Origin of the sequence: Paraburkholderia sp. BR10872 (genome assembly GCF_040965835.1) — a bacterium.
GTDB lineage: Bacteria > Pseudomonadota > Gammaproteobacteria > Burkholderiales > Burkholderiaceae > Paraburkholderia > Paraburkholderia nodosa_A.
Genome location: NZ_JBFRCN010000049.1, coordinates 1 through 57671, shown reverse-complemented (window position 1 = coordinate 57671; position 57671 = coordinate 1). Strand labels below are relative to the sequence as shown.

Sequence of the window (57671 nt, the reverse complement as noted above, 5' to 3'; positions counted from 1 at the left end):
AGCGGAGGGGACGCGCTGTCGCATGGCCTTTCATAGGGTTGGGCCGTTCTCTGTGGAGCCCCACCCGGTCAGGCGTGCAGCCGATGGAGCCGCCACCGTCGACCGTTGAACCTAATTTTTGTATTGGGCCGAACAGGGGCACGCAATCCGGGCCGGGGTATGTCAATTCCGGCGGATCTCACAATCGTCACCAAGGTTGGTGCAGTGCGCGACGACAAGGGCGCCCGGCTGCCTGCGCGCACACCCGCCGACATCGAGCGCGCGGTGCGCGACAATCTGCACAATCTCGGCCTGGGTGCGATCGACGTCGTGAACCTGCGCATCATGGGCGACGTCCGTAAGCCGGCCGAGGGCCCGGTCGAGCCGCAGAGGGAGATGCTCGCCAGTCTGCGCGCATTTATTCCACGCTTTCCTGTCCGGTTGAATGGAACGGGGCAAAATCGTTGCATTCGCATCTATCGCCACCGAAATCCAGGGGTTCCAATAGAGAAGAACATCAATCGAGTCGAACAGGGGCATCGGTATTGCTCAACTACTTACGTTAAATAGTCTCACTTCAGGCATATCCTATTTCTCGAGATGGAATTACGTGGCAATAGCGAAGTGCGGTTGATTGAAGGGAGGTGTTCACGCGTTCCCTTCCCTTCGTCCACGACCCGCCCTTTCGCGGCAGCGGCTAGCGCGTGGCCTTGCGCCCCGGCGCCGACGCCCGCGTGCGCGCGTGGCCGGCCATTCCCGGCGCGCAAGCGCGCGGCGCCCTGTACCATTCACCGCACGCCGCCCGGCACTGGCCACGCGGCGCGCGCGCAAACAAGGACCGGTCGATGCAACGAATAACACGAACAACTGGCGGGTGGTGGACGTTGGCGCTTGCCCTGGTGCTGGGCTTATGCATGGCGTGGGCATGGCGCGCCTACGCCGCGCGCGCGGTGAGCGTATCGCCGCAGGGCACCGTGGCGCAGGTGCGTCAGGTGGTGATGAAGTTCGACGAGGCCATGGTGGCGTTCGGCGCGCCCGATGCGAAGGATCCCGCGCGCCTGCAATGCAGCAACGCGGCGGCCAGCGCGGGCCAGGGTCGGTGGATCGACGGGAAAACGTGGGCATACGATTTCGCGGCCGATCTGCCGCCCGACGTGCAATGCAGCGTCACGCTAATCGACGCGCTCAAATCGCAGGCGGGCAACGTCGTGACGGGCATGCGCCGCTTCACGTTCTCCACGGGCGGCCCCTTCCCGCTGAGCGTGCGTCCCTATGGCGGAGAAATAGAGGAAAACCAGGCATTCGTGCTGAAGCTCAATGGCCCCGTCACGCCGGCTTCCGTGCGCGAACACGTGTGGTGCGAGTCGGGCGGACTCGGCAACCGCATTCCGGTGCAGCCTGTCGATGCGTCCACGCGCGCGGCGCTGCTCAAGCATTTCCGGCTCGAAAAGGACAGCGCGAGCGTGCTTACGCTCACCTGCCAGCAAACGCTGCCCTCCAGCGCGAAGATGCAGCTCGTGTACGGCAAGGGCGTGCTCGGACCGAACGGCACGCCCAACGACGTCGAGCGCCGCTTCGATTTCACGGTGCGCGAGCCGTTCACCGCGAGCATGAGTTGCGAGCGCGAGAATGCGAAGGCGCCATGCACGCCGCTGCGGCCTCTGCGCATCGACCTGAGCGCGCCGATTGCGCGCGCCGACGCGCAGAAGTTCCGTCTGCAAGGGCCGAAGGGGGAAGTCGCGCCGGCTTTCCGCCCCGATGACAAGAACAACGAGGTCGGCTCGATCTCGTTCTCCGCGCCTTTGCCCGAGCGCGCGACGCTTACGATCACCGCACCCGCCGGGCTCAAGGACGTAAGCGGCCGTGCGCTCGCGAACGCCGATCTTTTCCCGCTGCATACGGCGACCGCGCCAATGCCGCCGCTCGCGAAATTCCCGTCCTCGACCTTCGGCATCATCGAGCGCTACGCGGAGCCCGGCACGCCGCCGCTCGTGCCGGTCACGCTGCGCAACGTAGAAGCCGACCTGCACGTGCAGGGGCTCAACGCGGGCGAGGCGAAGTTCGCGAAGCTCGCGGTGCAGTCCGATACCGACATGCGTCGCTGGATGCGCCTCGTCGACCAGTTCGACAATTTCGGCATGAGCGAGACGTCGATCGACAAGCAGATGCCGGGGCTGCTCGCGCGCGCGAAGTCGCCCGTGGTGATTCCGCGCACGACGGGCGAGGGTGACGACGACGCGAAGGCGCGCATCATCGACGTGCGCTCGCTCTCACTGCTCGATGGCCAGCCAGGCGTAGAGACGCTCACGCTGCCCAAAGCCGATCCCAAGGCGTTGCGGCCGTTCGAAGTGGTGGGCATTCCCGTGCCGAAGCCGGGCTTCTACGTGATCGAACTCGCTTCGCCTTCGCTCGGCGCCTCCTTGCTCGGCAAGCCGGCGCCCATGTACGTGCGCACGACCGTGCTCGTCACCAATCTGGGCGTGCACTTCAAGCAAGGCCGCGAGAATAGCGTGGTGTGGGTCACATCGCTCGACAAGGGCGAACCGGTAGCCGGCGCCGAGGTACACGTATCGGATTGCAACGGCGAGATGCTCGCCACGGGAAAGACGGATTCCCATGGACTCCTGACGATAGACGGACCGCTCTCGAATCGTCGCGACTGCGGCGAAAACAGCTTTAGCGGACTGTTCGTTTCGGCGCGCATCGACGACCCGAAAACAGGCCCCGACATGGCCTTCGTGCAATCGGACTGGAATCGCGGCATCGAGTCGTGGCGCTTCAACGTGCCGACCGACACGAGCGTGCAGCCCACGGTGCGCGCGCATACCGTGTTTGACCGCACGCTGCTGCGCGCGGGAGAGACGGTGTCGATGAAACACTTCATCCGCGCGCAGACGATGCATGGTTTCGCGCTCCCGCGGCAGTACCCCACACGCGTGACGATACGTCATGCCGGCAGCGGGCAGACATGGCATCTGCCACTGAAGTGGGCCGCCGACCATACGGCGGACTCGACCTTCGTGTTGCCGCCCGAAGCGAAGCTCGGCGAATATGACGTCTCGCTCGACGACGGGGACGCGAACGCGAGCACGGCAGGCGACGGCAACGACGAAGCCGACAACAGCGCGGACGCCATGCATATGAGCTACGACAGCGGCAGCTTCCGCGTGGAAGCCTTCCGCTTGCCGGTGCTCAAGGGCACGATCGCCGTGCAGAACGAGAAGACGTCGCCGCTCGTCGCCGCAACGCAGGCGAGCGTGGCGGTGCAGATCGATTATGTGTCGGGCGGCGCGGCTTCGAATCTGCCTGTGCAGGTTTCGGCGCTCGTGAAGGACACCACGCCGTCGTTCGCCAGCACGTACAGCGATTTCAGTTTCGCACCGTATGTGAGCCGGAGCCCGGCCGATAACACGTCAGAAGACGAGGACAACGGCCCGCGCGAGGACAACGAGGTCGCGAAGCTCGTGGCCGACAAGGAGCCGCTCACGCTCGACCGCAACGGTGCGGGCACGCTCGTGCTGAAGAACCTGCCGTCCGTGGACGCGCCCAAGCGCCTCGCGCTCGAAGCGACCTTCGCGGACCCGAACGGCGAAGTGCAGACCATCAGCGGCGCGGCCACGCTCTGGCCCGCTGCCGTGGCGGCGGGCATCAAGTCGGGGCATTGGGTCTCCGTGGGCAGGACCGTGCCGGTCACCGCACTCGCGCTCGATCTACAGGGCAAGCCGCACGCGGGCGTGAAGCTCGAAGTGCGCGGCGAGGCGAAGATCACGACGACTTCGCGCAAGCGCATGGTGGGCGGTTTCTACGCCTACGACAACCACACGGAAACACGCGATCTCGGCACGCTGTGCAGCGGCACGAGCGACGATCACGGCTTGCTCACGTGCGACGCTAAGCTCAAGGAAGCGGGCAATATCCAGCTCGTAGCGACGGCGCGCGACGACGACGGCCATGCCTCGACGGCCACGACCTCGGTATGGGTCACGCGCGAGGACGAGCTCTGGTTCGGCAGCGAGAACACGGACCGCATCGACGTGTTGCCCGAAAAGACGAGCTACGAGCCCGGCGAGACCGCGCGCTTCCAGGTGCGCATGCCATTCCGCTTTGCGACGGCGCTCGTGGCCGTGGAACGCGAGGGCATCATCGAAACGCACGTGGTGCAACTCGACGGGCGCGATCCGACCGTCGAACTGAAGGTGAGCGAGACGTGGGGGCCCAACGTCTACGTTTCGGTGCTCGCGCTGCGCGGGCGTATTCACGAAGTGCCGTGGTATTCGTTCTTCACCTGGGGGTGGAAAGCGCCGCTCGAATGGGCGCGTGCGTTCTGGTACGAAGGGCGCCAGTACGAGGCGCCCACGCCGCTCGTCGATCTTTCGAAGCCGGCTTTCCGCTACGGGCTCGCGCAAATCCGCGTGGGCGACGCGGCGCACCGCCTCGCGGTGAGCGTGACGCCCGACGCGAAACGCTACGCGGTACGCGCGACGTCCCACGTCCAGTTGCGCGTGCAGCTTCCGGGCGGCCAGCCGGTGCCGGCGGGCACGCAGATCGCCGTGGCAGCCGTGGACGAAGCGCTGCTCGAACTCATGCCCAACCGCAGCTGGGATCTGCTCGACGCCATGCTGCAGCAGCGCGCCTACGGCGTGGAGACGGCGACGGCGCAAATGGAGATCGTCGGACGGCGGCACTTCGGGCGCAAGGCGGTGCCGGCGGGCGGCGGCGGCGGGCATGGCGCGACGCGCGAACTCTTCGACACGCTGCTCTACTGGAACCCGCGCGTTACGCTCGATGCGAAGGGCGAGGCGCAAGTGAGTGTGCCGCTGAACGACTCGATCACGCGTTTTCGCATCGTCGCGATTGCGGCGAGCGGGGTGGCGCGTTTCGGCACGGGCAGCGCGACCATCGAGAGCACGCAGGACCTGCAGCTGATCTCGGGCCTGCCGCCACAGGTGCGCGAGGGCGACACCTTCCGCGCGCAGTTCACGCTGCGCAATACGACCGCGCGCGCGATGAAAGTGCTGGTCACGCCGAACGTACCGCCGCTCGCGCTGGCCGCGCAGACCGTGGAGCTCGCGCCCAATTCGTCGCGTGAGATTGCGTGGACGGTTGCGGTTCCCGACGATCTCGCCGAGGCGGAGCGGCCCGCGCTCGTGTGGAACGTGAGTGCGGCGGAGCAGGGCGGCGCGCATGCGGCGGATGCGGTGAAGCTCGCCCAGCAGGTGAGCGCGGCGATACCCGTGACGGTGCAGCAGGCCACGCTCGCGCAGGTGGACGGTACGCTGTCGATTCCGGTTGCGCCGCCGGCTAACGCGAGCATGACGCGTGCAGGCGCGGTGCGTGGCGGCATTGCGGTGTCGCTGCAGCCGAAGCTCGCGGACGGCCTGCCCGGCGTGCGCCGCTGGTTCACGCGCTATCCGTATTCCTGCCTCGAGCAGCAGACGTCGATAGCGATCGGCTTGCGCGACCCCGCGCGCTGGCAGGCGGAGCTTGCGCGCCTGCCGGTGTATCTGGACCGTGACGGCCTCGCGAACTACTTCCCGCCCGCCGACGACAGCGCGAGCCGCGGCAGCACCGCGCTCACCGCATATCTGCTCACGATAAGCGACGAGGCGTCGAAGCTCGACCCGCGCTTCGCGCTTCCCGACGCCTTGCGCAGCAAGATGGTGGAGGGCCTCACGCGCTTCGTGGAAGGCCGCATCGAGCGCAATTCGTGGGCGCCGCGCCGCGATCTGGATCTGCGCAAGCTCGCCGCCATCGATGCGCTGTCGCGCTACGGCGCGGCGAACGCGCGCCAGTTCGGCTCGATCGAGATTGCGCCGAACCAGTGGCCCACGTCGGCGGTGATCGACTATGCGGAAAGTCTCGCGCGCATGCGCGACGTGCCGGACCGCGCGGAGAAACTGGCGCAGCTCGAGCAGATCCTGCGCGCGCGGCTCACGTGGCAAGGCACGCAGCTGACCTTCTCCACGGCCGCCGAAGACGATTTGTGGTGGCTGATGACGGGCACGGAGGTCAACGCGGCGCGCCTCTCGCTGGCCTTTGTCGGCAACCCCGCGTGGAAGGAGGAAATGCCGCGGCTCGTGGCGGGCCTGCTCGCGCTGCAACGCAACGGCGCATGGAGCACGACGACGGCGAATGCCTATGGCTCGCTCGCGGTCGAGCGCTTCTCGCGCGTGTTCGAGCACGACCCGGTGACGGGCGCGACGAAGATCCAGCTCGGCGATACGTCGCGCATCGTCGACTGGAACGCGGCGGCTCAATCGGCGGCTCAATCGGCGGCGCAAGCGGCATCGGGCGCCAGCGGGGCCACGGCGGCGACGCGCAACGCGCCCGCACGCAGCACGCTGCTAGCATGGCCAAAGCATAACGCGGCGGTGCCCCTCACGTTGACGCAGGAAGGAAGCGGCAAGCCATGGGCCACGGTGGAAAGCCTCGCGGCGGTCGCGTTGCGTGCGCCGTTCGCGGCAGGCTATCGCATCACGAAGACCATCACGCCGGTGGACGCCACGGTGAAGGGCGTGTACACGCGCGGCGACGTCGTACGCGTGCGCCTCGACATCGACGCACAAACCGACATGACGTGGGTCGTCGTGAACGACCCTATCCCCGCGGGCGCGACGATCCTCGGCTCCGGGCTCGGGCGCGATTCGGCCGTGGCGACGCAGGGCGAGAAGCAGGACGAGAACGGTCCGTGGCCCGCGTTCATCGAGCGCGGCTTCGACGGTTATCGTGCGTACTACGAGTTTCTGCCCAAGGGCAAGGTGTCGGTGGAGTACACGGTGCGGCTGAACAACGTCGGCACCTTCGGGTTGCCGCCCACGCGCGTGGAGGCGCTCTACGCGCCGGCCACGTTCGGCGTCGCGCCAAATGCGCCGGTGGTCGTGAAGGCGGCGCCGTGAGCGGGCCATTCGCGCTACGGCATCGCGCGGCGTGCGCACTCGGCGCCGCCGCGCTGTGCTTCGTGCTCGTGCCGCTGCCCGCGCTTGCACTGCCGACTTTCGATGATGTGCGCGGCCAGTGGAAAAGCTCCGACTGGGTTCTGCTGGCGCGCGACGGCACGCCGTTGCAGCGCACGCGGGTGGAACACGCCGCGAGGCGCGGCGACTGGGTCGCGCTCGCCGACGTGTCGCCGGCGCTGCGCGAGGCGATTGTCGTTTCGGAGGACAAACGATTCTATGAGCACAGCGGCGTGGACTGGCGCGGCGCGACTGCCGCCGCCTGGGCGAACCTGTGGAGTACCCGCACGCGTGGGGCATCTACGGTCACGATGCAGCTCACGGGACTGCTCGACGACGACCCGAAGCACTCGGGCCAGCGCTCGCTCGCGCAAAAGGCCGTGCAAGCCGTGGACGCGCTGCGGCTCGAACGCACCTGGCGCAAGGACCAGATTCTCGAGGCGTATTTGAACCTCGTGCCGTTTCGCGGCGAGACCGTGGGGCTTGCCGCGCTTTCGCAAACGCTGTTCGGCAAGGCGCCGTCGGGGCTCGACGAACGCGAATCGGCCGTCGCCGCCGCGCTGATCCGCGCGCCCAATGCGCCTTATACGAGGGTCGCCACGCGAGCGTGCCGCATCTTGCGCGACATGCGCGCAGCGAACGTCGAGAGCGGTTGCCCGAATCTCGATGCTTTCGTGCAGATCGCCTTCGCGCGCCCGGCCATCGCCACCGACGATCCCTCGTTCGACGGGCGCGGCGAAAACTCGCCCCAGCTTGCGCCACACTTCGCGCGCCAGATCGCGAACGCCGTGCATCCCGCGCCCGGCATGCACGTGCGCTCGACGCTCGACGCGAACCTGCAACGCTACGCGCGCGACACGCTTACGCGCACCCTCATCGAACTCAATGCGCGCGCGCACCCGCGCAACGTGCAGGACGGCGCGGTCGTCGTGCTCGATAACGCAACCGGCGACGTGCTCGCGTGGGTCGGGTCGTCAGGCGGCCTGTCGAAGGCACGGGAGGTCGACGCGGCGCTCGCGCTGCGCCAGGCGGGCTCGACGCTCAAGCCTTTTCTCTACGCCGAGGCCATCGACGAGCGCCGCGTGACGACCGCCTCGCTGCTCGACGACGCCCCGCTCGATCTCGCCGCGGGCGGCGGCCTCTACATGCCGCAGAACTACGACAAGGGCTTCAAGGGCTGGGTGAGCGTGCGCACCGCGCTCGGCTCGTCGCTGAACGTGCCGGCCGTGCGTACGCTCGTGATGGTGACGCCGCATCGATTCGCGAAGACGCTCACGGCGCTCGGCTTGCCGCTCACGCAGGCGGGCGACTACTACGGCTTCAGTCTCGCGCTGGGCAGCGCCGACGTGAGCCTCGTCACCCTCACGAACGCGTATCGCGCGCTGGCCAATGGCGGCGTCGTGAGCCCGATCGCCGATTTGCCCGCGTCTGCGCAGGCCGCATCGAATAGCGCGTCGAAGCGAGTATTCAGCCGCGAGTCGGCGTTCATCGTCACGGATGTCCTCGCTGACAACAATGCGCGCACGCGTACCTTCGATTTCGACAGTCCGCTGGATACGCGCATGTTTTCCGCGGTCAAGACGGGCACGAGCAAGGACATGCGCGACAACTGGACCGTGGGCTTCACGTCGCGCTATACGGTGGGCGTGTGGGTCGGCAACGCGGATGGCTCGCCCATGTGGGACGTGTCGGGCGTCACGGGCGCGGCGCCGGTGTGGGCCGCCATCGTCGGCTATCTGCATCGGCGCGTGCCGAGTGTCGCGCCTGCCGCGCCGCGGGGTGTCGAGCGCGTGCGCGTGCAGTTCGCCAATGCCGTGGAGCCATCCCGCAACGAGTGGTTCATCGCGGGGACGTCCACGCCGCTCGTGGGCCTCGCATCGAGTGCCGCCGATCTCGCGCGTGGGCCCGCGCAAATCGGCAGCCCCGTGGACGGCACCATTTTCGCGCTCGATCCCGACATTCCCGCGCAGCGTCAGCGCGTCTGGTTCGAGCGTGCGACGGGCTCGACCGCGCGCGTGAACTGGCGCCTCGACGGCAAGGCGTTGGGTGGCGCCGCGCGCCTCGCGTGGCTGCCCTGGCCGGGCAAACACACGCTCGAACTCGTCGATGCGAGCGGACAGGTGACCGATACCGTGCGCTTCGAGGTACGCGGCGCGCTTGCGAAGCCGCAGAAGTCGATGCGCCCCGACGCCGCGCAAGGCGGCGTGGCGCGCTGAGGGAGAGGCGAGCTTAGTTCGCGGGCGCAGTCGCGGCGGTTGCCGCCGGTGCTGCTGAAGCCGGTTGCGTGCCTTGCGCCCCCTGCTGCTGCAGCGTTTGCTGATTGCCCTCCCAGCCGCCGCCGAGCGCGAGGAACAACCGCACCTGGTCGAGCGCGACTTCGCCTTCGGCCGCGGCGACCTGTGCGTGCACACTGGTGAGCGTGCGCGTGGCGTCGAGGTCGGAGAGGAAGGGTTCGCGGCCCGCCGCATAGAGACGATGCGTTTCGTCCGCCGACTGCTGCGCCGACGTATAGGCCGTGCGCAGTGCATCGGCGCGCTGGTCGTCGGCGGCGTAGGTCGCGAGGCTCGACTGCGTTTCGCGCAGCGCGTTGAGCACCACGCCGTCGAAGTGCGCGAGCGCGCCGCCCGTGCCAGCCTCCGCGGCGCGCACGCGGTCGCGCTGGCCGTTGACCGGGAAGGTCCAGCTGATCAGGGGTCCGAATGACCAGGCATTGGTCGCAGGGGTGAACAGATCGCTCGTCAGGCCGACTGTGCCCACGCCCGCGCCGAACGTGACGTCGGGGTACATCTCGGCGATCGCCACACCGATGCGCGCCGTCGATGCCGCTAGCTGGCGTTCCGCCTCGCGCACGTCGGGGCGGCGCTTGAGGAGCGCGGCGCCGTCGCCGACGGGAATCGGCTGCTTGAGCCTCGGCAGGCGTTTGCACGCGAGCGCGGCGGGCGGCAGGTCCTTGGGGGCGCGCGCGAGCAGCATGGCGAGCTGATACTGTGCCACGCGGCGGCGTCCCTCGAAGCGCGGGATATCGGCGGCGATCGTATTGGCCTGGGTCTGCCCGCGCGTCACGTCGGGCTGGTTGCCGCGGCCCGCGTCGCGCAGGCGCTTGGTGAGCGCCACGCGCTCGTTCTGCAGCTTGAGCGATTCCTGCGCGATCTCCAGTTCCTCGGCGGCCGAGCACGATTCCACGTAAGCCTGCGCCACGTTGGCGACCACGGTGATGCGCGCGAGGTCGGCCGCGGCTTCCACGGCTGCGTCGTCGGCGCGCGCGGCTTCCACGCCGCGCCGGAGCTTGCCGAACAGGTCGAATTCATACGAGATGTTGACGCCGAGGTCGCCCAGCGTCGCGACAGGCACCTTTTCGAACAGGAGGTACTGCTCGCCCGACACCTGCGCGCGCTCGGCGGTGGCGTGCGCGGTGCCCGAGAAGCCGCCCTGTGCATTGGCGATGTCGACCGCCGCACGCGAGCGCGCGAGATTCGCCGCCGCCACGCGCAGGTCGGTGTTCGACTTCAGCGCTTCCTGCACGAGTTCGTTGAGCGTGGGGTCGTCGTAAAGCTGCCACCAGTTGGCGGGCACGCCCAGTTGCGAGACGGGCGCATGGTCCGCGCCGTCGATCGGCCCTTGCGCGAGCGGCGCATTGACCACGGCTTCCTGCGGCACGTGATAGTTGGGACCGAGCGTGATGCACGCGCCCAGCGCGAGCGTGAGCGGCGCGAGCGCGAGGTTGGACCAGACGTTGGGCGACAAGCGGCGGCGCCAGAGACTACGGCGTGTCATTGCGAAGCTCCGGCAGCCTGGGAAGCGGCGGGGGCGCTCGCATCCATGGCGGGCTGCGAAGCGAGGGCGCCGCTTGCGTTGTTCGCGTGGGCGGCCTGGCGGTCGTTGTTCGCTTCCGTGCGCACGGCCACGGTTGCCGTTCGGCCCGCGATCATGCGGAAATCGGCGGGCACTTCGTCGAGCGCCACGCGCACCGGAATACGCTGCGCGAGACGCACCCAGCTGAACGCCGGATTCACGTTGGGCAGCAGGTTCGGCGCCGCCTGGCGGTCGCGGTCCTCGATCGCCGCGACGATGCTCTGCACATGACCACGCAGCGGGCGCGTCTCGCCCATCACCGTGATCTCCACGGGTTGGCCGATCTGAATGCCGTGCAGGCGCGTTTCCTCGAAATAGCCATCCACGCGGAACGAATGCATGTCCACGACGGCGACCACCGCGCGGCCTGCCGTGACGTATTCGCCAGCCCGCGGCGCGCGGTCGTTCAAATAGCCGTCCACGGGGCTCACGATCGTCGTGCGCTGAAGATTGAGCCTGGCGGTGTCGACCTGGACCTGGGCGTCGGCGGCCGCGGCTTCGCCCTGATCGACGCGCGTGCGGCTTTCCTCGAGCGTTTCCGCCGCCACGAGATTGCCGAGCCCGATATTGCGCGCGTATTCGCGCTTCGCCTGGGCGAGCGTGGCCTTGCGCTGCTCGAGCGCGGCCTGCGCGAGGCGCAGCGCGAGCGAGTAGCGCGCCTGGTCGATCACGAACAGCACCTGGCCTTGCTTGACCTGCTGGTTGTCGACGACGTCGACGCGGGTGATGAGTCCGCCCACGTCGGGCGCGACCTGGATCACATCGGCGCGCACGCGGCCGTCGCGCGTCCACGGCGAGAACATGTAGTAGTTGACGATGCGCCACAGCACGAGGGCGGCGACCACGACGACGATGAGCGTCAGCAGGATCTGTCCTGCGGAGAACCAGGTTTTTTTCACGTTCACGTTAATTCACGAAGCGATGCGACACGATGATGACGGCAGCCAGCACGAAGACATAGATGCCGAGATCGAAAATGGAACGATGCCACACGAGGCGGTAAAAGCCGACGCGCGTGAGCACCTTGCCGATCACGACATTGACGAGGTACGCGATCAGCATCAGCACGAGCACGGCGGGCACGAACACGCCAAAGATATCGATTTCGCCGATCATGATGCGAGTTTCGAAAAAGGATGAGAGGGACGCGCGCTCATGCCGCGGCCTCCGGGTTGGAAGGCGACTGTGCCGCAAGGGCCGGATAGAGCGCGATGCGCAGGCCCACCAGCGCGTGCAGCGTGTCGCGCAGCCAGCGCTGCGAGACGAGCGCGCGCGGCGCGGGCTGGGCATCGGCGTCGGCAAGGGTGGCCGGCGGCAGTTGCGCGCGCGCGCGGGCCGCCACGCGGCGCATGGCGTCGTCGATGCTGGAGAGCAGCGCCGACGGGGCGTCCTGGCGCTCGCTCGCTCGCGCGCAGCGCGCATAGTGGTCGCTCACGCCCGCGAGCACGCGGTCGATCGCGTCGGGCACGTCGCCGTCGAGCTTGTGGCGCGAGCGGCGCAAATCGAGCGAATTGAGCGCGATACGCAGGTCGCGGAAGCTCTCGATCGACGGATGGCGGTGCTCGTCGGAAGCCGCGAGACGCGGAATGAGCTGCATGAGGCGATCGACCATGCGTGACGTGAGGTTGCGCTGGTCCGCGATAGGCGTGGGCGATGCCGAGAGCGCGACGTCGCTCCAGCTCGAGCGCAGGAGGCGCCGCGCTGCGAGCTCGGCGCCGAACGGGCGAGTGACGCGCGTCCACAGATAGGCGAACAGGAGGCCCGCCACGCCGGCAATATTGCTGTTCAGGAAGACAAAGAAGTCCGACTCGTAAGCACTCTGCACACTGATGAAGGTGGCCGTGTTCACGGCCACGAGCATCGTCACCATGTTGAAGGCCGGGCGCGGAATGAGCGTGCCGATCAGGATGAACGGGCCCGCGAACAGCAGCACGAGCATCGCGAAGTCGTGCACCTTGGGCAGCGCGACGAACAGATAGAGGCCCGCGAATACCACGCTCGCCGCGGTAGCGAGGAAGAAGCGGAACACCAGCGGCGCGGGTTCGTCGGATGCCGCAAAGAAGCAGCAGGCCACGGCCGCGAGCGTTACCGCGCCCGCGCCGTCGTGCCAGCCCGAACTGACCCATAGCCAGCAGGCCACGAGAATCGCGCTCACCGGCACGAGGCACGAAAACACCATGAGGCCGCGATCGTAGAAGCGTTCGGTGCCCCCAAGGCGCCAATGGCGATAGCGCGGCCGCCACGAGCCGATTTTCGCTTCGTGCGCGATGAGCGCGCGCAGTGCGCGGCAGTCCTGCCACACGTCGATCACCTGGCCGAGCCGCCAGAGCGCGTTCGAGAGCAGCGCGCCCTCCCAGCTCGAGAGCGCGTCGCGCGCGGGCTGCAGCGTCGCGATGCGCTTGCGCAGATTCTCTGCGGTCGGGTCGCCCGCGTCGTCGTGCATCTCGGCGGCGCGCGTGGGCAGCGGTTCGTCGAACCAGCGCGCCGCGTCGGCGAGCAGGCTGTCGAGGCCCTCCGGCCACACGTGCAGATCGCGGCGCAGCGCGACGAGCGGGTCGGCGAGCGCGGAGATCATCGGCAGAAAAAGCTGCATGCGCCCGCGCAGCGACTCGGCGCGCTCGAGGATCTCGGGGTGCGTGTGGTCGTAGCTCAACTGGCTCAGCAGGAATTCGAGCTGATTGACCGTGGCGGCGAGACGTTGACGGCACGCCGAAAGCGCCTTGCCCGCAATATGGCCCGAGAGCGTTTCGCGGCCGTACCAGGCGGCGTCGCGGAACCACGCGTCGGCGCGCTCGATGAGCGTGGGCGCGAGACGGCTAGGCAGGATGTTGCTGCCCACCACGCTCGCGCAAATGATGCCGACCGTAATTTCCTGCGTACGCGCGATCGCCACGTCGAACACCGTGGTGGGATCGCTCACGGTGGGCAGCGCGATGAGCGGCATCGTGTAGCCCGCGAGCATGAACACGTAACTGCGCGCGGTGCGGTCGGAGATCGCCAGATAGAGCAGCGTTCCCGTCCAGGTCGCGACGATCGCGCTGAAGAGCAGCGGCGTTTCGACGAAGGGCGGCACGAGCGCGACGGCGGCGGCCGCGCCGAGCGCGGTACCGAGCGCGCGGTACAGCGCCTTCGAGCGCGTGGCGCCCACGAACGGGTTCGAGACGATGTACACACTGGCCATCGCCCAATAGGGGCGCGGCAGCTGAAACTTGAGCGCGATATAGAGCGCCAGCATCGACGCGGCGAAGGTCTTGACCGAAAAGAGCCAGTCGCGGATGGAGGGGTAGGTCATGAGTCCGCTTTCTGCTTTCAGTCGTGTAAGGGCCGGTCAGCCTGGTCTGCGGGGGGAACGGCGTTGAACGCGTTGAGCACGCGCAGCGTCGCTTCGAGGTCGGCGCGGCTCACGCCCTTGAGCACGCGGGCGCGCAGCGAGCGCAGCTCGTCCTCCATGCGCTCGGTCACGGCGCGGCCTTCGCTCGTGAGCGAGATCGTTTTTGCGCGGCGGTCGTCGGGGTCTTCGTCGCGGCGCACGAGGCCCGCGGCGCACAGCTGGTCGAGCAGGCGCACGAGCGAAGGGCCTTCGATGCCCACGTGCTCCGCAAGCGTCACCTGGCGCACGGCTTCGCCAAGGCGCCCGGCAGTGAGCAGCGGCGCGGCGCACGCCTCGGAGACGTTGTATGCGGTGAGGGCGCCGTGCGTCGTGCGCCGCCATTTGCGTGCCGCCACGACGAGCGTGCTGCTGACCGCAAGGCGTAAAGTATGAAGATTCGACATCGGCGGATCATAGCCCAAAGCGATTCGATAGCAAACTATCTTTTTCTTTCGCAGCGCCACGAATCGGATGGTATGCGACTCGTCGGCGGCCTGCTTTCTATCTGATGCGGGGTGATGCGTACGGCCAACAGTGCGCGAGGCGCACGGCTTTTTGGCGTTGTTTCGTACGCGCTTAACTATTTGACCAGCGGGAAAGCAGGGCGGGAAGCTGCACCATGTCGGTGAATACGTGTGCGACGCCCGCCTCAAGCAGCGCCTGAGCGCTGCTGTGGCCGGGCTCGGGCGGGCTGAAGCCGAACACCGTGGCGCCCGCGGCGAGGCCCGCGCGCGCGCCCGTGACCGTGTCCTCGATGACGGCGCAGCGGGCGGCCTGCACGCCGAGGCCGGCCGCCGCCGCGAGATAGACATCGGGATGCGGCTTGCTGCGCGGCGTTTCGTGGCCGCTAAAGATGTGGCCGGCGAAGCAGTCGAGCAGGTTCACCTTGCGCAGCTGCAGCTCGACCTTGCGCCGGTCCGCACCCGAGGCGACGGCGATGCGCCCGTTCATTGCCGCGTGCACCGCGCGCACGGCGGCGGGCGCGCCCGGAATCTCGACGAGATCGCGCTCTAGCGCGTCGTTGCGGCGCGCGCGAAAACCTTCGAGCCAGGCGTCGGTAATCGCGAACCCCGTATGCGCTTCGATGCGCGCGGCCTCGTCTTTCACGGCCTTACCGACGAAGATGCGCATGGCTTCGTCCACCGTGAGTGTCCAGTCGAGTTCGCCAAGCATCTGCGTGAGCACCACGTGCGCAATGCGTTCTGAGTCGACGAGCACGCCGTCGCAGTCGAAGAGGATGGCGTCGAAGGGGATGGCGTCGAAGGGGATGGGGGACATCGTTTGCCTGCGGTTGCTTTCAGTTGCCTGCGGTTGCGTCATGCGGCGCGCATCGGGATCGCGCACGCAAGAGCGCGATGATAACCGGGGTCGCGTTTGCGTGGCTTTCTCTCGGGCAAGCCGTGCAGGGCGCGGCGTTGGTCGGCCCGTGCGAAACGATGGACAATAGCGTACCCAATCGCTACCCCACCGCTCTGATGTCCACCGACGAAAAGACCCCCAACGAACTCCCCGGCCGCGCCAGCTACACACAATTCGCCGACCGCTACGCCGAGCAGGCCCCGGTCAAGCCGCACAACGCGCTCTACGAACGGCCCGCCACACGCTCGCTGCTAGGCGCGGTAGCGGGGCTCGACGTGCTCGACGCGGGCTGCGGGCCCGGCATCTTGAGCGCGGAGCTGGCGGGCGAGGGCGCACGGGTGCAGGCCTTCGACGTCACGCCCGCGATGGTCCAACTGGCGAAGGCGCGCTGCGCAGGCCTCGCGGTCGATATCGCGCAGGGCGATCTCGGTCGGCCGCTCGACTGGCTCGCGAGTGGCTCGGTCGACCGCATCGTGTGCTCGCTGGCCCTCGACTACGTCGAGCACCTCGCGCCGACATTTCAGGAGTTTCACCGCGTGGCGCGCCCCGGCGCACTGCTGGTGTTTTCGATGTCGCATCCCATGCGCGACTGGATCGACACGCGCACGCGCGGTTCGCGCACCTACTTCGAGACGACGCGATTCGGCCTGCATTGGGGCGGCTTCGGCGAGCCGAAGCCATGGGTGGAAGCGTTCAGGCGCCCGCTTGCCGATATCTTCAACGCGCTCATGGAAGCGGGCTGGGCCATCGACCGCGTGCTCGAACCCATGCCACAACCGGAAATAAAGGCGGTGTCGCCGGCGCTGCACGCGGAACTGGCACAGGCCCCGGCGTTCATCTGCGTCCGCGCACGGCGCGTTTGACTGGTCGAGCGGCGCCATGGTGCCGCAAGCGCTTAGCGCCGCGCTTCGCGCGAGCCGGCCGAAAGCGATTCTTCGAGCGCGGCAACTCCGGCGGGCAGATCGACCTTCACGCCGAGATCGCTCATCGTGCGACCAAGCGCATGGACGGTGCGAAAGAGGTTGTGCTCGCGGCACTGTTCGCCCATCTGCCCGATGCGAACGATCGGGAGACCGAACGATCCGGCAATCTCCACCTGGTATTGCTGCGAGATGTGATTGCACACCTCGCGTGCGGTGACGCCCTCGGGCAGCCCGATGCCGACCACGGAATTCAGGCGGCACGTTTGCGGCGTATAGAGCGCGAGACCCAGCGCGCTCACGCCGCTTTGCAGCGCGAGCGAGCAGCGCAGGTGGCGCGCAAAACGCTTTTCGAGCGTTTCCGTGCACACGAGGCGCAATGCTTCGTGCAGCGCCAGCACGCCCGAGACGGGCGCTGTGTAGTGATAGCCGGCGTTGTGCCAGAAGTTTTCGGCGAGTATGGCGTCGAGGCACCAGTGCGTGTTCGGTGCGGTGCGCGTACGCACGCGCTCCCAGGCGGCGTCCGAAAAGGCGATGAGCGAAACGCCAGGGATCGAAGAGAGGCCCTTCTGGCCGCCCGTGATGACGACGTCGATGCCCCAGGCGTCCATTTCGAGCGGCATGGTGCTCAGCGTGCAGACGGCGTCCACCACCACGAGCGCGCCGGCGGCTTTGGCGAGTTGCACGATTTCCTTGAGCTCGCGGTTCCATACCGTATTGGAGGTTTCGCCGTGCACGATCGTAACGACGGCCGGGCGCGTGCGCTCGATGGCTTGCGCCACGGCTTCGAGCGAGGCGATTTGGCGGTCGGCGACGTCGAGCGTGGTGACCTCGGCGCCCACGCGGCCCGCCATTTCGGCCATGCGCTGGCTGAAGAAGCCGTTGACGATGGAGAGCACGCGCGTGCCCGGCCACGCGAGGTTCGAGATCGCCATTTCCATGGCCGCCGAGCCGGGGCCGGCCACACCGAGCACCCAGTTCGAACGCGTCTGGAACACGTAGCGCGCCATCGTCTTCACCTGGTGAATGACGCGCGCCATGGTGTCGCCGAGGTGATTGATGACGACGGTATTGGCCTTGGCCACGGCGTCGGGAATCGGCACGGGGCCCGCACCCATCATGAGGAGCGGCTCCTCGGGCAGGATGCGGTCGAGCGTTTCGACGCTGGGGCAAGGCACGGGCGCGGCCTCGGCCGCTGCCGCCGCTGTGCGCGAAGTGGCCAGCGGGTCGGGGTGGAGCGCGTTGTCGTTCATCTTGAGTACCTGGTTTTACCTTGAAGGGAGTTGCGTGAGACGCGCGCGATTGGCGCGCCATCAGGCAGTGTTGTGTGGCGCGGCAGCGCTGACCATGTACAGTTGCGCGGAATTTCGCTGAACAGTCGTACGGGCGGCGCAGCGGCCCGCTGCGGCATTGCGGCAGCCACCCTATAATCAATCGCATCGCGCGATAATGCAAGGAAGACCGCGTATGTCGCAATTCGCCGTGGACAACCCGTTTCTTGAAACGCTCGGCGTGAGCGTCGCGCAGTGGCGCGAGGGCTACGCGGAGCTCGTGATGCCCATCGACGCCTCGAAGCTCAATCGCCAGGGCGTGCTGCAAGGCGGCGCGATTGCCACGCTGCTCGACGCTGCCGCTGGCTACGCGGGACTCTTCGCGCCGGTCGGCGACCCGCCGCGTCATGGCTTCACCCTCTCGCTCACGACCAACTACCTCGATAAGGGGCTTGGTCAGTTCGTGCGCGCGAAGGGGTTGCTGGAGCGCGGCGGCCGTTCGATCTTCTTTGCGCGCGCCGAGGCGTGGGTGGACGATCGTTTGCTGATCGCGAGTGCGCAGGGGACCTTCAAGTATTCGTATCCGAAGAAGGCATGACCGAAACGCCGCCCATTTGAATCGGTATCCGAAATAATTTCGCTGAAAAGCAAAAGCCCGCCGCTTCGATTGAAGGGCGGGCTTTTTAACGCTGGGCGTGGACACTTACCCCAGCAGCAGCGCGTCGTCGTCGAGCTTCTCGTGGCGGGTCTGCTCGAACATGCGCAGGAGGTCCGGCACGTCGAGGCCGCGGCGCGCATCGCCCGAGACGTCGAGCACAACCTGCCCCTGGTGCAGCATCACCGTGCGTTGTCCGTAGTCGAGCGCCTGGCGCATGCTATGCGTGACCATCATGGTCGTGAGCTTGGCCTCTTCCACGATCCGTGCGGTCAGCTCCAGCACGAATGCAGCCGTTTTCGGATCGAGCGCCGCCGTGTGCTCGTCGAGCAGCAGGATGCGCGAAGGCTGCAGCGACGCCATCAGCAGACTCACCGCCTGGCGTTGGCCGCCCGAAAGCAGGCCGATGCGATCGGACAGGCGATTTTCGAGGCCCAGATTCAGGAGGCGCAGCTTCGCGCGGAACAGCTCGCGATCCTGCTTTTTCAGCGCGGGGCCGAAGCCGCGGCGCTTGCCGCGCGCCATCGCGAGCGCCATGTTTTCTTCGATGGTGAGCGCCTCGCAGGTGCCGGCCATCGGGTCCTGGAACACGCGCGCGGCGAGATGCGCGCGGTCCCACGCCTGTTTTTTTGTGACGTCCTGGCCGTCGATGGTAATCGTGCCGCCATCCACCCTCTGGTCGCCGCTGATCGCGTTGAGGAAGGTGGACTTGCCCGCGCCGTTCGAGCCGATCACGGCCACGAACTGGCCGCTCGGGATGTCGAGCGTGAGGCCGCGCAGCGCGCGCGTTTCGATCGGCGTGCCGGGGTTGAAAGTGAGTTTGATGTCTTTGGCGCTGAGCATCTCATGCCCTCCCGTTCTTGCGGCCAAACAGCTTCTTGCGCGTGGCGGGCAGCACGAGCGCGATCGTCACGAGCACTGCAGTAACGAGATTCAGGTCCTGCGCCTTGAGGCCGATGAAGTCGCTGTTGAGCGCGAGCGCAATGAAGAAGCGATAAAGAATCGCGCCGAGCACGGCGGCGAGCGTGGTCAGCATGAGCCGGCGCGCGGGCAGGATGCTCTCGCCGATGATCACGGCCGCAAGCCCGATCACGATGGTGCCGATGCCCATCGAAATGTCCGAGCCGCCCTGGGTTTGCGCGAAGAGCGCGCCGGCCAACGCGACGAGCGCGTTGGAGAGCGCCATGCCGGCGAGCGTCGCGCGGCCCGTGGCGATGCCCTGTGCGCGCGCCATGCGCGGGTTCGCGCCCGTCGCGCGCAGCGCGAGGCCGTATTGCGACGAGAAGAACCAGTCCACGCCGAACTTCGCAGCCAGTACGACGACGAGGAGCGCGAGCGGGCGCAGCACGTAGTCGGGCAGCCAGGTGGGCTGGATGAGCGTGAATACCGTCGACTCGGAGATGAGCGGCACGTTCGGCGCGCCCATCACGCGCAGGTTGATCGAATAGAGCGCGATCATCATCAGGATGCTCGCGAGCAGATCCATGATCTTCAGGCGCACGTTGAGCCAGCCGGTGATGAAGCCGGCGATGGCGCCAGCGACGACCGCCCAGGCGGTGGCGAGAAACGGATCGTGACCGGCCGCGATCAGCGTGGCGGCGACGGCGCCGCCCAGCGGGAAGCTGCCGTCGACGGTGAGGTCGGGGAAGTTGAGGATGCGAAACGAGATCAGCACCCCGAGGGCCACGAGACTGAAGATCAGGCCGATCTCGAGCGCGCCCAGAAGCGAGTAGAGGGACATGGGGAAGGATCCTGTTGCGGTCTGCGGCGGCGGTGCGCCGGAGTCGACGCGCGGCGCACCGCCCGGATGGGGCGGCGCGCCGTTGCGCGTGTAAGTGGCCTTTATCGGGCCAGGCAGTGCGGCTGCGTGTGATGCGCCATGCCTGCGCCTTACTTCACGACCGTGGTCGCGTCCTTGAGCAGGTCGGCCGAGAGCGTCACGCCCTGCTTTTGCGCGGCGGCCGGGTTCACGAACAGTTGCAGCTGGCTGCTGGTTTCCGAGGCGATCGTGCCGGGCTTCTCGCCCTTGAGAATACGCACGACGACCTTGCCCGTCTGGTGGCCGAGGTCGCTGTAGTCGATGCCGAGCGCCGCGATGGCGCCGCGCTTCACGCTGTCCGTATCGGAGGCGACGAGCGGGATCTTCGCGTCGTTGGCGACCTTCACGAGCGCTTCGTAGGCCGAAACGACGTTGTTGTCGGTGTTCGTGTAGATCACGTCGACCTTGCCGATCAGGCTCTTCGCTGCGGGGCCGATGTCCACGGTGCGCGGCGCGGCGGCTTCCTTGAGCGTCATGCCCTGCTGCGCGAGGAGTGCCTTGAGCGCATTCACGACGACGACCGAATTCGCTTCGCCGGGGTTATAGACCATGCCGACGGTCTTCGCATTGGGCACGACGCGCTTGATGAGCGCGACCTGCTTGTCGAGCGGCAGCTTGTCGGACACGCCGGTCACGTTCGTGCCGCTGGGCGTCCACGTCTTGACGAGCTGTGCGGCCACCGGATCGGTCACGCCCGAGTACACCACGGGTACGGACTTCGTTGCGGCCACAACGGCTTGCGCCGACGGCGTCGCGATGGCCACGATCGCGCTCGGGTTGTCGCCGACGAACTTGCGGGCGATCTGTGCGGCGGTGCCCGTGTTGCCCTGCGCGCTCTGGTATTCCCACTTGAGGTTCTTGCCGGCGTCGTAGCCCGCGACCTTGAGTTCGTCGCGCACGCCGTCGCGGATCGCGTCGAGCGCGGGATGATCGACGATCGACAGCACTTCCACGGTCGCGGTTTCGGCGGCGCGTGCGGCGGCCGAAGTCAGTGCGAGTGCGGCGGCGCCGGCGAGCAGGGAAAGGGTGGCGGCAGCGGCTGCCTGCTTGAAGGTCTTCATTCTGTTTGATCTCCCCCAGTGCTGGGTTCTTGCGGTTTTTTCGGATCTGCACGGTGTGGCGTCGCCGGCTTCACGCGCGGCGCGAGAGCACGCGGCATGCGCCGTAGTGGTGCATGCGGGCGCGGCGAGGGAGCGAGGATACCACCGTCTCTTGCGGGGCTGGAACGCGGTGCCGAGCCAGTGAGGCGGGCGCGCCACGGTGTCGCGCGGATTAATTCGAACTCACTCGATTCGATTATGAGAAAAATTCGCGCTTTAACGAAAGCTTTCGCGGTTCCATAGTGGAAGGCGGAAAAGTAGGGTGGTGTGAGATTTATGGTGCCAGTTCAGCGAATATAGAACTTCAATTTTAAGGATTTCGTAATATTTGTTCTTTGAAATCAATGATTTGGCGCATTTTGCATTTAGGGTAATCCCGATTGATCGATTATTGGATCGACGCTTTTATCGCGATAAAAGATTAACTTTTAAAGTTATTGCAAGATGCCATTCGTCGATCAGATTTCATTGGAATTAAAATAACGATCGACAGCGCGTAAAAATCAAGAAATGCAGGAATTCCATACATCCCCGCCAGTCGGTCATCGCAGCCCGGTGACTAGCCCGCCGTCCGCCCGAAAGACTATTTTCACGAGCGTTTTCAAGCGCTTTCCGACATGCCCCTCTATTGACCGATTTCAAAACTCAACTCGATATCCGAAAAAACCCCTGGTTGCGGTGAAATGGGATTATTGATAGCATCCGCCGGTCGCTGATACAGGCCGGTCCACCTTTCCGGTACGAATTGCAGCGAACGGGGCAGGCGGAATGCTTGCGCAACAGAGTCTGTAACTCAGCAGTCTCTCCGAACTCAGTCGCCTACCAGGGCGCTGATACACGCCGGGCCCCGTCACGTCTTTTTTCTCTGGTGCTCGTCGTGGTTGTTCCCCATTGAAGATCATTGGGGCGCTGTTCGTTTGCGCAGGTCATTCCGTCTGACCGGTTGACCCGAAAACAATCGAGGAGCTCCTGATGATGTCGTTGTCCCGCCTTACCTCCGTTTCCGTGGCCGCCGCGCTGCTCGCCTTTGGTGCAAGCGCAAACGCCGACACCGTGAAGATCGCCATTGCCGGCCCGTTCAGCGGCCCGGTCGCCCAGTACGGCGACATGGTCAAGGCGGGCGCGCTGACTGCGATCGAGCAGATCAACGCCGCCGGCGGTGTGAACGGCAACAAGCTCGAAGCCGTCCTGATGGATGACTCGTGCGAGCCGAAGCAGGCTGTCGCCGTCGCCAACAAGATCGTTTCGCAGCACATCCAGTACGTGGTCGGCCACGTCTGCTCGGGCTCGACGATTCCCGCTTCGGACATCTACGAGAACGAAGGCGTCGTGATGGTCACGCCGTCGGCCACCGCGCCGCAGCTGACCGAAGGCAAGAAGCGCCAGTTCATCTTCCGCACCATCGGCCGCGACGACCAGCAAGGTCCGGCTGCCGCCGCCTACATCATCAACAAGGTCAAGCCGAAGAAGGTCGCGATCCTGCACGACAAGCAGTCGTACGGCCAGGGCATCGCCACCTCGGTCAAGGCCGCGCTCGACAAGGCGCACATCCCCGTCGTCGTGTTCGAAGGCATCAACGCCGGCGATTCGGACTACTCGGCAGTCGTCACGAAGCTCAAGTCGCAGGGCGTGGACTTCGTCTACTTCGGCGGCTATCACCCGGAAATGGGCCTGCTCATGCGCCAATCGCGTGAACAGGGCGTGAAGGCCACGTTCATGGGTCCGGAAGGCGTGGGCAACAAGGACGTGACGGCCATCGCCGGCCCGGCTTCCGAAGGCATGCTCGTCACGCTGCCGGCCGACTTCGCTTCGGACCCTGCCAACGCCAAGCTCGTGAAGGCCTTCGCCGACGCCAGGCGCGACGCCAACGGCCCGTTCCAGATGCCGTCGTACGCGGCAGTCGAAGTGATCGCCGACGGCATCGCCGGCGCGAAGAGCACGGACCCGACCAAGGTCGCGGCCTACCTGCACAAGAACGCGTTCAACACGCCGATCGGCAAGGTCGAATACGACGCACAGGGCGACCTGAAGTCGTTCCGCTTCGTCGTCTACACGTGGCACAAGGACGCCACCAAGACCGCTGCGAACTGATCCCGGCGCCGCACGCTGCCAACGCCCCGGCTTCTCGTGGACGGGGCGTTTTATAGCGGTTGTGCGCGCAACTAAAAAAAGGGTTGGTACGGTTCCAAAGGTCTCTCCACAGGTCTCTCATCGGCTTCACGGCCGCGGGGCTTACGCATGAATGATTTTCTTCCTCAGTTCACCCAGCAGCTCGTCAACGGGCTCACGCTGGGTGCGATCTATGCGCTGATCGCCATCGGCTACACGATGGTCTACGGCATCATCGGCATGATCAACTTCGCTCACGGCGAGATTTACATGATCGGCGCCTATGTGGGCCTCGTCACGCTCACGGCCATCGGCACCTCGGCGGGTTATCCGCTGCCGCTCGTGCTGGGCGCGGCGCTCATCGTCTCGGTGGTGGTCACCGGGCTCTACGGATTCGCGGTCGAGCGCGTGGCGTACCGGCCGCTGCGCGGCGGGCCGCGCCTAGTGCCGCTCATCTCCGCCATCGGCATGTCGATCTTCCTGCAGAACTACGTGCAGATCGGGCAGGGCGCGCGCGACGTGTCCGTGCCGATGCTCATTTCCGGCGCGCTCGACTTCAACATGGGCGGCAACTTCGAAGTGACGGTTCCGTACTCGCGCATGCTGATCGTCGGCGTGACGCTCGTGCTGATGATCGCGCTCACGCTCTTCATCTCGCGCTCGCGCATGGGCCGCGCGTGCCGCGCCTGCGCGGAAGACATGAAGATGGCGAACCTGCTCGGCATCGACACGAACCGCGTGATCTCGTTCACCTTCGTGCTCGGCGCCATGCTCGCGGCGGTGGGCGGCGTGCTGATTGGTCTAACGATCGGCAAGCTCAATCCGTATATCGGCTTCATCGCGGGCATCAAGGCGTTCACGGCCGCGGTGCTGGGCGGCATCGGCAGCATTCCGGGCGCGATGCTCGGCGGCGTGCTGCTCGGTCTCGCCGAAACCTTCGCGTCGGGCTACATGCCTGCGGAGTACAAGGACGTCGTGGCCTTCGGCCTGCTCGTGCTCGTGCTGCTCTTCCGTCCCACCGGCCTGCTCGGCAAGCCGGACGTCGAAAAGGTGTGAGGTCGAAATGAGTCAGACTGTTTCGGTTCGCGTGGCAGCAGTTGGCCCGTCCTCGTCGCAAACGGTGAAAGGCGCGCTCGCCGCCGCCGTGGCGACCATCATCCTCACGGCCCCCATCCTGGGCCTGCAACTCACGCTGGATGGCTATCAGGTCGTGCTGCAGCAGCACTGGCGCCCGGTGTGGATCGCGGCCGCCGTGGTGTTCGTGTTCCAGCTCGTCAAGCCGATGTTCGTGCGCGCCACGAGTCACGTGCGCTTGCCCCGGGCCCCCGCGCTCGGCGCGCGTCAGCAGCGCGTGGCGATCTGGGTGCTGCTCGCGTTCGGCGCGGTGTTCCCGTTTCTCGGTTCGCGCGGCGCGATCGATGTGGCGACGCTCGCGCTCATCTACGTGATTCTCGGCCTCGGCCTCAATATCGTGGTGGGCTTCGCGGGTCTGCTCGACCTCGGCTACGTGGGCTTCTACGCAGTGGGCGGCTACACGTATGCGCTGCTCAACCAGTACTTCGGCTTCACGTTCTGGGAATGCCTGCCGCTCGCCGCGCTTGCCGCGGCCACCTTCGGCTTCGTGCTCGGCTTCCCGGTGCTGCGCCTGCGCGGCGACTATCTCGCCATCGTCACGCTCGGCTTCGGCGAGATCATCCGCCTCTTGCTCAACAATCTCACGAGCATCACGGGCGGCCCGGACGGCATCTCCAGCATTCCCAAGCCCACCGTGTTCGGCTTCGAAATGGCCCGCCACGCGAGCGTGGAAGGCGCGAAGACGTTCAACGAGTTGATCGGCATCGAGTACAGCGGCGAGCACATGGTGATCTTCCTGTACCTGCTGGCGCTCGTTCTGGTGGCGTTCACGCTGTTCGTCACGAGCCGCCTGCTGCGAATGCCCATGGGCCGCGCCTGGGAAGCGCTGCGCGAAGACGAGATCGCGTGCCGCTCGCTGGGCCTGAACCCCACGCGCATCAAGCTCTCGGCGTTCACGCTGGGCGCGTCGTTCGCGGGTCTCGCCGGTGCGTTCTTCGCGGCGCGCCAGGGGCTCGTCACGCCCGAGTCGTTCACCTTCATCGAGTCGGCGCTGATTCTCGCCGTGGTGGTGCTGGGCGGCATGGGCTCGCAGCTGGGCGTGGTGCTCGCCGCGATCCTGCTCACGGTGCTGCCCGAAGTGGCGCGCGGCTTTGCCGAATACCGCATGCTGATCTTCGGTCTGGTGATGGTGCTGATGATGATGTGGCGTCCGCAGGGCCTGTTGCCCGCGAGCCGTCCGCACGTGGAGTTGCCGCAATGAGTGCACAAGCGTTGTTGAAAGTAGCCGGCTTGCAGATGCGCTTCGGCGGTCTGCTGGCCGTGGACGGCATCGACTTCGACGTGCGTCCGGACGAAGTCTTCGCGATCATCGGGCCGAACGGCGCGGGCAAGACCACGGTGTTCAACTGCGTGGGCGGCTTCTACAAGCCCACCGCGGGCGACATCGTGCTCGAAGGTCACGCCATCACTGGCCAGCCGAGCCACCAGGTCGCGCGCCGCGGCCTCGTGCGCACGTTCCAGAACATTCGCCTCTTCAAACAGTTGACGGTGCTGGAAAACCTCATGGTCGCCCAGCACCTGAAGGTCAACCGCAACATGCTGAGCGGCCTGTTCGCGACGCCCGCCTATCGCCGCGCCGAACGCGCCGCGCTCGAGCATGCTGCGTACTGGCTCGAGCGCGTGGGCCTGAAGCAGGTCGCGAATCGCGAAGCGGGCACGCTGTCGTACGGCCATCAGCGCCGGCTCGAAATCGCGCGCTGCATGATCACCGATCCGCGTCTTCTGATGCTCGACGAACCCGCGGCAGGCTTGAACCCGCAGGAAAAGGTCGAGCTTCAGCAGATGGTGGACGGCCTGCGCAACGAGTTCGGAATCTCCGTACTCCTGATCGAGCACGACATGAGCCTCGTGATGGGCGTGTCGGACCGCATCCTGGTGATGGAGCACGGCAAGCCGATCATGATCGGCAAACCCGACGAAGTGCGCAACGACCCGCGCGTGATCAAGGCCTATCTCGGAGAGGACTGATGCTGAAGTTGGAAAAGGTCCATACCCACTACGGCGCGGTGCAAGCGCTGGCGGGCGTGTCGATCGAAGTGAACAAGGGCGAGATCGTCACGCTGATCGGCAGCAACGGCGCCGGCAAGACCACGCTCATGATGACCGTGTGCGGCACGCCGCGCGCATCCGCGGGGAAAGTGACGTTCGAAGGCGAGGACATCACGCGCATGCCCACGCACGAGATCATGCGCAAGGGCATGGCGATTTCGCCGGAAGGCCGCCGCGTCTTCCCGAGCCTCACGGTGCTCGACAATCTGCAGATGGGCGGCTTCTTCGCCTCGCAGCACGAGATCGATGCGGGCATCGAGCACGTGTTCAAGCTGTTCCCGCGCCTGAACCAGCGTGCGAAGCAGCGCGCGGGCACGATGTCGGGCGGCGAGCAGCAGATGCTCGCCATTGGCCGCGCGCTCATGAGCAAGCCGCGTTTGCTGCTGCTCGACGAGCCCACGCTCGGCCTCGCGCCGCTCGTGATCGCGCAGATCTTCGACATCATCCGCACGATTCGCGAAGAGGGCGTGACGGTGTTCCTCGTCGAGCAGAATGCGAACAAGGCGCTGCACGTGGCCGATCGCGGCTATGTGCTGGAAACCGGACGCGTCGTGCTCGCCGATAGCGCCGACAATCTGCTCGCCAACGACAACATCAAGCGGGCCTACCTGGGCGGTTGATCGTCGCGGACAAGACCGCACTGCGGCCCGCGCCATCCGCGTTCATCGAACGCGGGATGCGCGGGCCGCTTCTTTTAGCGTCGACGAAATGTCGAATCAATCGCCGCGTGCAATCGCAAGCTGCGCGATCAAACGCATCAGCTCGGCCTGGCGGCGCGTGGTGGTTTTCGCGAACACGTGATGCAGATGCGTGCGCACCGTCGAGGGCAGCACCTGCAGCACTTCGGCCACGTCCTTAGGGTTGAGGCCCTTGCCGACCTCGCAGGCCACGCGCGCTTCCGCGGGCGTGAGTCCAAACAGCGCGATAAGACGCGTTTCCACGCCGCGCCGCGACGATTGCGGATCGATCACGATGAGCATGGCCGTGCCGGCGCGCGAGCCGTGGGCGAAATAGTCGGCGTGACGGTGCTCGCCTAGCGGCGAAATGAGCGCCTGCAGCGGTTCGTCGGGCGGCTGGCGGGCGATCAGCATCGCGCCGCCGCTGCGCCCGCGCACGTCGCGCCCCGCGGCTCGCGCAATCAGCGAGCGCAACTGCTGGGTGGCGGCTGCCGTGGCGGCGCTGAGCACGGCGTGTTCGGTGCGCAGCCCGTTTGCGCGCGCGAGCTGCGCCGTGGCGGCGCGATTCGCGAACACGATGTGCGCATCGGCGTCGACGATCAGCACGCCATGCGCGAGCGCGTCGAGTGCGTCCGCGGGGGCATTCGCGCTTTGATCGCGCGAGGCGAGGGTGCGCGCCGTGTGCCGCTGCACGCGCAAGGCATTGCGCAGATGTGGCAGCAGCGTGCGCAGCGCGTCCAGTTCGTCTTCGCTATAGAAGCGCGTTTCATGGCGCAGCGCGCCGAGCACGGCGGCCATATCGCCTTCACGCAGCACGTTGGCGAAGGCCACCGTGTAGAAGCGCTGCGGGCGCACCCACTCCTGCACGAAGGCGCTGCGTTGCAGACTCCCCTGCGAGTGGATCATCGTGTCGGTGACGAGCGTGCCGGCGGCCCAGCGGCGCACCTGCGGCACGAGCGGATCGAAGCCGCCGTAGTGCTGCGCGTACGATTGGGCAAACGAAGCGTCGATGCCGTCCCACTCGGCGAGCGAGAACGTGCTTTCGGGCGGCAGCATGGTGAGATTGACGTGTTGCGCGCCGATGCGTTGCGCGATGCGCGCACACACATCCGGCCAGCGTTGCGCGTCAAAGCCGGCATCGTAGATCGCGTCGATCAGGCCGCCGGTATCATCGGGCTCGCCGTACCGCGCGCGCGCGCTGTGTGCCACAGTATCGATAGCCGCGGCGTGTGCGGCCGTGATGGGCCCCATGATGGTCTCCAGGCTGGAAATTATCGACGGCAGAAGGCCTCAGGGCAGGCCGCACGAGGCTGCATACAGGGCCATGTGGCACTGCAACGACGCAAGGGGGCGCTCAGGGCTTGAATCCACGTTTGCAAACGGCGGGCGGGAGGGGATGCACTGCAACATCCCGGGGTACCTATTCTGAATGAATAGACGATCAAACCTACGATTCGCTTTCGTCAGAAGAGATTTCGGGTTTCGTTACATCCGATGCATTGCGGGTACTGGACAAGCGCGCCGCGCTCACGATAATTGAGCGTCCAAACAGGCGCGCCGCACGGGGAAAAGGCGGTGCGCGTCAGTGAAAGTCAGAGAAAGCGGAGAGTCTTTGGATGTCTGAAGAGTACGAAGTGCATGGACCGCACGACCACGCGGTCGAACACGCCGCGGCGGGCCATGGCGGCCACGGCGAAGGCGATCCGTTCCCGGGCCGCATGGCGGTGATGACGGCCATCCTCGCTTCGATTGGAGCGATCTTTGCCTACCAGAGCGGCAACAGCGAGAACCAGGCGCTCTACTACAAGAACGAAGCGGCGATCCGCAAGACCGAAGCCGCGAATCAATGGGCCTACTATCAGGCGAAGGGCGAGAAGCAGAACCTCGCGGAACTGGGCGCGCAACTCTCCGCGCTAGCGCCGAATTCGGACGCTGCGCAGAAGCGCTTTGCCGCCGACGCCGACCGTTATCGCCAGCAAAAGGAGCCGATCCGCGCCAAGGCGGAGGCACTCGAAAAAATCGTCGAGCAGGACGATGCGCTCAGCGAGCATGTGCTGCATGGCCATCATCGCTGGGCGCAGGCCACGACGCTCATCCAGATCTCGATCGCGCTCACGGCGATTACGCTGCTTACGCGGCGGCGCTGGCTGCTCAATACGTCGGTGGGCGTCGCGATCGTCGGGGTGGGGCTGGGCGCGTTGGCGTTCTTCGGCGGCTGAGCGCTCACCCGCCGCACACGATCGCCGTGAGCAGCAGCGGCACGACCGATTGCACGGTGGCGTCGCTGTTGGTTTCGCGCACCCGTGAGCGCACCTTCTCCGCAGGCGCGGACACGACCACACCGTAGAGCGGCGAGGTGATTTCCTTGCCGGCGCCGCGCTTGAAGAGCGTGTCGTCGCGGTCGTAGCCGAGCACCACGTAAATGGGGAAGCCGAACGCGCTCAGGCGGCTGCCGCGCACCGGGCTGAACGCGTTGACCGAATTCGCTTCGACGCGGCTCGGCTCGGGCTCGATGGATTTTTCGTCAATCAGCGACGAAATGAATGTGTGAGGATCGGACTTGCAGTCGAACTGCTGGTCGTGTGTGGCGGATTGCGTGGCTTGCGCGTGCGCGGCCACCGGGACCAGCAGGGCGGCAAAAGCGGCAAGGCCGCTCAGCGCGCTCCGCAGCGTGGCGGCCGGGAGCGCGAATATCACGGGAGTGTAGTGCTTGGTCATAGCTACGAGCAGCAATGCCGAGAGAAGACCGGATGACTCCATTCGACAGCCGGACTTCGTTCGTGTTCAAAGCTTACGGCACATAAATTGCGCGGGCCGTGCGCCCGCGCACATCTTCATGCTGGATGGGGGCGGCTAGAGCATTGACTTCGCCTGGCTCAGGATCTTGTCGCAGACCTGCTTCGTGGCCTCCTCCTTGAGGCCGCCGCCCGTGAGGTCGAGCTTCTGTCCGTTGCCGGCCGTGAGGATGCCGCTCGTGCCCTGCGTATAGCCGCTATCCGTCGTGTTCGCGCCGCCGGGCAGCTTGCCGAGCAGCGAATCCTTCACGTTGCTCGCGGCGCCGGCGTTCAGGTAATTGTTCTTGATGCAGTACTGCAGCACGCCGGTGACATTGCCGAGACTGTTCGAGGTGAGCGAGGGCGCCGAAAGCGAGTTGCCGAGGCCGCCCAGATTGCCGAGCGCGCCCTGTGCCGAACCGCTGTTGCTGCCGCCCTGGTTGAGCAGGTTGCCGAGCTGCGCCTGTGCGGCGCCCCAGGGGGCGAGCAGCGCCAGGGTCATGGCGGCCATCAACGCCGAGGTGATGCGCGGCGTGGCGACGCCCGGAACAGACGTTTGCATACACGAATCTCCGTGGTGGTTCAGTGCGCCCTTACTATAGACGGATTCGTATAGCCGGCTTCGCTACGTGACGCCGCACGAGCGTTCGGTTGGCGGCGGTGCAACCGCTGCGAGGTGCGACCGCCGGGACTCGCCGTGAACGTTTCATGATGCATCTGATGTTTTCATCGCCATGTCATTTGTTGCGGGCACAACGATAGCGCTGCAGGAGCAAACCTGGCGTTCGTCGAGGCGGATGTGTCTTAAGTGGTATGCATGCGTTCGGAATTGCGTAGGGCGGGGATCGTGTGCCAGCTACGCAACGATTGAACCTGTTACAAGTGTATCTGCGCTGTAAAACACTGCGTTTCAGGCCTTTTTCGGCGATCTTTCCGGCTATTCAAGGGTGAGATTGTTTCGAACCGTAACACTTATTACGGCCCTCCTCATCGGCTGGTTTCAGGTGGTATGCTTCCTGCACAATTCTCCCTTGCACGAGTGAGACCACGTGTATTGCGTCAATACAGTGAAAGAACGCACTGCCAGAGTGCGCATCGCGACGCAAATGAACACGTCATACAAGCATATGGTGCAACCGAGCTAGCCAACGCGGGCAACAAGATCCGCAGGCCAGTGCTCCGTCACTGCAGCCCCGGTCCGGCTGCGTGGAGAACAGCATGAATTTCGAAGAACTGAGCGACGACGAGTGGATGCAGGTGTCTTCGCTCGTGTCAGATGAACCTCCAATCAGGCTCAACCGGCGCGGCCGCCCTCGTGCCGAGCCGCGCGTGGTGGCCAATGCCGTCCTGTGGATTCTCACCACCGGTGAGTCGTGGTCGCGTCTGCCCGCGCGTTATCCGTCCGGGCCTACCTGCCGTCGTCGTTTCGAGGAATGGCACAGTAGCGGCACCCTGATCGAGCTGGTCGAGCTGCTCTCGCAGCGCGGCCGCAAGTTCGTTTATGTGCCGCAGCCGGCGCAGGCCGATGCGCAACCCGTTGCAGTCGCAGTCGAGGAAGTCGCCGAGGACGATGGCCAGCCGGCCGTGTTCTGGAAGAGCCCCGAAGCCTGGCAGGCGCCCGCTGCGCTCGCCGACGCGCCGCTTGCCGATCCCATGGAAAGCATGATGCGTCAGCTCGCGGGCGGCGAAGCGGCATTGCCCGTTTCGATCGACGCGCCTGTCGTGTCGGCCGCAACGAGTGCAACGACTGTTGCGAGTGCGACGCGTTCGCAGAACGATGCGCCGTTCGCACCGTTCTCGCCTTCCCGCGTGAGCAAGCCGGTTGCGACTCGCGCGATGCCGCGCGACGCGTCGCATCGCAGCGCGCATCCGGCGGGCGGCGTGGTGCAGGTCGCGGAATGGCGCGGCTATACGATGAGCCTCACCGTGCAGCCCGTGCGCAACCGCATGTTCCGCGGGGCCGTGGAAATTCTCAAGGATGGCAAGCGCATCGAGCGCTCGGGCCTGATCGGGCCGCCGTTCCAGGATCGCGAATCCGCCAGGAATTTCGCCTTCGACTGGGCGCGTGAATGGCTCGATCGCGAAGGCATCGCTGAGTCCGCGTCCGGCGTTTCGTGGCCGGGTTCGCATCCGGCCAAACATGCCGCGTCGAAGGGCGCTGCACCGAGCGCTTCGCAAACGGCGCTGCCCGACGTCGCACCGCACGCGCCCATCCAGGCGCCAGGCGTGACGCGCGGCGATCCGTCCAATGCCGCCGCCGCGCGCGCGTTGCCTCCGGCCGTGCCGGGCAGTGTGCGGCTCGCGCCGCTGCAAGCGCCGGTACAGCGTTACACCGCCACGGGCGCACTGCTCACGGGCAGCGAAGCCAATACGACGTCGTCCGGCACCGCCGAACGACGCACCGATGGCACGACCGGAACGCGCTACCGCACGCTCTCGCGTTGATCTTGCCAGGCCGCGCGCGTGATGCGCGCGGCCTTCCTGCATGGCCGCTACTGCTTTCTTCACTGCCTGCCGTACTGATCGTCGAGACGCACGATATCGTCTTCGCCGAGATACGAGCCCGACTGCACCTCGATGATCTCGAGCGGCATCTTGCCCGGATTTTCCAGTCGATGCGACACGCCAAGCGGGATGTACGCTGACTCGTTCTCCGAAACGATGAAGCGTTCTTCCCCACGCGTGACGAGCGCGGTGCCGCGGACGACGACCCAATGCTCGGCGCGATGGTGATGCATCTGCAGCGAGAGACGTGCGCCCGGTTCGACCACGATCCGCTTGACCTGGAAGCGCTCGCCGCTGTCCACGCTGTCGTAGTGACCCCACGGGCGATGCACGAGGCGGTGCGCCACGGCTTCGGTGCGGCGTTCCTGCTTCAGGCGCTGCACGATCTTCTTGACGTCCTGGGCGCGCGAGCGGTCGGCGACGAGCAGGGCGTCCGGGGTCTCCACGACCACGAGGTCCTTCGTGCCGAGGCAGGCCACGAGCCGGCCGTCAGAATGCGCGAAGGTATCGCTGGCGCCTTCGAACATCACGCGGCCGTGCGCGACGTTGCCTTCGTCGTCCTTCGGCGAAACCTGCCAGACGGTGTCCCATGAACCGAGGTCGGTCCAGCCTGCCGTCAGCGGCACGACCACGCCGCTAGCGACCGTCGGGTCGCCGGAGAGCGGTTCCATCACGGCGTAGTCGATCGAGTTCGAAGGCGAACGTGCGAACGCTTCGCTATCCACGCGGAAGAAGTCGCCGTCGGCCTTGCCGTTCTCGATCGATTCCGCGCATGCGGCGTAGATGGCCGGATGGAAATGGCGAATCGCCTTGAGCCAGGTCGATGCGCGCACGATGAAAATGCCGCTGTTCCACCAGTAGCGCTGCGAAGCGACGTACTGCTGCGCCAGCTCGAAATAGGGCTTTTCGACGAAACCGTTCAGACGCCGCGCACCGTTGGGTTCGCCATTCGCGAGCGGCTCGCCCACGTGAATGTAGCCATAGCCCACTTCGGGATGCGTGGGCACGATGCCCATCGTCACGATCTGGCCATTCGCGGCATGACGCACGCCTTCGGCCACGGCGTTCTGGAACGCTTCGAGGTCGGCAAGCGCATGGTCGGCCGGCATCACCACGAGAATGCCGTCTTCGTGCTTTGCCGCCACCGACATCGCGGCGATCGTGAGCGCGGGCGCCGTATCGCGGCCCACGGGCTCGAGAATCAGACGCGCCTGCTTGCCCGCCGCGCGAACCTGGTCGGCGGTGGTGAATCGATGTTCTTCATTGCAGACGATCAGCAATTCCTCTGCGAGCGTCACGCGCTCGGCGAGCGCATCGAGGCGGCCCGCGGTGTTGGCCAGCAGCGACTGCTCGCCAACGAGGTTGATCATCTGCTTCGGATATTGCTCGCGCGACAATGGCCACAACCGCGAGCCCGCGCCGCCCGCTAGCACCACAGGGCACACCTGCAATGCACTGCGCGTTTCGGCACGCGTCTGGGACGCTTTTGCCGATGCCGTAGCGGAACCCGTATCCGTCATCTCGCTCTCCTGTAAAAGGTATCGGTGATGCGATTTGTAGCATGCTTAAAATCGTCATAAATCGAGTCGTAAAGAAGAAAACGGAAAATATTCGAATTAAATTTAAATCATGCTTCCGTCACAACGGAATTCATATAAAAAATTCAATAAAAATTCCGGTGCAGGTCGCCGCAATTTCTTGTCGGAACCCAAATTCAGGCGTCATGGCAGGAAAAATCTGCCGGAATGACCGGGTTGTGAACCAATGCAGGCGTGTGTTTCGGTAATCTTTGCCGACAAAAGCCGCGAAAAAATGGCCCGCAAGGACCGAAACAATTGGAGATACTTTTAAGGCTTGCGGCCAGAATTTTTATCGCGCCTTATTAGGGTTTATTCGGATCAGAATTCGCGACGCCAGACGTTTTTTGTGGCGACGCAGTCCCAGAAACTTTTGAAGCGACCGGCCATGATTTGCAGTGCGTGGCCGCGATTCATTTTTTAAACCCGAGGTGCCGGACATGCTCAGCGTTCTAGCCAGAATTTTCGACGTTGCCGCCATCGCCGCTGGAGCGCTGCTCGCGGCCGCCTTGCACCGTGGCCAGCTCGTGCCGCTCACCGACGCGGAGAGCGTGGCGCTCGCGTTCAACTGCGTGCTCGCGATCTGGATGTTCCCGGCATTCGGCATCTACAAGTCGTGGCGCGGCAAGTCGCTCTACGCCCTCTTTGCCCGCGTGTGCGCCGCCTGGCTCGCCGTGGAGGGCACGGGCATCCTGCTGAGCTTCAGCCTGCACCGCGCCGATTCGCTCTCGCGCCTGTGGCTCGCGTACTGGGTCGTCGCCTCGGTAGCGCTCCTGATCCTCTCGAAGGCGCTCGTGCACATGGTGCTGCGTGGCATTCGCCGCGAGGGCTACAACCAGAAGGCCGTGGCGGTGGTGGGCGGTCCGCGCTACGGCCGCTTCCTGATCGAACACATGCGCTTTCACCCGGAAGCGGGCTTTCACCCGGCGCTCGTGTTCGACGAGGACAGCGACGCCGATGGCGCCGCCGCAATCGACGGCGTGCCCGTGGAGCGCAACCTGCAGGCGATGCTCGAATTCGTGCGCAAGAACGAAGTGCGCGAGCTGTGGCTCGCCTTGCCGATCACCAAGGAGCGCACGATCCATCGCATCGTCACGGCCTTGCGCAACGACTTCGTGAACATTCGCTTCATTCCGGACGTGCGCAGCCTGTCGTTCTTCAGCCAGCCCGTGGTCGATCTGCTCGGCGTGCCGGCCATCAATCTCGCGGCCTCGCCGGTCACGGATCTGCGCGTACTGCCCAAGCGCGTGTTCGACATCGTGTTCGCGGGCGGCGTGCTGGTCGCGCTCGCGCCGCTGCTGGCCGTGATTGCGCTTGCCGTGAAGCTCACGTCGAAGGGCCCGGTGTTCTTCAAGCAGCGCCGCAAGGGGCTGGATGGCAACGAGTTCGAAATCTACAAGTTCCGCTCGATGAAGGTCCATGCGGAAGTCGCGGGGCAGATCACCCAGGCGCGCCGCAACGATCCGCGTGTGACGCGCGTGGGTGCGTTCCTGCGCCGCACGAGCCTCGACGAGCTGCCGCAGTTCATCAACGTGCTCAAGGGCGAGATGTCGGTGGTGGGGCCGCGCCCGCACGCGCTGGCCCACGACGACATCTACAAGGACCTCGTGCGCGGCTACATGGCGCGCTATCGCATCAAGCCGGGCATCACGGGCTGGGCGCAGGTCAACGGCTTTCGCGGCGAAACCGATCGCGTGGAAAAGATGCGCGACCGCGTGCGCTTCGATCTGCACTACATGCAGCACTGGAGCTTCGCGCTCGACCTGCGCATCGTGGCGATGACCATGTGGAAGGGCTTCGCAGGCCAGAACGCATATTGAGGCGAAGCGAGTGCGCGCGATGCAAATGTGCGCAACGTTTCGCGTGACATGAAGAATCAATCACTTTTGAGGTGGGCATGAATCTGACGATCATTGGCAGCGGTTATGTGGGTCTCGTGACGGGCGCCTGTCTTGCCGACATTGGCAACGACGTGTTTTGCCTCGACGTCGACGAACGCAAGATCGACCTGCTCAATCAGGGCATCGTGCCGATCCACGAGCCGGGCCTGAAGGAAATCATCGAGCGCAATGTGCGCGCGCGCCGGCTGAAGTTCTCGACCGACGTGGAAGCGGCGGTTGCGCACGGCGACGTGCAGTTCATCGCCGTCGGCACGCCGCCCGACGAAGACGGCTCCGCCGACCTGCAATACGTGCTGGCGGCCGCGCGCAACATCGGTCGCCACATGACCGGTTTCAAGGTGGTAGTGGACAAGTCCACGGTGCCGGTGGGCACGGCTGCGCTCGTGCACGACGCGATCGCCTCCGAACTGCGCAAGCGCGGCGAGAGCCACATGTTCTCGGTGGTCTCGAACCCGGAGTTCCTCAAGGAAGGCGCGGCAGTCGAGGACTTCGCGCGGCCCGACCGCATCGTGCTCGGCTGCAACGACGACGTGCCGGGCGAGCGCGCGAAAGAGGTCATGAAGCGCCTGTATGCGCCGTTCAACCGCAATCACGAGCGCACGCTGTACATGGACGTGCATTCGGCCGAATTCACCAAGTACGCGGCCAACGCCATGCTCGCCACGCGCATTTCGTTCATGAACGAACTCGCGAATCTCGCCGACCGCGTCGGCGCCGATATCGAGGCCGTACGCCGCGGCGTGGGCTCGGACCCGCGCATCGGCTACGACTTTCTCTATGCGGGCTGCGGTTATGGCGGCTCGTGCTTCCCGAAAGATGTGAAGGCGCTCATGCGCACTGCCGAGGATTTCGGCGAGCCGCTGCAGATCCTGCGTGCCGTGGAGTCCGTCAATGAAGCGCAGAAGCAGGTGCTCGCCCAGAAGATCGTTACGCGCTTCGGCTCCGACCTCACCGGCCGCACGTTCGGCGTCTGGGGGCTCGCGTTCAAGCCGAACACCGACGACATGCGCGAGGCGCCGAGCCGCACGCTCATCGCCGAACTGCTCGCGCGCGGCGCCACGGTCAAGGCTTACGACCCGGTTGCGACCGCCGAGGCGCAGCGCGTACTCGCGCTCGATCTCGCGCACGCGCCGGAACATCAGGCGCGGCTGTCGTTCGTGAACGACGCGATGGAAGCCGCGAGCGAAGCGGATGCCGTGGTGGTCGCCACCGAATGGAAGGTGTTCAAGGCGCCCGATTTCGAAACGCTGAAGTCGCAGCTGAAGATGCCGATCGTGTTCGACGGCCGCAATCTCTACGAGCCGTCCGCGCTGCAGGAACTCGGCATCGAGTACCACGCCGTGGGCCGTGCGAGCGCGACGCAGGCAAGCCGCGCGCGCGCCGAAATCGCCGCAACGCAGGCAGTGGCCTGAGCGGTGCCGGGCTTCGTGCTTAGCGCCATGTAAAGGAAGGGAGTCACGCGATCATGATCAAGAACGTGCTCATCGTCTGCCACGCCAACGTCTGCCGCTCGCCGGCGGCGGAACAGCTCTTTCGCGAGCGTCTGAGCGAACAGACAGGCTCACGGCCGGATTCGTTTCAATCGGCGGGCCTGCGTGCGCGCGATGGCGACGACATGGACCCCGTGATGCAGTGGCTCCTTGCCGAGCGCGGCGTGAAGGTCGGCGGGCACCAGTCGCGCCGCCTCACCAGCCGCCTCGTGCGCTCCGCAGACCTCGTGCTCGTCACCGAGCGCCGCCAGGTCGCCGCGGTCGAGCGCATTGAACCCACCGCGCGCGGCAAGGTGTACGCGCTCGGTAATTGGGAAAACTCTGATGTCAGCGATCCGCATGGACTCCATGAGTCCGCGTATCGCCAGAGTCTTGAATTGATGGATCGTATGGTTAAGGGATGGTTGAGCCGAATATGCCAATGACAAAACTGAAACTGACGGCGGTGGTCGCGTTGAGCGTCTTCGTTTCCGCGTGCGCGACGGCGCCCGGCAATTATCTCGACACGTCGAGCCTGAAGGAACAGCCGAACAACCAGCCGCAGCAGCAATTCAACGTGACGCTCATCACGCAGCAAGTCGTGCTGCAGCAGGCGCAGGCGGCCGCAGCCCAGCCGAAGGCGCCGCTGCCGCCCTCGAAGTTCTCGAGCGCTGCCGACTACACGTATCACATCGCGCCGCAGGACATTCTTGGCGTGACCGTGTTCGATCACCCCGAGCTGTCGACGCCGCAGGGCTCGACGTTCTCCACGGGCGGCAACACGACGCAGACGGTGGGTCAGGCGCTCACGCAGCCGTATACCAACGCGCTGCCGGGCCAGGCCGACCCGTACGGACAGACCGTGGCCAAGGACGGCACGATCTTCTTCCCGTTCGTGGGCCGCATCATGGCCGCGGGCAAGACGCCCGGCCAGATCCGCGACCAGCTCGCGTCCGGCCTCGGCCCCTATGTGAAGAACCCGCAGGTGGACGTGCGCGTGCTCGCGTACCGCAGCCAGAAGGTTCAGATCACGGGCGACGTGAAGACGCCGGGCCCGCTCTCGATGAGCGACGTGCCGCTCACGCTGGTGGACGCCATCACGCGCTCGGGTGGCACGACCGACAACGCCGACATCAACCGCGTGCGCCTCACGCGCAACGGCAAGCTGTACATCCTCGATGCGAACCGCATGCTCGACGGCGGCGATTCGACTCAGAACGTGCTGCTGCAGGACGGCGACGTCATCAATATTCCGGATCGTTCGGATAGCAGAATTTTCGTGATGGGCGAAGTGAAGACGCCGCTGCAGACGAACCTGATTCGCGGCGACCTCACGATCGCCGACGCGCTCACCCAGGCGGGCGGCATTCTCGATACCGACGCGAACCCGCGCCAGATCTTCGTGATGCGCGGCATGAAGGACAACCCAACGCAGCCAGAGATCTATCGTCTCGACATGACCAAGCCCGACGCGATCATGCTTTCGTCGCAGTTCCAGCTCAAGCCGCTGGATGTGGTGTACGTGGGCACGGCCGCTTCGACGACCTTCAACCGTGTGTTGCAGCAGGTGCTGCCGACCATCCAGACCGTCTTCTATCTGAAGCAGATCGCGAAGTAAGCACGTGATCGAAAAGCTTCGAAAGAGGACCCAGGAGCAACACCTAAACAACGGGATTGAATCGTGACCATACAAGCCAATAGCCAGGCGGCCCCGGCGGCCCGCACCGAGGAAGAGGACGTCGTCCTCGGCCAGTTGCTGCGCGTCATCATCGACGACATCGGCTGGCTCATCGCGATCGCGGCGGCGGTGATCGCCATGGCCGTGTTCTACTGCTTCATCGCCAAGCCGGTCTATACGGCCGACACCCAGGTTCGCGTGGAGCCTTCCGACTACACGTCGCAGGCCCTCACGCAAACGCAAACCGGCGCGAACATCAGCTCCGGATCGTCGACGGGCAGTCTGCCCACCGACGCCGAGATCCAGATGATCAAGAGCCGCAGCGTCGTCGAGCCGGTGGTGAAGCAGTTCAAGCTGAACACCACCGTCACGCCGGTCATGCTGCCGCTGATCGGCAGCCTGTCCGCGCGTCTCGCGACGCCGGGCACGCCGGCGCGTCCGTGGTTCGGGTTGAGCAACTGGCTCAGCAATTTCGCGTGGGGCGGCGAAGTCATCAACATCGACTCGATCGAGGTTACGCCCGAGCTCGAAGGCAAGAAGCTCACGCTCACCGCGCTCGACAACGACCGCTACGTGGTTTCGACCCCGGACGGCGCGCGCCTGCTCGAAGGCGCCGTCGGCCAGGTCGAGCAGGGCGGCGGCGTCAAGCTGCTCGTGAACAAGCTCGTTGCGCGTCCTGGCACCCGCTTCAAGGTCGTGCGCCTGAACGACCTCGACGCGATCAGCGGTTTCCAGAACGCGATCCAGGTCCAGGAGCAGGGCAAGCAAACGGGCGTGATCGACATCTCGCTCGAAGACAACGACCCCGAGCACGCGGCAGCAATCGCCAACGCGGTGGCGCAGTCGTATCTGCGCGAGCACGTAGCGACCAAGCAGGCCGACGCGAGCAAGATGCTCGACTTCCTGCGCAGCGAACAGCCGCGCCTGAAGTCGGACCTCGAGAACGCCGAAGCGGCGCTCACGGCTTATCAAAGCAAGTCGGGCTCGATCAACGCGAGCGACGAAGCGAAGATCTATCTCGACGGCAGCGTGCAGTACGAGCAGCAGATTTCGGCGCTGCAACTGCAGATCGCCTCGCTCCAGCAGCGCTTCGGCGACCAGCACCCGGTGCTGATCGCGGCGCGCCAGCAGCTCGCGCAACTGCAGGGTGAGCGCGCGAAGTACGACACGAAGTTCCGCGACCTGCCGGCAACCGAAGTGAAGGCCGTGCAGCTGCAGCGTGACGCGAAGGTGGCCGAGGACATCTACGTGCTGCTGCTCAACCGCATCCAGGAGCTTTCGGTGCAGCGCGTGGGCACGGGCGGCAACGTGCATATCGTCGATCCGGCCCTGCGCCCAGGCAACCCGTCGAAGCCCAAGAAGCTGCTGATCATCTCGGCGGCGTCGCTGCTCGGCATCATTCTCGGCACGGGCTTTGTGCTCATGCGCCGCAACATGTTCAAGGGCATCGTCGATCCGGACCAGATCGAGCGCTCGTTCCAGCTGCCGGTGTACGGTCTCGTGCCGCTTTCGCCGGAGCAGCTGGCGCTCGAAAAGCGGGCCCCGGTGCGCGGCGGCACGCGTCTGCGTGAAGTGCTCGCGAACTCGCGCCCGAAGGACCTCACGGTCGAAAGCCTGCGTAGCCTGCGCACCTCGCTGCAGTTCAGCGTGATGGACGCGCGCAATCGCGTCGTCATGCTGACGGGTTCGGTGCCGGGCGTGGGCAAGAGCTTCCTCACCGCGAACCTCGCCGTGCTGCTCGCCCATTCGGGCAAGCGCGTGCTGATGATCGACGGCGACATGCGCCGCGGCGCGCTCGAACGCCATCTGGGCGGCCCCCAGGAAAACGGCTTCTCCGAGCTGCTCTCGGGGCAGATTTCGCTGGACGAGGCGATTCGCGCGACCGAAGTGGACAACCTGCACTTCATGTCGTGCGGCCGCCGTCCGCCCAATCCTTCCGAGCTGCTGATGTCGCCGCGTCTGGGCCAGTACCTCGAAGGCCTGTCGAACCGCTACGACGTGCTGCTCATCGACACGCCGCCGGTGCTCGCCGTGACCGATGCCGCCATCATCGGCGGCCATGCGGGCTCGACGTTCCTCGTGCTGCGCTCGGGCATGCACACCGAAGGCGAAATCGCCGACGCGCTCAAGCGTCTGCGCAATGCCGGCGTGCGCGTGCAGGGCGGCGTGTTCAACGGCGTGCCGGCGCGTACGCGCGGCAACTACGGCTATGGCTACGCGAACGTGCGCGAGTATCTCAGCGCATGACGCAGGTGGCCCCATCAAGCACAGCAAAGGAGAACTCGCGATGAAAGTGACCGTGCTCGTGCCGACCTATCGGCGTCCTGACGATCTGTCGCGCTGTCTTTCGGCGCTGCTGCGCCAGCAGCGCGCGCCCGACGAGATCGTGGTGGTGGCGCGTGCCGACGACGAGGCGACGCACGCGTGCCTCGCCGAACACGTCACGCCCCGCGTGCTCAACGTGGAAGTGGCCATCGTCGAGGAGCCGGGGCAGGTGGCGGCGCTCAATCGCGGCATCGAGGCCGCGACGGGCGACGTGATCGCGATTACTGACGACGACGCCGCGCCGCGCGCCGACTGGGTCGCGCGCATTGCGGCGGCCTTCGAGGCCGACCCGAAGCTCGGGGCGCTGGGCGGCCGCGACTGGGTGCATGAAGGCGGCCGCGTGATCGACGGCGAGCGCACGCTGGTGGGCAAGCTGCAGCGCTCGGGCCGCATCATCGGCAACCATCATCTGGGCGCGGGCGGTGCGCGCGAAGTCGACCTGCTCAAGGGTGCGAACATGAGCTATCGACGCGCGGCGATCGGCGACCTGCGCTTCGACCGGCGCCTGCGCGGCACCGGCGCGCAAACGCACAACGACATGGCATTCAGCCTGAGCGTGAAGCGCGCGGGCTGGAAGCTCGTCTACGACCCGCTCGTGGCCGTCGACCATTACCCCGCGCCGCGCCCGGGCGAAGACCCCCGCAACGCGCAGACGCTCGCCTCGATCCGCAACGCCGCCTACAACCTGCATCTGATCCTGCTCGGCCATCTCACGCCGCTGCGCCGCGAAACCGCCTGGTGGTGGTACGCGCTCGTCGGCACGCGCGTGTATCCGGGCCTCGTGCACACGGGCCTGAGCGCCGTGCGCGGCGATTCCGCGGGCGCGGCGTTCGCACGCTGGCGCGCGGTGCGCGGCGGCGCACGAGAGGCGCGCCGCGCGCTCGTTTGACTGGCGCGGCCAACGACTACAGGGAGGACCCCGAATGAGCAGTACGCAAGTCCACGTCCACCTTTTCTATGGCGCCGATCCGCGCCGCTATCGCAAAGGCGAGAACATCGGCAGCCTGTATGGCTACCACCACGCGGAATCTGCGGAATTCGCCCTCAATTACGCGCAGGACGCGAGCGAAAGCACGCCCATGCGCTTCATGCGGCGTGCGCTGAAGGCCGCGGCCGGTTTCGACTTCATTCACGCCTGGCGCAATCGCCGCGCCATTCTGCAGTCCGACGTCATCTGGACGCACACCGAGCAGGAGCATCTGGCCGTGGCGCTGGTGCTGCTGATGAACGCGAAGAAGGGCGGCGCGCGCCCGCTGCTGCTCGCACAAAGCGTGTGGCTGCTCGACCGTTGGCCCGGCTACGGCGCGCTGCGCCGTGCGATCTACAAGCGGCTGCTCAAGCGTGCCGATCTGCTCACCACGCTCGCGAGCGAGAATGCCGCGCTGTGCGGCGAGTATTTCGGGCGCGAGGCGCGTCACGTGCTCTATGGGCTCAATACCAGCGATTTTCCGCTGCGTCCGCCTGCGCAGTGGACGCCGCATACGCCCGTGCGCGTGGCCGCGATCGGCAACGACCGCGACCGCGACTGGACCACGCTCGTCAGCGCGCTCGGCAACGATTCGCGCTACCAGGTGCGCATCGCCACGCGCCGGCGCATGCCGGCATCGGCGCGCGCGGACAACGTCGAGATCGTGCGCGTTTCCGGCATCAAGCAACAGCACGCGCTGTATGACTGGGCGGACATCATCGTCGTGCCGCTGCGTCCCAACACGCATGCTTCGGGCATCACGGTGATGCTGGAAGCCGCGGCGCTCGGCAAGCCGATGATCGCGACGAAGGTCGGTGCGCTCGAAGATTACTTCGACGACAAGGCCGCCTCGTACGTCGAGCCGTTCAACGCCGAGCAACTGCGCGACGCGGCGAATGCGCTCGTGGCCGACCCGGCGCGGGCGCTCGCCCAGGCGCGCGAGGCCTGCGAGCAGCTGCGCACGCGCGATCTCACGACTGAGCACTTCGCGCGGCAGCACGCGCAGCTCACGCGCGAGATGCTGCACGAGCGCGACGCGCGCAACGGCGAGTCGATCGCGAGCGAACCCCAAGGCCGGGGCGTCGCCGCGCGCGGGATGTGATCATGGACGTCACGACCACTATCCCCGCACCCGCGCCGGCGAGCCAGCCGGGCCGCCGCCGCGGCGGCCTGCGCAGCCTGCTCGGCCGCGATACGCTGCCGCCGCTCGCCTTGTGGGTATTCACGGTGCTGCTGATCGGCACGCACCAGGGCACCGTGCTGACGCTGGCGTTTCCCGTGCTGTCGATCGCGGTGGGATTCTGGCTCTACTTCGTGAACCCGGTGCGCTATATCGGCTTCATGTGGTGGTTGTGGTTCCTGAGCCCCGAAGTGCGGCGCCTCGCCGACTACGGCAAGGGCGGTTTCACGCCTACCAGCCTCATTCAGGTCGCGCCGCTCGCCGTCACGATGATCAGCGGTATTTCGCTGCTGCGCTACTACCCGATCCTCGGGCAGCGGCGCGGTCTGCCGCTCCTGCTCGCGCTGCTCGGCATCGGCTATGGGTTCGTGGTGGGCGTGGTGGGCAGCGGCCCGGCCGCGGCGGTCTATGACCTTGCCAACTGGATCTATCCGTTCCTGATCGGCTTTCACATCATGGTGCTCACGCGCCAGTATCCCGAGTGCAGCAAGACCATCATCAACACTTTCATCTACGGCATGCTCGTAATGGGCGCGTATGGTCTCGTGCAGTTCTTCATCATGCCGCCATGGGATGCGATGTGGATGATCGGCTCGGACATGAACTCGCAGGGCGACCCCGTGCCGCTCGGCGTGCGTGTGTTCAGCACGATGAACTCGTCGGGCCCGTTCGCGTTCGCGATGATGGGCGCGATGGTGTTCGTGATGGCCGCGAAGCATCGGGTGCGCTGGATCGCAGCGGCGTTCGGTTTCTTCTCGTTCGCGCTCTCGCTCGTGCGCTCCACGTGGGGCGGCTGGGCAATCGCCATGGTGATCCAGCTGATGAAGTCGAGCAACAAGGTGCGCATTCGCATCATCGTCAGCGCGATCGTGCTGGCGGGCGTGTGCGTGCCGCTGCTCACGTTCGGTCCCGTGGCGGACCGCATGCAGCAGCGTCTGAATACGCTCGTGAACCTGAAGGACGACCAGAGCTACGAGGCGCGTAACCAGTTTTATGCCGACTTCGCGAAGAAGGCCTTCACCGACGTGACGGGCGAGGGTCTCGGCGCCACCGGCGCATCGACCAAGCTTTCCAGTAACAACGGCCAGCTCGGCCAATACGGCAGCTTCGACAGCGGCGTGATGAACATTCCGTTCGTGCTGGGCTGGCCCGGCACGCTGCTCTACATGTCGGGCGTGCTGTGGCTGCTCGTGCGCGCGGTGCGCGTGTCGATGCGTTTTCCCGAGGACCGCTACGTGTGCGCGTGCCTGAGCCTCGCGATATCGATCTTCGCCATGCTCGTATTCACCAACTCGCTCGTGGGTACCGGCGGCCTGCTGCTCTTTTCGAGCGTGTTTTCCATTCTCAGCGCGGGGCATTGGGCGAAGCTGCAACGCCGGGCCCCTACCACGGAGGTCTCCGATTGAGAGTCGCAATCGTCACGCATGTCGTGCGCCACAATGACGGCCAGGGCCGCGTCAATCATGAAATCGCGCGCGCCGCGCTCGACGAGGGGTTCGAGGTGACGCTGGTCGCCTCGCATGTCGCGCCCGAGCTGCTTGCCCACCCCAAGGTGAAATGGGTGAATGTGCAACCTTCGCGCGCGTGGCCCACCAATCTGCTGCGCCAGCAGGTATTCGCGGTGAAGAGCGCGCTGTGGCTGCGCCGCAACCGGCGCGCATACGATGTGCTCCATGTGAACGGCTTCATCACCTGGGCGCACGCCGACGTCAACACCGCGCACTTCGTGCACGGCGGCTGGGCGCGCAGCCAGTACTACCCGTTCGGTCTCACGCGCGGCGTGTGGTCCGCTTACCAGTTCGTCTACACGCGCGCCAATGCGGTGCTGGAGCGCTGGGCGTATCGGCGCTCGCGCGTGATCGCGGCTGTTTCGCGCAAGGTCGCCGACGAAATTCGCGCATCGGGCGGCAACCCCGTGGAGCGGCTCGACGTGATCTACAACGGCGTCGATACGCGTGGCTTCTCGGCCGCGAGCGCGGACCGCGCGAAGTTCTCGCTGCCCGCCGACGCGTTCCTGCTGCTCTTCGTGGGCGATCTGCGCACGCCGCGCAAGAACCTCGGCACGGTGCTGCACGCCATGAAGCAGATGCCCGACAACGTGCATCTGGCCGTGGCGGGCTACCTGCCGGGCAGCCCGTATCCCGACCTCGCACGCGAGCTGGGCATCGAGTCGCGGGTGCATTTTCTCGGCCTCGTGCGCGAAATGCCCACGCTCATGCGCTCCGTCGATACCTACGTATTTCCTTCGCGCTACGAAGCAATGAGCCTCTCGCTGCTCGAAGCGATGGCGGCGGGCTTGCCCGTCGTCACCGCGCGTACGGCAGGCGGCGCCGAAATCATCACGTCCGATTGCGGCATCGTGCTCGAAGACCCCGACGACGTGCCCGCGCTCGCCAACGCCGTGAAGACGCTCGCCACCGACACGCCGCGCCGGCTCGCGATGGGCGAGGCGGCGGCGGAACTGGCCACGCAGTTCGGCTGGGCGCGCATGGCCGCGCAGTACATCGCGCTCTACCGGCAACTGGCCGGCGACGCGAGCGAGGCCGTACGCCGCGAAGAACCCGCGTTCGCTGCTGCGACGCTGCCGGGCGGTCAAACGCTCCAGCGCGCAGAGACCCCCCGATAACCGCATACGTGCAGAATAAGGACACGCGATGACCACACAATCCATTCAATCGCTGCAGATCGGCATGCACTGGTTTCCCGAGCGCGCAGGCGGCCTCGACCGCATGTACTACTCGCTCGTCGGCGCGCTGCCCGGCGCGGGCGTGCGCGTGCGCGGCGTCGTGGCCGGCTCGCCCAAGGTGGCCCAGGACAGCGGCGGCGCGATTCACGGCTTCGGCTCCGCTTCGCGCTCGCTGCCGTTTCGCCTCATGGACGCGCGCCGTGCGCTGCGCAGCGAGATTCGCCGCCACCGCCCCGACGTGATTTCCTCGCACTTCGCGCTGTACACCTTCCCCGGGCTCGACGTCACGCGCGGCATTCCGCAGGTTTCGCACTTCCAGGGCCCGTGGGCCGACGAAAGTTTCGTGGAAGGTGCGGCCACGCTGAGCCAGCGCATCAAGCACTCGCTGGAGCAGTCGGTGTATGAGCGCTCCTCGCGGCTCATCGTGCTGTCGAAGGCGTTTGGCGACATTCTCACGCGCCGCTACGCTATTTCGCCCGAGCGCGTGCGCATCGTGCCGGGCTGCGTGGATACGGCGCATTTCGACACGGCCTGCACGACGGCGGAAGCGCGCCTGAAGCTCCAGTTGCCGCAAGGCCGCCCGATCATCCTCGCCGTGCGCCGCCTCGTGCGCCGCATGGGCCTCGAAGACCTGATCGACGCGATCAAGATGGTGAAGCAACGCCACCCGGACGTGCTCCTGCTGATCGCGGGGCGAGGCCGTCTGGAGTCCGAACTTCAGCAGCGTATCGACGAAGCAGGCCTCGCCGACAACGTGAAGCTGCTCGGTTTCGTGCCCGACGCGCACCTGCCCTCGCTCTATCGCGCGGCCACGCTGAGCGTGGTGCCGACAGTGGCGCTGGAGGGCTTTGGCCTGATCACGGTGGAGTCGCTTTCCGCGGGTACGCCGGTTCTGGTGACGCCCGTGGGCGGTCTGCCGGAGGCGGTGGCGGGTCTGTCGCAAGATCTCGTGCTGCCGAGCACGGGCGCGAACGCGATCGCCGATGGCATCGACGGCGCGCTTTCGGGCCGCATCAAGCTGCCGGATGAAGAGGCATGCAAGGCGTACGCACGCGAGCACTTCGACAACGCCGTGATCGCGAAGCGCGTGGCCGGTGTGTACGCGGAAGCCATCGCCGCTCACTGAAGCGAGTCGATCGACCCAAAGAAAACCGCCGCTCGGGAGAGCGGCGGTTGATTTGTAGAACGAGAGCAGCCAAGCAGCGCTATTGCGTTTCGACTACGCGTTCGCGGGCCTCTTCGTACATCCAGCGCAAGGTTTCTTCGAGGTGTTTGCGCGAGCTGTCGCCAACGATGGAACGCAGCTTCGCATTCGACCCGATCAGCTGACGCACTTCGTTGGCGCGCACGAACCGCGGATCGACATGCACCTCGATCTCGTAGCCGGCGATGCGCGCGAGCATGTCGAGCAGCGCACCAAGCGTCTGACCGCTGCCCGAGCAGACGTTGACGGTGGTGCCGCGCGGCGCGACTTCGACGAGCCGCGCATAGGCGTTCACCACGTCGCGCACATCGGAGAAGTCGCGGGCCACGTGCAGGTTGCCGAGCGAGATCTCTTTTTCGCCGCGTGCGTAGTGCTCGACGATCTTCGGGATTAGGAAGTCCGGCGACTGGCCTACGCCCGTGTAGTTGAACGGGCGCGCGATGATGATCGGCAACTGCGCCTGAAAGCGCCTCGCGACGTATTCCATCGCGAGCTTGCTGACCGCGTAGTCGTTGGCGGGTTGGGGATCGACCTGTTCGTCGATCACGCCGTTCGTGGCGTTGCCGTAGACGTTCGCGCTGCTGGCCAGCAAGACGGCGCGCGGCACGTGCTTCTGCTGCGCGAGTGCCTCGAGCAGATTGCGGGTGCCGACGATGTTCACGACGTAGGTGCGTGCCACGTCGCTGTCGGCCACGTGGGCCACTGCGGCGAGATGCACGACCACGTCGGGCTGCACGGTTTCGAGCGCATGGGCGATCGCGGCGCGGTCGAGCAAGTCGGCCTCGATTGCGGTGGCGCCGAACGGGAAGGCTTCCGCGTCCAGCGATTCGCCCGTCCGCACGGTGCCCCACACGCGGTAGCCGTCCGCCGCGAGGCGAGCGGCCATATAGCGGCCCGTAAAGCCGCCAATGCCCGTGATGAGCGCGCGCGGACGGCTAGCGGGCTCAGAATGTGTCATGGCGTTCGTTACGCGCAAGGTCGGCCGTGACCATCATCTGGCAGAGCTGCTCGAGCGAAGTCTGCGGTTTCCAGCCGAGTTTCTCCTGCGCCTTGGTCGCGTCACCGATGAGCAGATCGACTTCGGCGGGGCGGTAGTAGCGCGGGCTCACGCGCACGAGCGTGCGGCCCGTGGCGACGCAGATGCCGGTTTCGCGCTCGCCCTTGCCCGACCATTCGAGCTGGAAACCGGCGGCGGCGAAGGCCATCTTCACGAAGTCGCGCACGGTTTCGGTGCGGCCCGTGGCGAGCACGTAGGTGTCGGGCTCGTCGGCCTGCAGCATACGCCACATGCCCTCGACGTATTCGGAGGCGTAGCCCCAGTCGCGCTTGGCGTCGAGGTTGCCGAGTTCGAGCATGTTCAGCTTGCCGAGCTTGATCTTGGCGACGCTGTCGGTGATCTTGCGCGTGACGAACTCGCGCCCGCGCAGCGGCGACTCGTGGTTGAAGAGAATGCCGCTCGTCGCGAAGATGTCGTAGGACTCGCGGTAGTTGACCGTGGACCAGTGCGCGAACAGCTTGGCCACGCCATAGGGGCTGCGCGGATAGAACGGCGTGTCCTCGCATTGCGGAATGGCCTGGACCTTGCCGAACATTTCGGAGGTCGAAGCCTGGTAGAAACGCGCCTTCGGATTTACGACGCGAATCGCTTCGAGCATGTTCAGCACGCCGATGCCGGTGACTTCGGCGGTCGTGGCGGGCTGGTCGAACGACACGCCCACGAAGCTCTGGGCGGCGAGGTTGTAGACCTCCTGCGCCTGGGCGCGTTCGACGAGGCGCAGGGTCGAGCCCGCGTCCGTGAGGTCGTGTTCGACGAGGTCGAGCGACGGATGGTCGAGGATCCCCAGCTCGTTCATGCGCCAGAAGTTGACGGAACTGGTGCGGCGATAGGTGCCCGTGACGTTGTAGCCCTTGTCGAGCAGAAGACGCGTGAGGTAGGCGCCGTCCTGGCCGGAAACACCGGTGATGATCGCTTTGCGACGTTCGTTCATGTGATGTGCCTTTGAAGTATCGAACGGGATTCAGGAATTACGACTGCGGGCTCGACTGGCTCACGCGCGCGGTGAGGTCGACCGGCTCAACCGCTGGACGGCGGCGCGGACCGCGCGTGAGGCGGCGCTCGAAGAGAAACCAGCTCGCGCTCGCATAAGCGAGCGTGAGGACGAGTGCAATCGCGGCGCTCTGGATGCGGCCGTAATGGAGCGGCCACACGGCATAGAGAATCGTGAGGTGAATGAGGTAGATCGTGTAGCTGATCGTGCCGATATACACGAGCACCGGGTTGGACAGCAGGCGCCGCACGATGCCTTTCGACTGCAGCGCGAACACGACGATGGAGGTGCAGAGCACGAGCGAAACGCTATAGAGCATGGCGTTGGAGAGCGGCGTGTTCATGCCTCGAAAGCGCGGGTAGTGCAGGTGCAGCCAGGCCAGCACGCCGAGCGCCGCGAAAAAGAGCACGGCGGCGGGCCATTTGAAGGGCTCGAGCGCATTGCGGTCGCGGCGCACGAGCACGGCGAGCAGCGCGCCGGCGGCCAGCAAATCCATGCGGAACGGCGTGAGGTAGTAAATGGGCCAGTACGAGTCGAACCACGGGGTCGCGACGGCGCGCAGCACGGGTACGACAAAAATGAGCGCGGCGGCCACGACGGCCATGAGCCGTTGCGGCAGAAGCAGCACGACGAAGGGCCACACGATGTAGAACTGCTCTTCGACGGCGAGCGACCAGAGAATGTTGAGGCTGTCGTGCCCGCTCTGGCCGAGTGCGTCGCCGATATTGGTCGCGAAGAACGCATACCACGGCCAGTAGTGTGCCCAGCCGAAGCCGAACAGCAGCGACGAAACGATGAGCAGCAGCACGTAGGGCGGCAGGATACGGCGCACCCGGCGCGCATAGAAGTAGCTGAAATACGATTGCCCGCGCGCCTTGCGCTCGAGCAGGATGCCGGTGATGAGAAAGCCGCTCAGCACGAAGAACAGGTCGACGCCCATCCACAGCGGCGCGCGCAACGCGTGCTGCGCGAACACGGCGAGCACGGCGAAGGCACGCAGACCGTCCAGCTGGACGATGCGGTGGGAATGGTCGGCGAGGCCTTGTTGACTGACTGGGCGGCTTACGGTCATCGGTTCTCCGGTGGGGTCATGCATGCGCGATTGCTTCGCGATTCATTCTAGAAAGAATTAAATGTTCAAAAAGCCGAAATATATTGATTCTGGATTTTTGAATTTAAATGCCGGAATTTGCGCGATATGAAATACGCATTGCCGAATGGAAAGTGTGGCGGGCGTGCCGAACACCGCGCCGCACGGCTTTTTGGCGTGATATCCGGTGTTCGGGAGTTTATTTCCGGATGACTCAGAAATGGGTCATAAATACTGAATTTTTTTGAATTATTTTCCCTTTTTTGGAGGCGATTTTTCAGCGGATTTGTACGGCATGATCCTGGCAGATTGCCGTCACTTGACCGGAGGAATTGCCTTGCCGTTATCGAATCCCGATCGCCGCTTGCGCAGGACGTTGGCACTGGCCGCGATGTGCACGTTTATCTGCACGTCGTCGGTTCAGACCATCGCCGCGCCGCAACTCAATGTGACGACCTCGTGGATCGGCAATAGCTTTGGCAACGGCCAGGGCACCTGGATGCAAATCAACGTCACGGCCATCGCCGTCACGCCCGAAGGCAAGGTGTTCACCAATGCGCCGTGGGACGAGAGCGGCGCCGAGATCAGCGCGTACCAGGACGGCAAGCCGCTCGGCTTCGCCGGCGGCACGCATGGCTGGGGGGGAGCCGGCGGCAACGCCGTGGCCGTGAATCATCGCTATCTGTATGCAGCGGTCGGCGTGGGCAACGAGAAGGGTCATCTGGTCGGCAGCGGCATCTGGCCTGCGAAGGGCAGCCAGTGGTACGGCATCACGCGCCGGCCGCTCGACGAGCCCAAGCGCGCCGCCGCATTTCAGGCTTCGCCCGATCCGCTCAATCCGCATGCGCAGCTTTCCGCGTCGTTCCTGAAGATCAACGACGTGCCCATGGGCACGCATGCCGACATTGGCGGACTCGCCGCGACGGATTCGACGCTCTATGTGAGCAACACGCCGATGAACCGCATCGAGGTGTACGACGCGAACTCGATGCAGCGCAAGGGGCAATGGGACGTGCAGGCGCCGGGCCGCATCGCGCTCGCGGCCGACGGGTCGGTGTGGGTGCTCACGGGCGCCGAAGCGGGTAAGGGCGCCGCGCATCCGCGCGTCGAGCACTACTCGGCGGATGGCAAGCGCCTCGACGACACGCTCGCGCTACCCGACGATTCGGCGCCGGTGGATCTCGCGTTCGATCCGCAGCAACGCCTCCTGATCGCCGATAACGGTCCGCGCCAGCAGATCCTCATTTTCACGCGCAACGGCAAGAGGTGGACGCAGAGCGCCACGCTCGGCGAGAGCGGCGGCATTTTTTCGGGCGTCGCGGGGCGGCCGGGGCCGGGCCGCTTCAATGGCCTCACGGGCGTCGGCACCGACGCGCGCGGGAACATCTACGTCTCGACCAACGGCGTCGGACCGCAGCACGAAGACAACATCGGCGCGGGTCTTGGCGCAACGCTGGAGGCCTATACGCCTGCCGGCAAGCGCCTGTGGAACCTGGAAGGCCTGCTGTTCGTGGACGGCGCGTGGGTGGACCCGCAGCGCCCCAACAGCGTCTACACGGGCAACAAGCGCTTCGAACTCGACTTGTCGAAGCCGCCGGGGCAGGACTGGAAATATGTCGGATTCCTGTCCAATCGATTCCGCTATCCCGACGATCCCGTTTTCCACACGGACCAGTGGCCGGGCCTGCCAATCGCGCGCGTGTTGAACGGGCACACGTTCCTGTTCCTCACCGACATGTACGCGGACCACCTGAAGATCTACCGCTTCGACGCGCAGCGCGACGGCGAGACCGCGATTCCCTCCGGCTTCATTGCGGGCCGCGGCCGCGGGGTGCAGAACGTGCCGAACGCGCCGCCGCCCGGCGGCGACTGGATCTGGCGCGATGCGAACGGCAACGGTGCCTTCGACGCCGACGAATTCACGCGCAATCCGGGCCGCGACCATCTGGCAGGCGGGTGGGGCTGGTGGATCGACACGCGCGGCGACATCTGGCGCGCGCGCGACGACAAGGGCATCTGGCGCTTCCGCTATGGCGGGCTCGACGCGAAGGGCAATCCGATCTACTCGTACGACAAGCTCGACAAATACGCGGTCCCCGCGCCGTTTACCGAGGTGCATCGCGCGATCTACGAGCCGCAGACCGACACGCTCTACGTGACGGGCTATACGGCCGATGCGCCGCACGATCCGGGCTTCTGGAAGGAAGCGGGGCGCGTGCTGGTGCGCTACGACAAGTGGTCGAGCGGCCACCCCGAGCAGCACTACATGTTGCGCCTGCCGTGGGACCCGAAAGCGAAACCGCCCGTCACGCCCGCGGGGCTCACGGTGGAAGGCCAGTACGTGTTCGTGGTCGAGCCCGCGGGCAACGTCCACGTGTACGACAAGGACAGTGCGAAGGAGATCGGCACCTTCGGCCCGGGCGCCGAAGTGGGCAATACCTCGGGCTGGGTCGACGTGCCGTTCGGCATCACCGCGCATCGCGAAGCGAACGGCGAATACCTCGTGTTCGTCGAGGAAGACGCGCGCGGCAAGGTGCTCATGTACCGCTGGAAACCGGCCTGACCCGCTACGGGCCCCGCAACTGGATACCCAATGGATAAAGGCATACTGCGCAACGTCGCAATCAATCTGTTCGGTCTCGTGCTGCCGACCTTCGTGTCGCTCGTCACGGTGCCTTCCTATATCCGCCTGCTCGGTGTCGAGCGCTACGGCGTGATCGCGCTCGTCTGGACGCTGATCGGCTACTTCAGCGTGCTCGACCTCGGCATGAGCATGGCCGCGCAGAACCAGATCTCGAAGGCGTATGCGTCGAAAGACGCCGACGCCTGCGAGCGTGTGTTCTGGAGCGCGTTCTGGCTGAACTTCACGACCGGCGCGATTGGCGGCCTGCTGATCTATTCGGGCGGCGCGCTTTATACCGCGTATTTCACGCACGTCACGCCCGAGTTGCGGCACGAAGTCTATCTCGCGCTGCCCTGGCTCGCCGTGGCGATTCCGGTGGCGAACGTCTCGTGGGTGTTCGCGGGTGCGATCAACGGCGCGGAGCGCTTCGGCATCTACAACACGAACCAGACGCTCGGCACGTTCCTGTTCCAGCTGCTGCCGCTTGCCGCTGCCTGGGCGTACGAGCCGAATCTGCAGACCGTGCTGGCCGCCGCCGTATTCGCGCGTCTGGCCGCCGCGATCCTGCTCGGCCGCTCGGCGCTGCGCGTGCTCGGCATTCGCAAGGTGCGCGGGCCGCGCCTCGATACGTCGAAGGCGCTCTTCAATTTCGGCGGCTGGATGCTGGTCGCGAGCATCACGACGATGGTCGCGGACTCGCTCGACCGCATGATGCTGGGCGCGGGCCTCGGTGCGCGCTTCGTCACGTATTACACCGTGCCGCAGAACCTCGTCACGCGCCTGAACATGGTGCCCAATGCGCTCGTGCGCACGCTGTTTCCGCGCCTGTCCGCGCTGGGCCGCGAGCATGCCGATGAAATCGCCGCGCAGTCGCTGCAGTTTCTCAATGCCGTGTTCACGCCGATCGCCATCGGCGCGATCGTGGTGCTCCAGCCCTTCCTGCATGCGTGGGTCGGGCCCGTGATCGCCGCGCATGGCGCACCGGTTGGGCGCGTGCTGATCATCGCCGTGTGGCTCGTCGGGCAGGCGGGCGTCACGCGCATTCTCATCCAGTCGCAAAACAATCCTGCCGCCGCCGCGCGCGTGGGGCTCGTGGAGCTGCCGCTCTTTGCCGGTCTGCTGTGGCTCGGCATATCGCGCTTCGGCTTGCCGGGCGCGGCGGCCGCCGTGCTGTTTCGCGCACTGTTCGACTACGTCGTACTGCTGTGGCTTTCGCGCATTCATAGCCGCACGATCATCGTCGATATGTTTGCTCACCTGAGTTTTCTCGCCGCTGCGCTCGCTCTTGCGTGGTGGCTGCCGGACGCGCTGTACGCAATCGGCGCCGGTGTCGTGCTCGCACTTGCCAACGTGGTGTGGTCGGTTGCGACCACGCCGATGCTGCGCGGCTACGCCCGTTCCCTTCTCTTTCGACTGAATTCACGGAAAAGCGCATGAGTCACGAACTGATCGACGAAGCGGCGCCGTCCGAAAGCGCTGCCGCGCCCCTTCAACGGCGCGACGCCACCAAACCGCGACGCTCCGAAACGGGCGCCGTCATGCCGCTGCGGCCACTGCGGCCAGCCTTCGCCGCAGGCCGTGCGCCGCGCGTGGCCATCGTGCACGACTGGCTCGTGACCTACGCGGGCGCGGAGCGGGTGCTCGAGCAGATCCTTGCCTGCTTTCCGGATGCAGACCTGTTCTCGGTCGTCGATTTCGTCGATGCGAAAGACCGCACGTTCTTGCGCGGCAAGCGCGCGACGACCTCGTTCATCCAGAAGCTGCCGGGCGCGCGCAAGCGTTATCGCGCGTACCTGCCGTTCATGCCGCTCGCCATCGAGCAGCTCGACGTGTCGGGCTACGACGTGGTGATTTCGAGCAGCCATGCGGTGGCCAAGGGCGTGCTCACGGGACCGGACCAGTTCCATATCAGCTACGTGCATTCGCCGATCCGCTATGCGTGGGACCTCCAGCATCAGTACCTGCAGGAGTCGAGCCTCACGCGCGGGCCGAAGTCGATGCTCGCGCGCCTGATCCTGCACTACATCCGCAACTGGGACGTGCGCACTGCGAATTCGGTCGACCAGTTCGTCGCCAACTCGGAGTTCATTGCGCGACGCATTCAGAAGGTGTATCAGCGCCAGGCCGAGGTGGTCTATCCGCCCGTGGATATCGACGCGTTCGAGCTGGAAACCACTAAAGACGACTTCTATTTGACGGCCTCGCGGCTCGTGCCGTACAAGAAGATCGACCTGATTGTCGAGGCATTCGCGCGCATGCCCGAGCGGCGCCTCGTGGTGATCGGCGACGGCCCCGACATGCACAAGGTGCGCGCGAAGGCGACGCCCAATGTGGAAGTGCTGGGCTATCAGCCGTTCGCCGTACTGCACGACCGCATGCGCCGCGCCAAGGCGTTCGTGTTCGCAGCGGAAGAAGACTTCGGCATTTCCGTGGTCGAGGCGCAGGCCTGCGGCACGCCCGTGATTGCATTCGGCAAGGGCGGCGCGCTCGAAACGGTGCGCGACACCGGTTCGCGGCCCACGGGCATTTTCTTCGAAGAGCAAAACGCGGACGCGATCATCGACGCCGTCGAGTCGTTCGAAAGCGATCCTGGCCGATTCCGCGCCGAGGATTGCCGCGCGAATGCCGAGCGCTTTTCTTCGCGGCATTTCCGCGAGCAATTCTTCGCGCGCGTGGCGAAAGCGGTGCCGGCGATCGCGCAGGCGGGCTCGGCACACGGCGCAGCGCCGTACGAGATCGAAGCGGACGCAGCGGACGCGCCGCGCGTGCTCGCCATCGACCAGAGCGGTGTGCTGGGCGGCGCCGAGCTATCGCTGCTGGAAGTGGTGAAGGGCTTGCGCTCGCGCATCGACGTGCTGCTCTTCAACGACGGGCCCTTCAGGGAGGCGCTCGACAAAGCCGGCGCGCGCGTGGAGGTGATCGATTCGGGTGCGTTGAACAAGGTGCGCCGCGATGGCGGCACGGCGCCGCGACTGGGCGTGCTTGCGGGCATTGCTGCGCTCGTGCGCGAGACGCGCCGCCGCGCGCGCGAAGCCGACGTGCTCTACGCCAACACGCAGCGCGCGATGGTAATCGGCGTGCTTGCGGGCAAGCTCGCGCGCAAGCCGGTGGTCTGGCATTTGCGCGACATTGTTAGCGACGAGCATTTCGGCCGCGTGCAGCGCGCGGTGATCAAGGGCTGCGCGAAGCTGGGGCTCGCGCATGTGATCGCTAACTCGCATGCATCGGCGAAGGTGTTTGCGCAGCTCACGCGCTTCGACGCGAAGCGCATCGACGTGGTGCACAACGGCGTGGATGAATCGCCGTTCCGTGCGCTCGCGCGCGTGCCGCAGGCTCAACTGCGGGTGCAGATCGGGTTGCCCGAGGATGCGTTCCTGGTTGGTGCTTTCAGCCGTCTGGCGCGCTGGAAAGGCCAGCATGTGCTGCTCGAAGCGTTGCTCGACGAGCCGCGTGCGCATGCTGTGTTTGTTGGTGCGCCGCTGTTCGGTGAGGACGCTTACGCTGCCGAGCTGCGTGCATTCGTCGAGGCGAACGGGCTGCAGGAGCGTGTGCATTTTCTCGGCTTCCGGCATGACATTGCGGCTTGTATGCGGGCGGTCGATGTGATCGCGCATACGTCTATTACGCCTGAACCGTTTGGGCGTGTGGTCGTTGAGGGGATGCTGGCGCAAAGGCCCGTGGTTGCTTCTCGCGATGGTGGTGTGACTGAGATCGTCGAGCATGGTGAAAGCGGGCTGCTTTGTACGCCAGGTGATGCCAAGGAACTGGCTGCCACCATCGGCAGGTTGCACGACGACGCGGCGTTGCGGGATCGGCTTGCTGTGCAAGGGCTGGCTACTGCCCGGGAGCGGTTTGGGAAGCAGCAGTATGTCGATGCTGTCGAGCGGGTGCTCGATGGGGTTGTTGCTCGGGGCAAGTAAGTTTTTTTGCTTTTTTTAGGCCTTTTTTCGCGGCTTCTGGCCGCGTTGGCCTTTCCTTGTGTTCGCGTCGGTATGCAAGTGTTGCCCCTGTGCGGGGCGGCACCTACTTTCTTTGCGGCGGCAAAGAAAGTAGGCAAAGAAAGCCGCTCAAACCGCCAGCGCCTGCCACAGTTCACATCTCGACGTAAATGGTGAATGGCTCCGGAGCGTCTGTCACCTCGCACCACCCAAGTGAGTGACAAGGCAGTCATTCATCCCGCTGCTCGCTACGCTCGCTGCGGTTGGGTCTGCATGGGAAACCAGGGGGGATTGCCAAGGTTCGCGAGAACGCACGCGCCCCGCTGGTGTTGGGTTATGCCATTCGGCGCGCGCAGCGCCGCCGGAAGGATGAGCGCCTTGTCACTACCTTTGAAGGTGCGAGGTGACAGACGCTCCGGAGCCATTCACCATTTACGTCGAGATGTGAACTGTGGCAGG

41 protein-coding genes and 1 pseudogene are annotated in these 57671 nt (G+C 65.8%); 25 read left to right on the top strand and 17 right to left on the bottom strand.

Going from position 1 to position 57671, the window contains the following annotated elements; genetic code table 11:
• Window positions 1–168 precede the first annotated feature (168 nt).
• From AB4Y43_RS30435 to pbpC, 3 genes and pseudogenes are all read left to right on the top strand, one after another.
• Window positions 169–393: pseudogene (locus AB4Y43_RS30435) on the top strand (oxidoreductase); the annotation flags it as partial.
• Window positions 394–824: 431 nt separating this feature from the next.
• Window positions 825–6875 (top strand): alpha-2-macroglobulin, encoded by a 6051-nt coding sequence (locus AB4Y43_RS30430; RefSeq protein ID WP_368729488.1) that lies wholly within the window; start codon window positions 825–827, stop codon window positions 6873–6875.
• Between the two features lie 53 nt (window positions 6876–6928).
• The gene (gene pbpC / locus AB4Y43_RS30425; protein WP_368729504.1) at window positions 6929–9148 is read left to right on the top strand and encodes a penicillin-binding protein 1C; all 2220 of its coding nucleotides are present in this window, start codon (window positions 6929–6931) and stop codon (window positions 9146–9148) included.
• Between the two features lie 13 nt (window positions 9149–9161).
• Here the strand turns inward: pbpC and AB4Y43_RS30420 are convergent, their stop codons facing one another.
• The 6 genes from AB4Y43_RS30420 to AB4Y43_RS30395 form a co-directional block, all read right to left on the bottom strand.
• Window positions 9162–10706, bottom strand: coding sequence for an efflux transporter outer membrane subunit (locus AB4Y43_RS30420; RefSeq protein ID WP_368729487.1), 1545 nt, complete (start codon window positions 10704–10706; stop codon window positions 9162–9164).
• On the bottom strand, window positions 10703–11683 hold the full coding sequence (locus AB4Y43_RS30415; RefSeq protein WP_368729503.1) for an efflux RND transporter periplasmic adaptor subunit: 981 nt from the start codon (window positions 11681–11683) through the stop codon (window positions 10703–10705). The genes AB4Y43_RS30420 and AB4Y43_RS30415 overlap by 4 nt, the downstream gene beginning before the upstream one ends.
• A 7-nt stretch (window positions 11684–11690) precedes the next feature.
• Complete coding sequence (locus AB4Y43_RS30410; protein WP_342947141.1) at window positions 11691–11900, bottom strand: DUF1656 domain-containing protein; 210 nt, start codon at window positions 11898–11900, stop codon at window positions 11691–11693.
• Between the two features lie 37 nt (window positions 11901–11937).
• Complete coding sequence (locus tag AB4Y43_RS30405; RefSeq protein WP_069266067.1) at window positions 11938–14076, bottom strand: FUSC family protein; 2139 nt, start codon at window positions 14074–14076, stop codon at window positions 11938–11940.
• A 17-nt stretch (window positions 14077–14093) separates the two neighbouring features.
• On the bottom strand, window positions 14094–14558 hold the full coding sequence (locus AB4Y43_RS30400) for a MarR family winged helix-turn-helix transcriptional regulator (RefSeq protein WP_069266182.1): 465 nt from the start codon (window positions 14556–14558) through the stop codon (window positions 14094–14096).
• A gap of 172 nt (window positions 14559–14730) precedes the next feature.
• Window positions 14731–15432, bottom strand: coding sequence for an HAD family hydrolase (locus AB4Y43_RS30395; protein ID WP_368729485.1), 702 nt, complete (start codon window positions 15430–15432; stop codon window positions 14731–14733).
• 197 nt (window positions 15433–15629) lie between these two features.
• Between AB4Y43_RS30395 and AB4Y43_RS30390 the strand changes: the two genes are divergently transcribed.
• Window positions 15630–16376, top strand: a complete 747-nt coding sequence (locus AB4Y43_RS30390) for a class I SAM-dependent methyltransferase (protein ID WP_368729502.1) — start codon at window positions 15630–15632, stop codon at window positions 16374–16376.
• Between the two features lie 32 nt (window positions 16377–16408).
• On the opposite strand, the gene AB4Y43_RS30385 is transcribed toward AB4Y43_RS30390, so the two are convergent.
• A complete protein-coding gene (locus AB4Y43_RS30385; protein ID WP_342947191.1) occupies window positions 16409–17554 on the bottom strand; it encodes an alanine--glyoxylate aminotransferase family protein in 1146 nt (381 codons plus the stop codon).
• A gap of 346 nt (window positions 17555–17900) precedes the next feature.
• Between AB4Y43_RS30385 and AB4Y43_RS30380 the strand changes: the two genes are divergently transcribed.
• Window positions 17901–18302, top strand: coding sequence for a PaaI family thioesterase (locus AB4Y43_RS30380; RefSeq protein ID WP_368729484.1), 402 nt, complete (start codon window positions 17901–17903; stop codon window positions 18300–18302).
• Between the two features lie 105 nt (window positions 18303–18407).
• Here the strand turns inward: AB4Y43_RS30380 and AB4Y43_RS30375 are convergent, their stop codons facing one another.
• The 3 genes from AB4Y43_RS30375 to AB4Y43_RS30365 form a co-directional block, all read right to left on the bottom strand.
• Window positions 18408–19202, bottom strand: coding sequence for an ABC transporter ATP-binding protein (locus AB4Y43_RS30375; RefSeq protein WP_368729483.1), 795 nt, complete (start codon window positions 19200–19202; stop codon window positions 18408–18410).
• Window position 19203: 1 nt separating this feature from the next.
• Entirely contained in the window at window positions 19204–20100 is an 897-nt protein-coding gene (locus tag AB4Y43_RS30370) for an ABC transporter permease (protein ID WP_368729482.1), read from the bottom strand.
• 149 nt (window positions 20101–20249) lie between these two features.
• Complete coding sequence (locus AB4Y43_RS30365; RefSeq protein ID WP_368729481.1) at window positions 20250–21239, bottom strand: ABC transporter substrate-binding protein; 990 nt, start codon at window positions 21237–21239, stop codon at window positions 20250–20252.
• Between the two features lie 1014 nt (window positions 21240–22253).
• Here AB4Y43_RS30365 and AB4Y43_RS30360 point away from each other — a divergent pair.
• The 5 genes from AB4Y43_RS30360 to AB4Y43_RS30340 all read left to right on the top strand — a co-directional run bounded on the left by AB4Y43_RS30360 (window position 22254) and on the right by AB4Y43_RS30340 (window position 27190).
• Complete coding sequence (locus AB4Y43_RS30360; RefSeq protein ID WP_069266179.1) at window positions 22254–23369, top strand: branched-chain amino acid ABC transporter substrate-binding protein; 1116 nt, start codon at window positions 22254–22256, stop codon at window positions 23367–23369.
• Window positions 23370–23516: 147 nt separating this feature from the next.
• Window positions 23517–24443 carry a high-affinity branched-chain amino acid ABC transporter permease LivH gene (gene livH, locus AB4Y43_RS30355; protein ID WP_069266061.1) on the top strand — a complete coding sequence of 309 codons (927 nt, stop codon included), beginning with the start codon at window positions 23517–23519 and terminating at the stop codon, window positions 24441–24443.
• Between the two features lie 7 nt (window positions 24444–24450).
• Entirely contained in the window at window positions 24451–25722 is a 1272-nt protein-coding gene (locus AB4Y43_RS30350) for a high-affinity branched-chain amino acid ABC transporter permease LivM (protein WP_342947146.1), read from the top strand.
• Window positions 25719–26489, top strand: a complete 771-nt coding sequence (livG, locus tag AB4Y43_RS30345; RefSeq protein WP_069266059.1) for a high-affinity branched-chain amino acid ABC transporter ATP-binding protein LivG — start codon at window positions 25719–25721, stop codon at window positions 26487–26489. The genes AB4Y43_RS30350 and livG overlap by 4 nt, the downstream gene beginning before the upstream one ends.
• Window positions 26489–27190: an ABC transporter ATP-binding protein gene (locus tag AB4Y43_RS30340; RefSeq protein ID WP_069266058.1), complete on the top strand. Its 702-nt coding sequence runs from the start codon at window positions 26489–26491 to the stop codon at window positions 27188–27190. The genes livG and AB4Y43_RS30340 overlap by 1 nt, the downstream gene beginning before the upstream one ends.
• A gap of 96 nt (window positions 27191–27286) precedes the next feature.
• On the opposite strand, the gene AB4Y43_RS30335 is transcribed toward AB4Y43_RS30340, so the two are convergent.
• Window positions 27287–28498, bottom strand: a complete 1212-nt coding sequence (locus AB4Y43_RS30335) for a helix-turn-helix transcriptional regulator (RefSeq protein WP_342947148.1) — start codon at window positions 28496–28498, stop codon at window positions 27287–27289.
• Between the two features lie 365 nt (window positions 28499–28863).
• On the opposite strand from AB4Y43_RS30335, the gene AB4Y43_RS30330 reads away from it, so the two are divergent.
• Window positions 28864–29466 (top strand): DUF4337 domain-containing protein, encoded by a 603-nt coding sequence (locus AB4Y43_RS30330; RefSeq protein WP_069266055.1) that lies wholly within the window; start codon window positions 28864–28866, stop codon window positions 29464–29466.
• 4 nt (window positions 29467–29470) lie between these two features.
• Here the strand turns inward: AB4Y43_RS30330 and AB4Y43_RS30325 are convergent, their stop codons facing one another.
• Both AB4Y43_RS30325 and AB4Y43_RS30320 read right to left on the bottom strand, forming a co-directional pair.
• Entirely contained in the window at window positions 29471–30007 is a 537-nt protein-coding gene (locus AB4Y43_RS30325; protein ID WP_256094817.1) for a hypothetical protein, read from the bottom strand.
• Between the two features lie 93 nt (window positions 30008–30100).
• Window positions 30101–30532, bottom strand: coding sequence for a DUF2501 domain-containing protein (locus AB4Y43_RS30320; RefSeq protein ID WP_368729501.1), 432 nt, complete (start codon window positions 30530–30532; stop codon window positions 30101–30103).
• Window positions 30533–31239: 707 nt separating this feature from the next.
• Between AB4Y43_RS30320 and AB4Y43_RS30315 the strand changes: the two genes are divergently transcribed.
• Window positions 31240–32466: a transposase gene (locus tag AB4Y43_RS30315; protein WP_342947149.1), complete on the top strand. Its 1227-nt coding sequence runs from the start codon at window positions 31240–31242 to the stop codon at window positions 32464–32466.
• Between the two features lie 59 nt (window positions 32467–32525).
• On the opposite strand, the gene AB4Y43_RS30310 is transcribed toward AB4Y43_RS30315, so the two are convergent.
• Window positions 32526–34046, bottom strand: coding sequence for a mannose-1-phosphate guanylyltransferase/mannose-6-phosphate isomerase (locus tag AB4Y43_RS30310; protein ID WP_342947150.1), 1521 nt, complete (start codon window positions 34044–34046; stop codon window positions 32526–32528).
• A gap of 497 nt (window positions 34047–34543) precedes the next feature.
• Here AB4Y43_RS30310 and AB4Y43_RS30305 point away from each other — a divergent pair, with 497 nt between their 5' ends.
• The 10 genes from AB4Y43_RS30305 to AB4Y43_RS30260 all read left to right on the top strand — a co-directional run bounded on the left by AB4Y43_RS30305 (window position 34544) and on the right by AB4Y43_RS30260 (window position 47435).
• Window positions 34544–35923 carry an undecaprenyl-phosphate glucose phosphotransferase gene (locus AB4Y43_RS30305; RefSeq protein ID WP_069266051.1) on the top strand — a complete coding sequence of 460 codons (1380 nt, stop codon included), beginning with the start codon at window positions 34544–34546 and terminating at the stop codon, window positions 35921–35923.
• Window positions 35924–36000: 77 nt separating this feature from the next.
• Window positions 36001–37416, top strand: a complete 1416-nt coding sequence (locus AB4Y43_RS30300; RefSeq protein WP_368661865.1) for a UDP-glucose/GDP-mannose dehydrogenase family protein — start codon at window positions 36001–36003, stop codon at window positions 37414–37416.
• 53 nt (window positions 37417–37469) lie between these two features.
• A complete protein-coding gene (locus tag AB4Y43_RS30295) occupies window positions 37470–37919 on the top strand; it encodes an exopolysaccharide biosynthesis protein (RefSeq protein WP_069266049.1) in 450 nt (149 codons plus the stop codon).
• A complete protein-coding gene (locus tag AB4Y43_RS30290; protein ID WP_133180213.1) occupies window positions 37916–39091 on the top strand; it encodes a polysaccharide biosynthesis/export family protein in 1176 nt (391 codons plus the stop codon). The genes AB4Y43_RS30295 and AB4Y43_RS30290 overlap by 4 nt, the downstream gene beginning before the upstream one ends.
• Window positions 39092–39151: 60 nt before the next feature.
• Entirely contained in the window at window positions 39152–41398 is a 2247-nt protein-coding gene (locus AB4Y43_RS30285; protein ID WP_069266047.1) for a polysaccharide biosynthesis tyrosine autokinase, read from the top strand.
• A 40-nt stretch (window positions 41399–41438) separates the two neighbouring features.
• Window positions 41439–42365 (top strand): glycosyltransferase family 2 protein, encoded by a 927-nt coding sequence (locus AB4Y43_RS30280; RefSeq protein WP_069266046.1) that lies wholly within the window; start codon window positions 41439–41441, stop codon window positions 42363–42365.
• A 34-nt stretch (window positions 42366–42399) separates the two neighbouring features.
• A complete protein-coding gene (locus tag AB4Y43_RS30275) occupies window positions 42400–43545 on the top strand; it encodes a glycosyltransferase (RefSeq protein ID WP_342947153.1) in 1146 nt (381 codons plus the stop codon).
• Window positions 43546–43547: 2 nt separating this feature from the next.
• A complete protein-coding gene (locus AB4Y43_RS30270) occupies window positions 43548–45029 on the top strand; it encodes an O-antigen ligase family protein (protein ID WP_368729480.1) in 1482 nt (493 codons plus the stop codon).
• The gene (locus AB4Y43_RS30265; RefSeq protein ID WP_368729479.1) at window positions 45026–46249 is read left to right on the top strand and encodes a glycosyltransferase family 4 protein; all 1224 of its coding nucleotides are present in this window, start codon (window positions 45026–45028) and stop codon (window positions 46247–46249) included. Before AB4Y43_RS30270 ends, AB4Y43_RS30265 begins: the two co-directional genes overlap by 4 nt.
• A gap of 28 nt (window positions 46250–46277) precedes the next feature.
• Entirely contained in the window at window positions 46278–47435 is a 1158-nt protein-coding gene (locus tag AB4Y43_RS30260; protein ID WP_368729478.1) for a glycosyltransferase family 4 protein, read from the top strand.
• 79 nt (window positions 47436–47514) lie between these two features.
• On the opposite strand, the gene AB4Y43_RS30255 is transcribed toward AB4Y43_RS30260, so the two are convergent.
• From AB4Y43_RS30255 to AB4Y43_RS30245, 3 genes are read right to left on the bottom strand one after another with little or no spacing between them, the layout of a single operon-like run.
• A complete protein-coding gene (locus tag AB4Y43_RS30255) occupies window positions 47515–48471 on the bottom strand; it encodes a GDP-mannose 4,6-dehydratase (protein ID WP_368729477.1) in 957 nt (318 codons plus the stop codon).
• The gene (gmd, locus tag AB4Y43_RS30250; protein WP_069266041.1) at window positions 48458–49501 is read right to left on the bottom strand and encodes a GDP-mannose 4,6-dehydratase; all 1044 of its coding nucleotides are present in this window, start codon (window positions 49499–49501) and stop codon (window positions 48458–48460) included. The genes AB4Y43_RS30255 and gmd overlap by 14 nt, the downstream gene beginning before the upstream one ends.
• A 37-nt stretch (window positions 49502–49538) precedes the next feature.
• On the bottom strand, window positions 49539–50633 hold the full coding sequence (locus AB4Y43_RS30245; protein WP_069266040.1) for an acyltransferase: 1095 nt from the start codon (window positions 50631–50633) through the stop codon (window positions 49539–49541).
• A 409-nt stretch (window positions 50634–51042) separates the two neighbouring features.
• Between AB4Y43_RS30245 and AB4Y43_RS30240 the strand changes: the two genes are divergently transcribed.
• Genes AB4Y43_RS30240 through AB4Y43_RS30230 form a run of 3 tightly spaced genes read left to right on the top strand, consistent with a single transcriptional unit; the run spans window position 51043 to window position 57194 of the window.
• Window positions 51043–53214, top strand: coding sequence for a hypothetical protein (locus tag AB4Y43_RS30240; protein ID WP_368729500.1), 2172 nt, complete (start codon window positions 51043–51045; stop codon window positions 53212–53214).
• Between the two features lie 30 nt (window positions 53215–53244).
• Entirely contained in the window at window positions 53245–54711 is a 1467-nt protein-coding gene (locus AB4Y43_RS30235) for a flippase (protein WP_069266039.1), read from the top strand.
• Complete coding sequence (locus AB4Y43_RS30230; RefSeq protein WP_368685121.1) at window positions 54708–57194, top strand: glycosyltransferase family 4 protein; 2487 nt, start codon at window positions 54708–54710, stop codon at window positions 57192–57194. The genes AB4Y43_RS30235 and AB4Y43_RS30230 overlap by 4 nt, the downstream gene beginning before the upstream one ends.
• Window positions 57195–57671 lie beyond the last annotated feature (477 nt).

Coding starts and splice junctions, on each gene's coding strand:
- AB4Y43_RS30430 (WP_368729488.1), top strand. CDS start 825: ATGCAACGAATAACACGAACAACTGGCGGGTGGTGGACGTTGGCGCTT.
- AB4Y43_RS30420 (WP_368729487.1), bottom strand. CDS start 10,706: ATGACACGCCGTAGTCTCTGGCGCCGCCGCTTGTCGCCCAACGTCTGG.
- AB4Y43_RS30410 (WP_342947141.1), bottom strand. CDS start 11,900: ATGATCGGCGAAATCGATATCTTTGGCGTGTTCGTGCCCGCCGTGCTC.
- AB4Y43_RS30405 (WP_069266067.1), bottom strand. CDS start 14,076: ATGACCTACCCCTCCATCCGCGACTGGCTCTTTTCGGTCAAGACCTTC.
- AB4Y43_RS30400 (WP_069266182.1), bottom strand. CDS start 14,558: ATGTCGAATCTTCATACTTTACGCCTTGCGGTCAGCAGCACGCTCGTC.
- AB4Y43_RS30395 (WP_368729485.1), bottom strand. CDS start 15,432: ATGTCCCCCATCCCCTTCGACGCCATCCCCTTCGACGCCATCCTCTTC.
- AB4Y43_RS30390 (WP_368729502.1), top strand. CDS start 15,630: ATGTCCACCGACGAAAAGACCCCCAACGAACTCCCCGGCCGCGCCAGC.
- AB4Y43_RS30385 (WP_342947191.1), bottom strand. CDS start 17,554: ATGATGGGTGCGGGCCCCGTGCCGATTCCCGACGCCGTGGCCAAGGCC.
- AB4Y43_RS30380 (WP_368729484.1), top strand. CDS start 17,901: ATGTCGCAATTCGCCGTGGACAACCCGTTTCTTGAAACGCTCGGCGTG.
- AB4Y43_RS30375 (WP_368729483.1), bottom strand. CDS start 19,202: ATGCTCAGCGCCAAAGACATCAAACTCACTTTCAACCCCGGCACGCCG.
- AB4Y43_RS30370 (WP_368729482.1), bottom strand. CDS start 20,100: ATGTCCCTCTACTCGCTTCTGGGCGCGCTCGAGATCGGCCTGATCTTC.
- AB4Y43_RS30365 (WP_368729481.1), bottom strand. CDS start 21,239: ATGAAGACCTTCAAGCAGGCAGCCGCTGCCGCCACCCTTTCCCTGCTC.
- AB4Y43_RS30360 (WP_069266179.1), top strand. CDS start 22,254: ATGTCGTTGTCCCGCCTTACCTCCGTTTCCGTGGCCGCCGCGCTGCTC.
- livH (WP_069266061.1), top strand. CDS start 23,517: ATGAATGATTTTCTTCCTCAGTTCACCCAGCAGCTCGTCAACGGGCTC.
- AB4Y43_RS30350 (WP_342947146.1), top strand. CDS start 24,451: ATGAGTCAGACTGTTTCGGTTCGCGTGGCAGCAGTTGGCCCGTCCTCG.
- livG (WP_069266059.1), top strand. CDS start 25,719: ATGAGTGCACAAGCGTTGTTGAAAGTAGCCGGCTTGCAGATGCGCTTC.
- AB4Y43_RS30340 (WP_069266058.1), top strand. CDS start 26,489: ATGCTGAAGTTGGAAAAGGTCCATACCCACTACGGCGCGGTGCAAGCG.
- AB4Y43_RS30335 (WP_342947148.1), bottom strand. CDS start 28,498: ATGGGGCCCATCACGGCCGCACACGCCGCGGCTATCGATACTGTGGCA.
- AB4Y43_RS30330 (WP_069266055.1), top strand. CDS start 28,864: ATGTCTGAAGAGTACGAAGTGCATGGACCGCACGACCACGCGGTCGAA.
- AB4Y43_RS30325 (WP_256094817.1), bottom strand. CDS start 30,007: ATGGAGTCATCCGGTCTTCTCTCGGCATTGCTGCTCGTAGCTATGACC.
- AB4Y43_RS30320 (WP_368729501.1), bottom strand. CDS start 30,532: ATGGCCGCCATGACCCTGGCGCTGCTCGCCCCCTGGGGCGCCGCACAG.
- AB4Y43_RS30315 (WP_342947149.1), top strand. CDS start 31,240: ATGAATTTCGAAGAACTGAGCGACGACGAGTGGATGCAGGTGTCTTCG.
- AB4Y43_RS30310 (WP_342947150.1), bottom strand. CDS start 34,046: ATGACGGATACGGGTTCCGCTACGGCATCGGCAAAAGCGTCCCAGACG.
- AB4Y43_RS30305 (WP_069266051.1), top strand. CDS start 34,544: ATGCTCAGCGTTCTAGCCAGAATTTTCGACGTTGCCGCCATCGCCGCT.
- AB4Y43_RS30300 (WP_368661865.1), top strand. CDS start 36,001: ATGAATCTGACGATCATTGGCAGCGGTTATGTGGGTCTCGTGACGGGC.
- AB4Y43_RS30295 (WP_069266049.1), top strand. CDS start 37,470: ATGATCAAGAACGTGCTCATCGTCTGCCACGCCAACGTCTGCCGCTCG.
- AB4Y43_RS30290 (WP_133180213.1), top strand. CDS start 37,916: ATGACAAAACTGAAACTGACGGCGGTGGTCGCGTTGAGCGTCTTCGTT.
- AB4Y43_RS30280 (WP_069266046.1), top strand. CDS start 41,439: ATGAAAGTGACCGTGCTCGTGCCGACCTATCGGCGTCCTGACGATCTG.
- AB4Y43_RS30275 (WP_342947153.1), top strand. CDS start 42,400: ATGAGCAGTACGCAAGTCCACGTCCACCTTTTCTATGGCGCCGATCCG.
- AB4Y43_RS30270 (WP_368729480.1), top strand. CDS start 43,548: ATGGACGTCACGACCACTATCCCCGCACCCGCGCCGGCGAGCCAGCCG.
- AB4Y43_RS30260 (WP_368729478.1), top strand. CDS start 46,278: ATGACCACACAATCCATTCAATCGCTGCAGATCGGCATGCACTGGTTT.
- AB4Y43_RS30255 (WP_368729477.1), bottom strand. CDS start 48,471: ATGACACATTCTGAGCCCGCTAGCCGTCCGCGCGCGCTCATCACGGGC.
- gmd (WP_069266041.1), bottom strand. CDS start 49,501: ATGAACGAACGTCGCAAAGCGATCATCACCGGTGTTTCCGGCCAGGAC.
- AB4Y43_RS30245 (WP_069266040.1), bottom strand. CDS start 50,633: ATGACCGTAAGCCGCCCAGTCAGTCAACAAGGCCTCGCCGACCATTCC.
- AB4Y43_RS30240 (WP_368729500.1), top strand. CDS start 51,043: ATGTGCACGTTTATCTGCACGTCGTCGGTTCAGACCATCGCCGCGCCG.
- AB4Y43_RS30235 (WP_069266039.1), top strand. CDS start 53,245: ATGGATAAAGGCATACTGCGCAACGTCGCAATCAATCTGTTCGGTCTC.
- AB4Y43_RS30230 (WP_368685121.1), top strand. CDS start 54,708: ATGAGTCACGAACTGATCGACGAAGCGGCGCCGTCCGAAAGCGCTGCC.